We start from the raw sequence: 57,671 nt of genomic DNA on the forward strand, positions 1-57,671 counted from the left end.
CTACGCCTGCCTTTTCGAAGCTACTATGGGTTCACACTTGCGTATTACGGCTTGGTTATTTGAGATCACTGAGCTTCAGCTATCCACCTCACGGCGATCACTGTCAGTAACTCTTCTAAGGGAACAGTAAATTACTTAGGTAGGATTTTCACCTACTGGAAAGCCACAGCATCGTGGCACACTAACGTAATGGCTAAACTACGACCAGCGGGTGCGTCACCCGATGGATGGAGGTTAGCTATTGTTATGTTTTTTCTTTTAAGTACCTATTATGAAATAACAAGCAATCTTTGTTTCAGGATTGAAATAAACTCTTAGGTGGCCATCACCCCAAAAATTTAATGTAGATAATTCTTCACTATAATCTGATTCCTCTAAATCTACATTGATTTTATTTACATTTATTTCTGTCCAGCTTGATATTTGACAAACGAAAGTCATAATATTATTGGACTTTGGACAATATATATCAAGTGATTCCTGAATACCCCAATATGGATTTGTACTTACTCCTAAAAGGTCGTAACTATCATCTTCTGTGATTTCATCTTGATTCTCAAATGAGAATAATGTTTCTTCAAAAATTGCTTTTGTAGAGGATGAAAGACCTTCATATTCTGTTGTAAATTCTTCTTCGTCATTAAAAGGTAAAACTTCTGGATTTTCATTGTCTGAATAATCTACATAGAAACGAGAGAAATTGGAATAAATAGGACTTATTATCTCTAGGTCAAATGGCAACCAAGAAAATGCTTTATCCTTATTTGATATCCTTCCTATGTACTGTATTCCTCCTGCAAAATTACTTTCTGGAATAGTAAAATTACTTTTTGGAACACCTCCAATTTTATGAAGACCTTTATTGTTAAATGTGATTACTTTATACATTTATAGATTTAGTTTGCGTTCAGTAAGACTTATAAAACATAACATTATATAAATGCAATGACCTAATATTGCCATTATTGGAAGTATTAGGTCATTACGTTTATCCAATAGTATAAAAATACAGAATTACTTGAACTATTAAAATATATTTTATAAATAATTTAATATCGATGAATTAATTATAAACAATCTAATGGACTTTTTATCTCACTAACAACTTTTGTACTAACATGAGTGTATATCTGAGTTGTTTTTGGGGAATTGTGCCCTAATAAGGATTGAATATATCTCAAATCAACTCCATTTTCTAATAAATGAGTAGCGAAACTATGACGTAAAGTATGAACAGTTACTTCTTTTTTAGTTTTTGATTTTAATACTGCCTTTTTTAAAATTCTTTGAACACTTGTTCTACCGTATTTCTTTTCTTTTTCCCCCTCAAATAGATACTTTTTAGGTTTGAATACCTTAAAATACTCTCTTAAAATCAGTAAGTTTTTTTCTGAGAGGATTGTCTGTCTATCTTTATTCCCTTTTCCTCCTTCTACTCTTATAAGCATTCTTTTTGAATCAATATCTTTGATCTCCAGATTAATTAATTCGCCTAATCTTAATCCAGCAGAATAAATTGTCATAATAATCGCTCGATGTTTCAGATTTGTAATATTCCCCAATATACTTTTCACCTCTTCTGTACTTAATACAACAGGCAACTTTTCAGCCTTTTGTGGTCTTTGCACATTATAAAAACAGTAATCTCGATCAAGTACCTTTTCTAAATAAAATTTCACTGCATTTAAAGCTTGATTTTGATAGGAACTTGATTTTTTTTCTAAAGAAACAATCTTAAATAAGAACTGTTCTAGAAGATTTTTAGACAATGTCCCCTCTTCTACTTTCTTAATATCTACATATCCTTTTGTTTCAAGAAAAATAAGGTATTTCATGAGCATGGATGCATAAGTATAAGCCGTATTTAGTGAATATCGATACAACTCTAACTTCTTGACTAGAGCCATTAAATGTATCGCCTTATCTTTAGGATATTGCTCATTAATCTTCCGATATAAAGATTTATAACTAGTTTCCTCTCCTTTTGATAATACTTCTTTATTATTACTCTGAAAAACCGCTTTAGTATCTACCCAAGCAATGCCTTTAAAAGTATTAAAAACGGCTTGTATTGTTTTATAATCACCTGGAATATAAACACATTCTAACTCCTGACTCCACTTCACATTTGGAATAGATTTAATGAGTTTTTTAATTCCATCCGTCATCGGAAAACTTATTTTCACAAATCTTTGACTGTTAATCTTTATAGGATTCAAACGAATACAAATGTCTTTTTTTGTCATTATCGAAAATTTATCATTGTTCTTTGACAAATTTCCAAAAAAAAGTACCTTTATCCGTTTACTAAACGTTTACAAACGTTTTTAAACGGTTAATTCTCAAAAACTAACAATAACGATTCAATAATGACAATGAGCACTTCTGAAGAGAAAGTATGTTTAGAGTGTAATAAAGCTTTTGGTGCTGGTCGAAGAGACCGCAAATTTTGTTCTTCGCTATGTAGATCATCTTATCACAATAGGATTAATTTAATGAAGAAACAGAAAAAGGAAATTCATGAAAAAATCTTAAACGAAAATTATAGAATTTTAAAGTCATTCTTTACTGATGGGAAATCAGTGATTAGAAAATCTTCTCTTGACGAAAGAAATTTTAATTTCAATTATTTTACAACTTTCTATAAAACACAGAAGAATACCTATTTCTTTATTTTTGATATTGGTTTTGCTCCAATTATGGAAAAAGGAATAAAAAAATTATTAGTGGTCAATTATCAAGAGTATATGAAAAAGTACTCATTTGATGCTTGGAAGAACATAAAGTAAATAGGAACCCTTTTTTATTACTCATCATTAGCCCACGACTTAAGTCGTGGGCTAATGATGAGTAAATCTTGGTAAACTGACTATGTTTCAAGTGTTAAGCGCAGCGGCACTTGGAACTACTGATTGTCGAAGTCTCACGACTTCGAACTATAAAATATGTTCATTCATTTCGAAGTCGGGAGACTTCGTCTAAGTATCATCACAAGTGACGCCTACCGGCTTAACACTTGCGATATTAAAAGGGCTACACTTCTACTCAATCAAGAAAATAAATTAAATCATATGCATCAAAAAAGGCCCATGTCCGTAAACATGAGCCTTATATCTTAATGTGCAAAAACTATTTTGTTTTCGTTTCTACCCAGTTTTTTGCATTAACAAATGCTTCTATCCATGGTGACACTTCATCTTTTCTATCAGATGGGTAATGTGCCCAGTTCCAAGGGAAGATTGCACGCTCTAAGTGAGGCATCATCACTAAATGACGACCGTCTTCAGAGGCAAGTGCTGCTGTATTGTAATCTGATCCGTTAGGATTTGCAGGATATGAAGTATAACCGTATTTACCTACGATATTGTATTTCTCTTCTGCATATGGGAAGCTGAATTTACCTTCACCGTGAGCGATCCAAACACCTAAACGAGTGTTGGCTAATGAATCTAACATCACTGTGTTATTTTCAGGAATCACCATATTCACGAAACCAGATTCAAATTTATGAGAATTGTTGTGTAACATTTTTGGTTTCTCATCATGACCTTTCGTTACTAAACCTAACTCAATCATTAACTGACAACCGTTACATACACCTAAACTCAATGTATCTTCTCTAGCGTAGAAGTTATCTAAGGCTTGCTTAGCTTTCTCATTGTATAAGAAAGCCCCTGCCCATCCTTTTGCAGAACCTAATACGTCTGAGTTAGAGAATCCACCTACGAAAACGATAAAGTTAACGTCAGAAAGATCTTCTCTACCTGCAATTAAATCCGTCATGTGAACATCTTTTACATCGAAACCAGCTAAATGCATAGCATATGCCATTTCTCTGTCTCCATTCACTCCTTTTTCACGGATAATTGCTGCTTTTACGCCAGAACGTTCTTTGCGATCAGGATTAATATTTAAAACAGATAATTCACCTTTGAAACCTTGAGGGAATTCATAGTGTAAAGGAGCATTTTTATAGCTGTCGAAACGCTCTTTCGCCAACTCCTCTCCACTTTGCTTAGTATCTAATAAATAAGATGTTTTTGACCAAACATCACGAAGATCTGCAGTATTAAAGGCCAATTTAGTTCCTTTATAGGCTACTTCTGTTTGCGTTCCTTCTACTGCCTCACCAATAATATGGTAAGTTACTCCAGCAGCTTTCATTACTTTTTGTAATGCTGCTTCATCTTCTACTTGGAAGATTACTGAAGGTGTTTCAGAGAATAAAACGTTTGTCAAATCATCATCAGAGATTTCTGAAAGATCTACATTGTAAGCTACATTTTGCTCAGGGAAAGTCATTTCTAATAAAGCAGTAATTAAACCACCGGCAGAAACGTCATGACCTGAAACTACATTTCCTGCTTTAATCATTGTTTGAATTGCTTCAAAACCATTCTTAAAGAAATCAGGATTCACTACTGTAGAAACTTTGTCTCCAATTTTATTTAAAACTTGTGCTAAAGTTGAACCACCTAAAGCATGTCCGTCTTGAGCAAGATCAACATACACTAAAGATTTCCCTACTTTTGCGACAGGCTCTACTACTTTCTTTAAATCATCAACTTCACCTACAGATGAGATAATTACTGTACCTGGAGAGTACACTTTTTCATCACCATATTTTTGTGTCATTGACAATGAATCCTTACCAGTTGGGATATTTACACCCAAGGCAACGGCAAAGTCAGAACAAGCTTCCACTGCTTCGTATAAACGAGCATCTTCACCCTCATTCTTACAAGGCCACATCCAATTGGCTGATAATGATACATTACCTAAACCATTTGCCAGTGGTGCCCAAACTAAGTTGGTTAAAGATTCTGCAATTGCGTTGATTGAACCCGCTTTTGGGCTAATTAATGCAGCTACTGGAGCGTGTCCAATTGTAGTTGCAATACCCGACTTACCTCTGTAATCACATGCCATTACTGACACGTTATTCAATGGTAACTGTAAAGCTCCTGCAGTTTGTTGTTTTGCTACTCTACCTGTTACAGAACGGTCCACTTTGTTTGTTAACCAATCCTTAGAAGCAACAGATTCTAATTGCAATACATCATTTAGGTACTCATGCACTTTTGCAGCTTCAACTTCCACTGCTGAAAAGTCAGGAGCTACTTTAGTATCCTTCATGATCGTCTTTGGTGCTTTTCCAAACATATAATCCAAAGGCATATCAATAGGAGCATTTCCTGTTGTTGTATCTTTAAAAGTGAATTGCATATCACCTGTTGTCTCCCCTACAACGTAGAATGGAGCACGTTCACGCTCAGAAACTCTCTTTAAAGTATCAATATTTTTTTCGTTGATGACCAATCCCATTCTTTCTTGAGATTCGTTTCCAACGATTTCTTTGTTCGATAAAGTTGGATCACCTACAGGCAATTTGTCCACATCAATCTGTGCTCCTGTTTCTTCTACTAATTCAGAAAGACAGTTTAAGTGACCACCTGCACCATGATCGTGAATTAAAACGATTGGGTTTTCGTCTGCTTCTGACATTGCACGAACTGCGTTATAGACACGTTTTTGCATTTCAGGGTTAGAACGTTGAATCGCATTTAATTCAATAGAGTTAGAAAATTCGCCAGTAGCAACAGAAGAAACTGCACCACCGCCCATACCGATGCGATAGTTGTCTCCACCCATAACTACAACCTTATCTCCTTTCTCTGGTGTATCTTTTAAAGCATCTCTTTTCTTACCGTATCCAATACCACCTGCCATCATGATCACTTTATCGAAACCGTGTTTCTTGGCGTGTTCTTCATGTTCGAAAGTAAGTACTGAACCTGCAATCAATGGCATACCGAATTTGTTACCAAAATCAGATGCTCCATTTGATGCTTTAATTAAGATTTCCATTGGTGTTTGGTAAAGCCATGGTCTTTCTGCCATACCTTTCTCCCACTGACGGTTATCTTCCAATCTTGAATAAGAAGTCATATATACCGCTGTACCTGCCAATGGCATTGAACCTTTACCACCTGCCATACGGTCTCTGATTTCACCACCAGCACCCGTAGCAGCACCATTAAAAGGTTCTACTGTTGTTGGGAAATTGTGAGTCTCTGCTTTTAAAGAGATAACTGATTCGAAATCCTTTGTTTCAAAGAAATCCGGCTTGTCTTGTGTTGCAGGAGCGAATTGTTCTGCTACAGGACCTTGAATAAATGCTACATTATCTTTGTAAGCAGATACCAAGTTGTCTGGCGTTACATTTGAAGTTTTTCGAATTAGTTGGAATAATGAAGTAGGTTTTTCCTCTCCATCAATCACAAAAATACCATTAAAGATCTTATGTCTACAGTGCTCAGAGTTGACTTGTGCAAAGCCGTATACTTCTGAATCTGTCAAAGGACGGTTTAGCTTTTCACTCACTTCTTTTAAGTAAGTTACTTCATCATCACTCAAAGCCAATCCTTCTGCTTGATTGTAAGCAGCGATGTCCTCAATATGACGAATTGCTTCTGGCTCAACATCAATCGTATAGATGTTGTTATCCAGTCCTTCGTACAATGCCTGTAACATTGGATCAAAATCAGCTGATTTTTCAGATTCAACATGTAGGAATTCTTCAATACGAATGATTCCTTCAATACCCATGTTTTGTGTGATTTCAACTGCGTTTGTACTCCAAGGAGTTAGCATTTCTTTGCGTGGTCCTACGTACCATCCATCCAAAGATGTTTCATTTGACAAAGTCGCGTTGCCAAATAACCAAGAAAGTTTTTCTAGATTTTCGTTCGATAGTGCCTGACCGGCGTGAACTGCGAATACATTATTTGTATTGCCTTGGAAAAAGAGTACCATTTTGCCCAATTGATTTTCAATAGCCCAATAATGCCCTCAAAAGTAAGAGTAAATTTGCTATTTCAACACATTTAGGTAAAAAAGTCGTCAAAAATTTAAGTTTGCATGTCGTTTTACATCCATTTAACAAAAAATTGCATCCTAATTTGAAAAAATTGGATGCAATTTGGATTAATAAGTTATTTCAAAAGCAGTTAAAAAGTATTTTAATTTAAAACAATGTCAACATTTGAAATTTTCACTGCTTTATCAGACTCTAAGAATTTAATTAATTTAAAATTATCATTACTTGGGTCTTTGATATCTTGCAAATACTGATTACTAAAATGTTCAGCATGTACGACATTACCATGATTATCTGTCCACTTAATAAATACTCCATTTAGAGCTTTATCTGATTCCATTAATTCACCATGTAAAACTAATGCAGCTTTTCTTTCAAATACTTTAATGATATTGTCTGTAACTCTAAAGTAGCTGTTATTATATTCAGCATTAGTGAAATGAACCTTAGGCTTAAATTCTGTTGTTTTTATCTGAACTGTTTCTGCTGCGTAAGGAATTGTTGTCACAACAATATCCGAAAATGATAAATAAGCTAAAGCGGTAAAAATTATAGCTCCAAAAGAACATGCAACTATTAAAGTTTTTAAAGATTCTCTCTCTATCACTTTTCTTTGTCTTTCCTCTTTTTTCAATGAGCTTAATAATTGAAGTGCTTTTTCATCTAACGGATTTACTTCAAGGCATTTATTAGCGTATCTTATGGATTGTTCTCTATCTTGTTTTTTTTCTTCTTCATAATATTTATTTGCATAACATGAAGAAATCAAAAATAATGTTTTACTGTCGAAAGGGTTAATAGTTAGTGCTTGATCTAATTCGAGAATGGCATCATCCCAATTTTTGTATTTGTGATACCCTATAGCACGAGCAAGATGAGAAGAAAATAAGTCTTGAAGTTTAACCCACTCATGATCAGTCACCCCCATTTCTTTTGCAGCAGCTTTTAAGTCATGTTGGGTAATGATGTTAGCACGACTTTCTTTAATTTCATAAATCCTATGTATAAAACGTGATAAATGATCTTTACTGTTAATAGTTTCTCGCATAAGGATAGATTTGGGTCTTCTAAACGTACTTTGTCTAATACAATATACTCATTGGTAAAGTGACTTTATTAAAACTCTGTTAAAGTTGGCCAATCAATGAATTATATTCTTAGAATAATTAAATTTCACTTTTGTATTTTTACCTTATAACACAGAATAGAGAAAAAATATTCCCTATATTATATTTTTGACAAAAAAAGTTAGAATTAACCTATTCCAGTAATGGATATTTCACCAATACATCAACTTCCTGAAAAGGGAGAAAAAATCTTCAAAGTTTGGAAAAGATATGCGAAAGAACATTTTCCATATACGGACTTATATATTGAAGATTTAAAGCATGATATCTTACAAGCATTAGAACAATCTCTAAAAGATATTGAAAGAAAAGGATATCAAAAACACAGGCATAAAAAGAGCTGGGTAGTTGGTGTTTTTATGGAAATTTTAGCAAAAAACATCAATCAATATTGGTATAACATTTTCATTATCAGAGACAATAAAGATTTCAATGGTTTACTTTGGCTTAAGGCTACAATGGCTTATTTAAACAAAAATCAAGAAGCCATTCTCGAAGTAAATAGGATCTATAAACATTTGATTGACAAGCATTATCCCTTTGATCAATTTGATATGCCAACAAAGGATGAAATTGATCAAAATAAATTAATTGCAGATTTAAATTATCAATCCAATTGGAAAGATTCCGAAGAATATTTAACCTCTTTATTGAAAGATCGATTAGCAGTTACTATAGATAATAGAGGACCAAGATTGATTACCGCTGAAAAGTTGTATGATATCTTTTCAGTAGATGAAATATACAATTTTACAGAGCTGAATCTTTATATTTAAAATCAAAAAAGGCAAAGCGATGAAATCACATCACTTTGCCTTTTAATTTTATACTTATTCGTAAATTTTAGTATCCTTCGATATGCTCAATGTATGGAATACGCGCTTGTACACCTGAGATGGAATGCATCCATTTTAATAATTTATCAGTTTCAGATGAATATTCGCCCAAAATTGCACTTTTTACAGCAGCTTGAGCTTCGATATCTAAATCTTTGAACAATTCTTCAAGGAAGTTTACTTCACCTGGCTGGTAATCTACATCATATGAACCTTCTTCAAGTTTTGCTAATTTAGCAGCTTCTTGAATCGCTACTTTATAACCTCCTAATTCATCGACTAATCCCACTTCTTTCGCTTGAATACCTGTCCAAACTCTGCCTTGTGCCACTTTCAATAAATCATCAATATTCATATGACGACCTTCCGCCGCTTTTTCAGTGAAAATTTCATAACCTTCATTTACACCTGCTTGGATAATTGCACGATCACCTTCATTGAAATCGTCTAATGGTGATTGAAAGTTCGAGAACTCTCCTGTACTCACTGCGTAAGTATTGATCCCCATCTTCTTATTAATAAGTTCTGAAGGGTTTAACATCACTCCAAATATTCCAATTGAACCTGTTATAGTGTTAGGATAAGCGACAATTTTATCACATCCCATTGAAATATAATATCCTCCTGAAGCAGCATACGTTGACATAGAAGCTACAATTGGCTTTTTCTTTTTCAAATTTTGAACAGCTCTCCAAATTAAATCTGATGATAAAGCACTTCCTCCTGGCGAGTTTACACGAAGAACTACAGCATCAACTGTCTCGTCATCTGCTAATTTATTTATTTCCTTAACAAGGTCTACGTTTGTAATAGCCTTATCTCCTCCTTCTGCTTTACCATAGATAATATCACCCTCAGCCGCTAAAACCACAATTTTACCATCTTTTGAAGTTAATGATTCTCTACCATCAAAAGCATTTTTGTATTTACTATATTTGACATAATTCACATCATCAACTTCTTGTTCAAGCACTTCAGCAATTTGCGTTTGAACTTCATCTTCATAAACCAATTCATCTACGAATTTCAATTCTTGTGCATCATGTGCATTTCTAATAAGCATTTTATCAGAAATATGCTTTAAGTCCTCCACTTTAATACCTCTAGAAGCACTCACCCCTCTTAGGTATTCATCATATAGAGAATTTAAATAAGATGAAATTTGCTCTTTATTTGCTTCACTCATTTTCTTAGCAATAAGTGGTTCTACAGCACTTTTATATTTTCCCACTCTGAAAACTTCTGGTTTAACACCAATTTTTTCAAAGAACCCTTTCATATAAGCGACTTCAGAAGCAAGTCCATTAAATTCTAAACTTCCAATTGGATTAAGGTATATTTTATTCGCCTCTGATATCACAAAATATCCTGCTTCAGAAATGTAATCCGCATATGCATATATGAATTTACCTTGGTTTTTAAATTCTCTTAGCGCATCTCTCACTTCTAGGGCCATTGGAAGGCTACCTCCAAAATTTCCTCCTTTTAAATAAATACCAGAAATATTATCATCCTGCGACGCCTTATCAAGAAGATCTAAATACTCTTGTAAGCTTTCAGAACCTTTACTTTGAAAAAACTTAGAATTTAATTCCTCAAAAGGATCTGTCTCTCCTATTTCTGAAAGTTTTGTATTAAGATTAATAACTAAAACTGATTGATTATCTATTTGAACTGGAGCTGGATCCCCAGATGAAGCTGCGACTATTCCCATAAAAATCACCATGCTTCCTACAAAAGTTAGTGTTGTAAAAATGCACAAACCGACAAGTACAGCAAATGTCGTTTTTAAAAATCCTCTCATAAGTTATTTGTATGTTATGTTTTTCTGCAATTACAAAAAGGCTCAAAATTGTATAAACACATTATTAGATACACCTATTTTATGTAATATGTTATAATAAATATAAACATTATACTCAGTATAATGGAAAATTGTTGCATAAATCTTGAACATAATCTTAAAAAAATTGTGTTTTAGGATATTTTCGTTGAAATATTTGGCAATTATTGTTCAATATCTTAAATTGACAAAAATTTTAGTATTCCAAAGTGTAAAAAATCAGCAAATGTCGAAAACACCATCAAAATTCGGTAAGAACCTAAGGTTTCTCAGACAACAAAGAAAACCCAAATTAAGTCAAACAGATTTAGGAGAACAATTAAGTACTGAAGGTGATGTGGTATCAAGAAGTGCCATTTCATCTTACGAAGATGGACGTGCAGAACCTAATTATTTTCGATTAGAACGAATTTCTGATTATTTCAATGTTGCTATAGATGAAATACTAACAAAAGATTTAACTGTATTAGATCCGGTTAGTATTCAAAAAAGAGAAAATTCTGAGGATCATATCTCTGGTAAAGGAATGAGAATTCTTGCTATACCAACAGATAAAGATACAGATGAAGAAAATATCGTATTTGTACCTGAAAAAGCAAGAGCTGGATATGCTGTGGGTTACTCAGATACAGCTTTCTTTAAAAATTTACCAAAATATACTCTTCCTTTCTTGCCAAAAGGCAAAACATATAGAGCTTTTGAAATCAGTGGAGATTCTATGCCTCCACTCGAAGAAGGAACAATAATTATTGGTGAATACATCGAAGATTGGAAAAATGTAAAAGATGGTACTGTTTGTATTGTTACTACCAAATCTGAAGGTTTTGTACTTAAAAAAGTTTATAATAACATTACAAACAACAACAGCTTTATTCTGAAATCAACAAACCTTAGATATTCACCTTATGAAGTCAACGCTTTAGATATAAGTGAGATGTGGAGACTTGTTGCCCATATCTCTAGAGACTTCCCTGAAAAAGAAGCTCATGACTCACTTTCTGAGATGCAAGAAGCTATTTGGCGTCTTGATCAAGAAGTATTGAACATAAAAAGAAAATAACATCTAATATAAAGCTATTAATTAAAGGAAATATTTGTTTTGTCATCTATTTCCTTTTTTTTTGCAGTTAATAATGAAATCATTGTACTGCACAATTGGTTTTTGAAAATCAATTAGAAACACTTTGCCTAATTAACACGTGTTTCAACGTGCATGAATTGAGAGAAATTAATGATAATAGCAGATAAAAAAAAGAAAGATAATATATGTGAGTATATCATATATATTTATCAATCAGAAGAATTACTTAGGGCTTTTGACTTTAATTTTGAAGATATTCAAGAGTATGTCTTAAAGCACATTACTAAGTTAAGTGAGGATGAAAAGCAAAATGTACTAAATTGGCACAAAGACCTGATGCATTTAATGGAAACGGAAGATGTAAAAAAAGAAGGTCATTGTTCTTGGGCTCAAGATGAGATTGATAACATAACTACTATACATCATCAACTCCTTGAATCAGATCAAGATTACCAAGCTATCTACAAAAATGCATTGCCACACATTGAAAATAATTTAAAAATAGCCGACGGTTTAATTACTAATCCTATACAAATTTGTATAAATGGGATATTTGGGCTATTATTACTTCGTACAAGAGGTAAAAAAGTTGATGACAAAACAAAAGAGATTCTTAATACCTTCGGAGATGTTTTGTCATACCTCGCATATAAATACAAAGAACAAGTCTAATAAACAGAATAGAGTATAACTGATTTGTCTTCTTTTATAAATTAAATTTTACATATATTTTAAAAAGATATAGCTTCTTTCTTGTTACAACTTAGATGTTATAATCTATTACTACAACATTAACTATCTTAATTGATATAGTCGAATTATGAAAACTACTTCACCCGAAAAAACAGTTGCAGACGAAATTTGGATTGAATTACCCTTTACCGACAAAAAGTATGAAATTAGCAACAATGGTAAGGTTAAATCTTATGCTCGTTCCCAAAATGGAGAACTTATTAAGGGACGAGATATTGGAGGTGGATACCTATCTATTGATTGTAAGGTCGATGGTAAAAAGAAATCCTTTTACGTGCACCGTTTAGTTGCTGAGATGTTTCTCGAAAAGCCAAAAGATGAAGGACAAATTGTGATCCATAAAGATGGTGACAAGTCCAATAATCATGTGGATAACTTGGAATGGTGTACCTTAAAAACAAGGTTTGCTACGAAAAGAAAGTATATCCCTGATTATTCAGAGAAATTTGTAAAAAGCTGTAAACCATCTAAAAAAACTACTGAGAAGCCTTCTGATGGTCATGATTACTATCAGTATAAAGAAAAGTATCACAGAATTTCTGACAATGGTTCTTGCTTATTTATCAGAGTCAATGAAGATGGAAAATGGAAATCACTTGCAATAGCTGAAATTATCCTTAGAGATTTAGGAAAATTAAAGCCTTCTAAGAGTCACAAACTTGCTTACAGAGATTGGGATTATAAGAACCTCGCTCCTATTAATCTATTCTGGGAGACACAGGCGGACAAATCTACACGTCTATTAGAGCAACGTCCATTACAACTTGATCGTATCAGAAAAATGGGACAATCTCACAGAAAAGAGATTGCTCAACGTAAAAAAGATCTTATCAAAAAATACCTTGACGAAGGAAAAAGCATTGCTAAAATCAGTCGTCTATTGGATATTGGTTATACAAGATTATACAACTATATCAATGAAAATGATCTAGCTGCAATCACACAATATTCTAAAAAGGAAATGGAACAAGATTAATATAAAAAAGAGCCTCTTACTGGTTTGTAAGAGGCTTTTCTTTTATAACCAACTATATGGATATTCTTTATCTATAAATTGCTTGGCTTGTTTTGTTACATGCAATGGAGCAAATGTATCAATCATTACTGCATATTCTTCCGTACCTTTTTTACCAATACTCTTTTCTACCGTCCCTGGATGAGGTCCATGTGGAATACCACCTGGATGCACAGTAAATGATCCTTGTTGAATACCTTTTCTACTCATAAAATTTCCTTCAGTATAAAACAAAACTTCATCGGAATCAATATTTGAGTGATTATATGGAGCTGGAATACTCAATGGATGATAATCAAATAATCGAGGTACAAATGAACAAATCACAAACGCACCTCTTGCTTGAAATGTCTGATGTACTGGAGGTGGTTGATGTAACCTTCCTGTTATTGGCTCAAAGTCATAAATTGAAAAGGTATAGGGATATAAAAAACCATCCCATCCAACAATATCAAATGGTGAATTTTCATAGATATAATGATGTAATTCATCTCCTTTTTTTATTTTCATAGAAAATTCATCAGACTCTTCTACTTCTGATAATTTAACCGGTGGATGTAAATCTCTTTCACAATAAGGAGAATGCTCAAGTAATTGCCCTACTTCATTTCTATATCTTCCAACAGTTTCAATAGGTGCTTTTGATTCAACGATTAAAAATTTCTGAATTTCCTTTTTATCAAAATACATCTTATAAATGGTCGTTCTAGGAACAACAATATAATCGCCTGTTTTAAAAGGAACAACACCAAATTGTGTATGCATTTCTCCACTTCCTTCATAAACATAAATTACTTCATCACCATCAGCATTTTTGAAATAATCATTCATTTCAAGTTCCTTAGGATAACATAGAGAAATTATACATTGACTGTTGACCAATAATGGCAGACGAGCAGAAATAAAATCTTTACCCGTTACTTCTGTTCCAGAAGTCATCAAATGTGTCATTTTCAATCCATAATCCTTGATGATTTCGTATCCATATGGAACGGACTTTTTAATTTCCTTGACTCTTGTTGGAGGAACTCTATGATATATATTTGAATAAATTCCAGAAAAACCAAGAGAACTCACCAACTCTTCATGATAAAGAGAGCCGTCTTTTTGACGGAATTGAGTATGTCTTTTAGGTGGAATTTCTCCAAGTCTATAATAGTAAGTCATGATAGTTAAGTGTTTAAAGTATGTGTTATGTTATATATGTAATATATCTTTTTTTATGAAAAATCCATTTATTAAGCATAAAAACCTAAATGGATAGACTTAATTATTGCTTAATACCTTCTCTAATTCCAAAAATTCATTTAGCGTTTTTTCGATAAATAACAGATCAATTTTCAACAGAGAAATATTCGATTCATGAATAGTCAATAATACTATACTTCCAAAACCTGTATTCGTATTTAAAACAAAAGTTCGCCATTTCAGTCTTTAAGTTTATTATAAATTAAAGAGATTGCCTAAATATATTATGAAATATCTTTTCTATTTGCAGTATGAATAAATAATACATCTCCAATATCATCATATCCATAGAAAACTTGTTCATTCACTTTTTTCAGTGCTTCTAATCTTAATCCAACAATTGTCAAATCAGCGTCTTGAGAAGTATTATTGATAACCGTTTTGATATCAACATTATCAGCTCTAGAAATTAACCTGACATTATTTTTTGATATTGGAAGACGGCCTGTCTTGATTAACTTCAAAATTTGCTCTCTTCTTTCCTCTAATTCCGCGTCAGGAAAACATGCTAAAAGCGTTATTTTTGCTTTATGCCATTCTGGATGACCAATGATAATAAAGGCAAGAAGGATCATTAAGTTTGCATTCTCTAAATCTTTCGGTGTCAACCAGATATGAATTTCTGTTTTGTATCCAAAATTCCTCTCATCTGAAGCCAAAACACAAATATCATTTCCTGTCACTGACATTAATTTAAAGTTATCAATCACTTGTTTCAAACCGTCATCATTGCTGTTTTTAGAGAATTCGAACATTAACATGTTGTTTTCTTTACCAGCAACAGATGGTAGTTGAATTACTTGTGCTATTACAGAGGTCATAGATGGACTTATCATTGTATCTAAATAAACTTTAGAATTACTTGCCTCAGAAATCTTAATTAAACGTTCTAGGTCTTTTTCAGCTACTTTGTTTGTTTCTTTTGATAGATATCCATCGATTAAATGAATATATGTTGCAAAACCATATTTATGGGCAATCCATTTTACTAAATTAAAAGCAGAGAAACGTTTAAATGTGTTTCTACTTACGCAAACAACAGCTGGGCGCCAGTGATCTTCTTCATTATCAATTTCTGTTTTCTGAAGGAAAATTTGGAACTGTCTACTCAATTGGAATATTACTCCTTGGAAAATCGCTTTCAGTCCTTCTTTGTTAGGTGTAAACCTTCTGACCATTTGATATAAAATCACCATAAACACTAGTGCAATTAATGTATAGGATACTGAGATTTTAAACATCAAATAAAGACACATTATCGCTCCAACTAGAGAAATTATCGGTCTCGATTTAAAAACAGGACGATATGCTGGATCTGAAGCAAAGTGTTCTAAAAATGAAATTAAGCAGATTGCTCCATATGTTACCATAAAAAACATTGTAATAATCTGAGCTACTGTATCAATATCACCTATCAATACAAAGACTAAAGTAACAATGGAAGTGACCAAAGAAGAATTTAATGGTTCACCTGAATCTTTCGTTATAAAGCCTAGCCATTTATTTACTTTTTGATTTGGCAATACTTTATCTTCAGCGATTGCTTGTAATGTACGAGGTGCGACTAAGATGGAACCAATTGCGGAAGAAAGTGCAGCTGCTGCTAATCCTATAGGTACCATTGGACCCCATAGTGAAATATCCGTCATAATTAAAGGATCGCCTGCCAAATCTTCTAATGAAGCACTTATTGATAATTTATAAGCAACAAACATGTATACTATCATTCCAAAAATACCTGCGAGCATTGTTCCAATTGGAATTGATTGTTCGGGAGATTTTAAATCACCAGATAGTCCCACACCTGCAGCTATACCAGTAAAAGCAGGGAAACAAATTGCTAAAACCTTAAAGAAACTATCCCCTCCTTCGATATGTCCATTCCAATCGACTTTTGCTAAATTTTCAGCGAATTCAGTTGAACCAATAAAGAAAGATAATAAGGATAAGAATAAAATTCCCACTACTATATATAAGGTACGCATTCCTAAGTCAGCCCCTTTATATATAACTAAGGCGATCAAACCTACAGTCACAGGAATTGTTATCCATCTTAAATTCAAATCAACTATTCCATAGTCGACCAGTAAAGGAAATAAAGGTCTGAATGACTCTGCAAAAGCGATAATATAAAATGCAGTACTAATTGCTTGTGATAGGTAAAGTGAAATACCAATTGCTCCACCTATTGTAATACCAAATGATCTAGAAATTATATAATATACTCCACCACCTTGTACTTTTTGATTTGTTGCAATTTCTGAAATAGCCATCGCTGTAGGTATCGTTACTAAGTGACCTACTAGCACCATTACTAAACAAGAAAGTAATCCTAAGTTAGAAACAGCATAACCAAATCTTAAGAATAATATAGCACCTAAAATGGTACTAATCGAGGTAAAAAATACGGGAGCGGTCCCGAAACCTTGATGTTGTGTTTTGTCTAATCTATTAGCCATAAAATAATTTTATGTTCATAATATTATTCAAATTAACAAAGGATATTGAAAGAACAAGGAAAGAATTCAAAAACTCTCCTTATTTTTGGTTGTAATTTTTTACAGTATTTTCTATTTACATCAAATAATTCATTAAAACTTTAGCGTATTATTCGACAATTTCTTTACATAAAGTTTTATTTTTTGATAAACATACTACATAAACAAAGTACATAAATGAGTGAAATTCAAAAGAAAAAAAGTGTAATCGATCGCTTTTTAGGTTTCATTGAAAAAGTAGGTAATGCATTACCTCATCCTGCTACTTTATTTGCAGGTTTTGCTTTTGGCGTTGTTATTTTATCTTGGGTATTTTCTCAAATTGGATTGAGTGTAGTTCATCCAGGGACTCAAGAAACCATCACTGTTGTCAATTTGATTTCTCAGGAAGGAATCTACTTAATGTTGACCAAACTTGTTAATAACTTCACAAACTTTGCTCCACTAGGTGTTGTATTAGTTGCTATGTTAGGTATTGGTATAGCTGAAGGAAGTGGTTTAATAGGTACTTTAATCAGAATTCTTGTTTTAAAGTCTCCAAAAAGCATTATTACTTTCGTAGTAGTTTTTGCTGGTGTTATTTCAAATACAGCTAGTGAAGTCGGTTATGTCTTATTAGTTCCTCTTTCCGCTATAATATTTCTAGCTTTTGGAAAACATCCAATTGCAGGTTTAGCCGCGGCTTTTGCAGGAGTATCAGGTGGTTATTCCGCCAATTTATTACTTGGAACTATTGATCCTTTATTACAAGGTATTTCACAAGAAGCTGCCCAGATTATTGATCCTTCTTATTCTATTAATGCAGCATGTAATTACTATTTCATGTTTGTTTCCACTTTCTTTATTGGTATTGCAGGTACTTTTGTTACAGAAAAAATTGTCGTACCTCGTTTGGGAGAATATAAAGGAGATATAGAACCTGAAGAAATGCATGGTATTACTCCAGAAGAGAAAAAGGGATTAATTTATGCAGGAATTACAGCTGTAATTTTATTTATCTTCATACTAATAGGTATCATTCCAGAAGATGGATTTTTAAGAAGTATTGAGACTCCAGATAACATTTTCAAATCTGCCTTAATGAAAGGTATTGTTTCATGGATATTTATTATCTCCGCTTTATGTGGTATTGCTTACGGAAAAGGTTCTGGAACTTTTAAGAATGATGCTGATATTATGAAAGGTATGGCTAAGTCTATGGAAACGATGAGTAGCTATATCGTTCTAGTATTTTTTGCCGCCCAATTTGTAGCCTATTTCAAATGGACGAATTTAGGTTTAATCTTCGCTGTAAAAGGAGCTGAATTATTACAACAAATTGAACTTGGTACCATTCCATTATTAATATGTTTTATACTGTTAGCAGCAATGATAAACTTAGTAATGGGAAGTGCATCTGCAAAGTGGACATTAATGGCACCTGTATTTATTCCCATGTTTATGTTAGTAGGTATTAGTCCTGAACTAACTCAAGTGGCTTACAGAATTGGAGATAGTGTTACAAATATTATCTCTCCAATGATGTCTTATTTTGCATTAATCGTTGCTTTCATTCAGCGTTATGATAAAAATGCCGGCATTGGTACAGTTATATCGACCATGCTACCTTATTCGATTGCTTTCTTAATTATATGGGTGACCTTAATGGCGATTTGGTTGGCTGTTGGCTTACCAATTGGCCCTGATTCACCCCTGCATTACTTACCAAATTAATATTTTTTGTTAATTTATTGCAATAATATACAACATTAAAAAATATTCTATTATGTTTGTAATGCAATCAAACACGATTGCAATGAGAAATAGTTAGTTTTTGGGTTAGCAAAAAGGTCTGGGTTTCCTGGACCTTTTTGTCGTTAATTACGTTAATATTTTTTAATAAATAAATTCAATAAAATATTTGAATTATTAAATTCAATTTGGTTAATTCACCAGACGTTTGAGTCAATACTCTCAAATTACAAACTTAAATACTTATAAACATGTTTAAAAGATCGCTACTAGCTTTATTAACGATTGCATTATTTGCAACACAGAGCTTATTCGCGCAAGAACTTCCAGCTCCTAGCCCAAGTGCAAGTGTAACACAAAAAGTAGGTGTTACATCAATTTCAATCAACTACTCTTCTCCTGCAGTTAAAGGCCGTAAGGTTTTTGGTGAGCTTGAGCCTTTTGGCAAAGCTTGGAGAGCAGGTGCCAATGCTCCAACAGCTATTACTTTCAGTTCAGATGTGACTGTTGGTGGTACTGAATTAAAAGCAGGTACTTACAACATCTTCATGACTCCTCAAGAGTCAGGTGAATGGGATGTTCACTTCAACGGAAAAGGAAAAAGTATTTTCGCTTACAATGGCGAAAAAGGTCAAGATATGGCAAAGCTTGAAGCTGATGATGCTGCATCAACTAAAGCAAAAGCTGAGGCTGCTCCTTTTAGAGAGCGTTTAACTTACTTAGTTGAATCAGTTTCTGATTCAGAAGGTAAAGTTACTTTATGGTGGGACAAAACAATGGTATCTTTTACTGTTACTGCTCCTACTCAAGCTTTAGCTGAAGCTAACATTGAAGCTTCTATTAAAGAATTAGATGGTGCATGGAGAACTTACCAAAATGCAGCTAATTTCTATGCTTCAACTGACATGGCTAAAGCAATGGAGATGATCGACAAGTCAATCGCAACTCGTCCAAATTATTTCTGGAATCAGTGGACAAAAGCTACATACCTTGCTAAGCAAGAAAAATATGATGAAGCTTTAACTACAATTTTAGCTGCTAAAGCTTCTGGAGAGGCAAAACCTGATGGTGCTTACAATTACTTTAAAGGTAATATGGAAAAAGACATCCAAGCATGGTTACCAAATGCTTCAAAAAAATGGAAAAAAGCAAATAAAGATATGTAATCTTTGCTTTTTAAGCTACAAAAGGCGCCCTATTATTTAGGGTGCCTTTTGTGTTATTATCCCCTATTATCACATCCATATAGAAATGAAAATCAAGGCATTATTTTTTTCTTTCACATTCTTAATGACACACTTCATAATGGGACAAACTCCATTAGAAGGTCAACCTAATGTATCCAAAATCATTCAAGAAATTAATCATCTCAATACATTAGGAAGTGTGATGTACTTTGCAGCACATCCTGATGATGAGAACCAACGTGTAATCGGTTATTTTGCAAGAGCAAGAGGTTATGAAACTGCTTACACAGCATTAACAAGAGGTGATGGTGGACAAAACCTCATCGGTAAAGAAATCAGAGAAGAACTAGGTATTCTTCGTTCCCAAGAATTAATCGAAGCACGTAAAGTAGATGGAGGTCAACAGTTTTTCTCAAGAGCAAATGACTTCGGCTACTCAAAAAACCCCGAGGAGACTTTATCTGTTTGGAATAAAGACCAAGTTTTAGCTGACGCTGTTTGGAACATCAGAAAATTTAGACCTGATGTTATAATTACTCGCTTCTCTCCTTATAGAGGTGGAAGAACTCATGGTCATCATACAACTTCTGCAATCATCGCCGTCGAAGCTTTTTCATTAGCTGCAGATCCAACTGTTTTTCCAGAACAGTTAGAATATGTTGATGTCTGGCAGCCTAAACGTATTTTCTGGAATACTAATTCATGGTTTTTTAGAGGAAAAGGTGAAAGTTTTGACAAGGATCAATATTTAGCTATTGAAACTGGAGAATATATCCCGGTGTTAGGACAATCTGTTGGAGAAATTGCAATGGCTGCACGTTCAAAACACAAATGTCAAGGCTTTGGTGCTGCATTACAACGTGGTGAAAACATGGAATACTTCAAGCTTTTAAAAGGTGAAAAAGCAGAAAAAGAAGTAATGGAAGCCATCGACACTTCTTGGAAACGTGTCAAGAATAGTGAAAAAGTTGAAGCTGCTATTGAAAAACTACAAAAGAATTTCAACCCTTCTCAACCTTCTAATTCTATCAATGATTTAATCGAAGTAAAAAGAGAATTACAAAAATTAGATCAAAAAGATTATTGGGTTAAAGTTAAAACTCAAAAAATTAATAAGTTATTATTTGAATGTTCAGGAGCATGGTTCGAAGCCTTAACTGATGAAGCATTGGTTGCACAAGGCGATTCAATGGTAATTACAGTTTCTTCATTAGTTAGAGCAAATCAAAAAGTTGCCATTGAAAAAATTCAAATTGGTAACTTAGAAGAAAAGAAAATCGAACAAACTTTAACTCAAAATAAAGCACTAAAAGAGACATTTAGTTTAAAAATTCCTGAAAACTTTGAAGTATCTCAACCTTATTGGTTAAAAGAAAAAGCAACCAAAGGAATGTATGTGGTTAATGATCAATTGATGATTGGAAAACCTGAAAATCCTGCAGCTCTTCCTGTTACCATTACTTTGAATATCAATGGAGAAAAATTAACTAAAACGATTAACGTTTGGCAAAAAAGAGTCTATCCAGCAAAAGGAGAACGTTATATTCCTTTAAGAATTGTACCTCCTGTGACAATGACTTTAGATCAAAATGTATGGATCTTTGGAGATAACACTCCAAAAGAAATTACTGTAAGTGTTACATCAAATACAGCTACATTTAAAGGTGACCTTCAATTGAAAACACCAAAAGGCTGGAAAATTTCTCCTTCTACTAAAACCATTGATTTAAATTCTAAAGGTGCAAAAGAAGAAGTGAAATTTACAATTACACCTCCTAAGAAAGAACAAGAAGGTAATCTTGAAGCTGTCATAGAAAGTAATGGGGAAAAATATAATCAAGGGTTAATTCAAATTGATTATGACCATATTTACAGACAGATTTATTTGAAACCTTCTATTGCGAAAGTAATTCGATTGAACATTAAAAAAGGTAATGCTCAAAAAATTGCTTACTTGATGGGTGCTGGAGATGCTCTTCCTGAATCATTAGAAGCAGCTGGCTATGATGTTGATGTACTGACTCATGATTTAATTAAAGCAGAAAACCTTCAAAAGTATGATGCTTTAATTATAGGTATTCGTGCCTATAATGTTTTAGATGACATGCGTTATCTACAACCAGAGATTTTAAAATATGTTGAAAACGGAGGAACTACAATTGTTCAATACAATACTTCATTCCGTTTAAAAGTTGACCAAGTAGGTCCATATCCTTTACACCTTTCAAGAGATCGAATTACTGTTGAGGAAAGTCCAGTAACATTACTAGCGACAAATCATTCAGTACTTTCGACACCAAATAAAATCACTCATAAAGATTTTGAAGGTTGGGTTCAAGAAAGAGGTTTATATTATCCTGATGAATGGAGTGAAGAATATACGCCAATTTTAAAAATGCAAGATCCTAATCAAGAACCAGTAGAAGGAGCCCTTTTAGTAGCTGACTATGGTAAGGGTGCATTTATCTATTCAGGAATCTCGTGGTTTAGAGAGCTTCCAGCAGGTGTATCTGGTGCCTATAGAATTTTTGCCAATTTATTAGATTATAAACCAAGTTCTGAAAACAGTAAATAACATGGATAAGGATTCTAAAAAACCACCTATTGGTAAATCTTGGAAACAACTCTACGCAATTGTATTGGGTGAATTAGTTGTCTTTATTACTTTATTTTCCATATTTTCAAACGCTTTTAACTAAAGATGAGTATTTTAGATTGGGCTGTTTTAATTGGTACACTTGCCTTTATTGTTATATATGGCATCTGGAAAACAAAACAGCAAGATGACATTAATAGTTATCTTTTAGGAAATAAAGAAGCAAAATGGTTTACCGTTGCATTGTCAATTATTGCAACGCAAGCAAGTGCCATTACTTTTTTATCTGCTCCAGGTCAAGCTTTTGTAGATGGAATGCGATTCGTGCAATTCTATTTCGGTTTGCCTATTGCAATGGTCGTTTTATCAAGCGTAGTCGTTCCTATTTATCATAAGATGAATGTGTATACTGCATACGAATATCTTGAAAAACGTTTTGACCTTAAAACAAGAACATTCACTGCGATACTCTTCTTAACGCAAAGAGGTTTAGCTGCAGGTTTTACCATATTTGCTCCTTCCCTAATACTTTCATCTCTATTGGGTTGGGATATAAATATTACAAATGTCGTCATTGGACTAATTGTAACTGCTTATACGGTTATTGGTGGCACTAAAGCCGTAAATCAGACTCAAAAGTTACAAATGGCTGTGATTTTCATAGGTATGTTAGTCGCAGGTATTTTGGTCGTACAGATGTTACCGGATGAGGTTACATTTTCAAATGCTTTACATATTGCCGGAACAGCTGGAAAATTAAATGCAGTAGATTTCACTTTCGATCCGACAAGTAAGTATAATGTTTGGACAGGTATTGTTGGAGGTTTCTTTTTAGCCATGTCTTATTTTGGCACAGATCAATCTCAAGTACAACGTTATCTTTCAGGTGCTTCTATCGGACAAAGTAGACTTGCATTATTGTTTAATGGTATGATTAAAATACCGATGCAATTCCTGATTCTATTTATTGGAGCCATGGTTTTTGTATTTTATTATTTCAATCCCTCTCCTATTATTTTCAATAAAGTTGCTTTAACAGAAGCCACTGAAAAAATAGAAGGATTTGAAGGAATGCAAGAAGAATACGCAGTTCAAATGGAATTACGTAAATCTTCTGCTTTAGCTTATGCCGATGCATTAAATGAAGGATCTGCTTCTGATATTGAAACAGCAAAAGCTTCGTTAATTAACGCCAATGATCAATCAGATGCATTAAAAGCTTCTATTATTGATAAAGTGAAAGCAAATGAGGCTGAAATTGACGTCAATGATACAAATTATATCTTTTTAAATTTTGTCATTGATTATTTACCACAAGGACTTATTGGCCTTTTGATAGCTGTGATTCTATCTGCAAGTATGTCCTCTACTTCCTCTGAAATTAATGCCTTAGCATCTACATCGATTATTGATATTTATAAACGTATTATAAATCAAAATGGCACGAATGAACATTACTTAAAGGTGTCAAAAATTGTAAGTATTGGATGGGGTTTATATGCTATTTTATTTGCTACTTTTGCCAATAATTTAGGTTCGTTAATTGAGGCCGTTAACATTTTAGGATCTCTTGTATATGGTGTAATTTTAGGTGTATTTTCTATCGCATTTTTCTTCAAGAAAATTGGATCTAAACCTACATTTTATGCTGCTGTAATTTCAGAAGCAATCATCATCTACTTATTCTTCTTTACAGAAGTTCCTTTCCTATGGTATAATGTTATCGGATGCTTATCTGTTATCTTGTTTAGTTTAATTTTCAGTACATTTCTTGGAAATCAAATAGCATTAGAAGAAGAATAAGGTTAACAAATCTAAGCTGATTATCTTTTTACATAATAAGGTATCCATAAAAGGGGTTCTAGATTATTAGAAGATGTAAAAATTAATAACTTTGTGGGAAGTTTACATTTAAAATCATAATACAAAAAATGGCAACAGCATTAAAAAGTCTTAGTGAATATTCAAAAAAGAAAGAAATAGACATTTCAAACAAAAAATTTGCAATTGTAATATCTGAATATAACCCTAAGATTACTGAGTCTTTATATGACGCAGTTGTTGAAACCTTATTGAAAGAGGGAGGAAAAGAAGAGAACATCTATAGAGAAGATGTTCCAGGTGCATTTGAACTTACATTTGGGGCTCAATTAATGGCGCAAGAAGAAGAAATTGATGCTGTTATCACTTTAGGTTGTGTGATTCAAGGGGAAACAAGACATTTTGACTTCATCTGTGAAGCTGTCGCTCATGGTGTTACAAATGTATCTCTAAAATATAATAAACCTGTCATCTTTGGCTTATTGACTCCAAACACAGAGCAACAAGCATATGACAGAGCAGGTGGAAAACATGGTAACAAAGGTGTTGAAGCTGCAGTAGCGGCTATTAAAATGCTTGGTATGAAGCAATAATTTCTTTTAGAAACAATACCCGAATTAACATAAATAACATATTATTTCTTTATAGGTCTATTGCTAAAACGTTAGCAATAGACCAATAAAATAAGAAGCTCATTATGTGGAAAAAAGTAGCTGAATTTATTCTTGGTAATAGGATATTAATTCTTGTGGTGATTGCGCTCTCAACCGTTTTTATGGGTTACCATGCAAGAAATGTAAAATGGTCATACGAATATATTAGAATTATTCCTGACGATGACCCTGACATGGTGCACTATAATCGTTTCCAAGAGTTATTTGGAGAAGATGCCTCATCATTTGTGTTAGGTGTAAAAGATACAAAACTTTTCGAGTTGGATAACTTTGTTAAGTTTATGGAATTGAGTGATGACATTAAGAAAATTGATGGTATCACGAATGTACTCTCTCTTGCTGATGCTCCTAATATTATTGCTGATCGAGTTGATCAAAAGTTTGTTGTATCCCCTTTCTTTAAAGAGAAGCCAAAAACACAAGCTGAATTAGATAGCATTATTAATGACGTTGAAAATCTAAAAGTTTATAAAAATAGATTAATTAGTAAAGGTCGAGCTACTGCTATGGTGATTCGAATGGACCCTGTTGTTCTTAATTCGAAAAATCGTACGGCAGTAATGAAGACTTTGGAAAGTAGAGCTATAGCATTCGAAAAAGAAACGGGAATTCATCTGTATTATGCAGGTTTACCTTATGTTCGTTCGATTATGGCTGATAAAGTGAAAGCAGAAACAATGATTTTCTTAGGAATATCTATTGGTGTTGTTGCTTTAGTATTGTTCTTCTTCTTCCGTTCTTTCTCTCCTGTATTCTATCCTTTATTAGTGATTGGGATTGTAATTGTTTGGATTATGGGAACATTATCTCTACTCAATTATCAAATTACCATTCTAACAGGTTTACTTCCTCCAGTTCTTGTTGTAATTGGTATTCCAAACTGTATTTATCTCCTCAATAAGTATCATCAAGAATTCTCTCATGGTACACCAAAAGTTGAGGCTTTAGCTTATATAATAAAGAAAATTGGTGTTGTTACATTAATTACCAACACAACCACTGCAATTGGTTTCATGGTATTAATTACAACTGGTATTACTGCCATGCAAGAATTTGGTATTGTAGCTGGTATTAATATTTTTATCACTTTCTTAATTAGTATCTCTTTTATTCCAATTGTTTTTTCTTACTTACCAGAACCTGATGTAAGACACTTAAAACATTTGGACTTCAAACCAACAACATGGTTGATTCATCAATTAGAAATGCTTGTTTTACATCACAGAACTGCTGTTTATGTGTTTACAAGTATCATGGTTACCCTTTCAATTTACGGTAGTTATAGAGTTACTGCTAACTCTTATATGGTAGATGATCTTCCTGAAGATTACCATGTAAAAACTGACTTAAAGTTCTTTGAGAAAGAGTTTACAGGTGTAATGCCTTTTGAATTAATTGTCGATACAGGTCGTAAAAAAGGTTACATGAAGAGTGGTAACCTAGATAAGGTCGAAGAGATTGAACAATTTGTTGGTTCATTAAAAGAAGTTTCCCCTCCTATTTCAATAAATACTTTCTTGAAAGCAGGTAATCAAGCTTTTCATGGTGGTGATTCTACGTATTTCAAACTTCCTAACCGAAGTGAAATGTCGTTTATCATGAAGTATTTGAGAAATAGTGCTGATGGAGCACAATCTAGCTTAAGTGATGCAATGATTGATTCTACTGGTAGATATATCAGAGTTTCTTCTAGTATGGCGGATATTGGATCTGTAAGAATGGATTACATGGTTGATAGTGTAATTCGTCCTAAATTAGCTCAGATTGTTGAAGGAACTGATTTAAAGACAATGGTTACTGGATCTACTCTTATTTTCATTAAGGGTAATGATTTCTTGATCAAAAACTTAAAATCAAGTATGTTGATTGCCTTTATTTTGATTGCAATCATCATGGGTACTTTGTTTGGCAACTTGAGAATCATTATTATTTCATTGATTCCAAACGTAATTCCATTATTGTTTACGTTAGGTTTAATGGGCTTCTTGGGAATCCCTCTGAAACCGAGTACTGCTATTGTCTTTAGTATTGCATTTGGTATTTCTGTTGATGATAGTATTCACTTCTTGGCAAAATATAGACAAGAGATCGTCCTTCATAACTATAATATGAAGAAAGCAGTGATTATGGCTTTAAGAGAAACAGGGTCTAGTATGTTATATACTTCAATTGTTTTATTCTTTGGTTTTGCCATTTTTATGGGTTCTACTTTTGGTGCAACACAAGCCTTAGGTCTCCTAACTTCAGTTACATTAATCGTGGCCATGACGACCAACTTGACATTATTACCTTGTTTACTTTATACTTTTGATACAAATAAAGAAGATATGCATCCAATCATTGAGGGAATGGATTACTTCTATTTTGAAGATGAAGATGAAGAAATCGATTTAGGTAAAATTCATGTCAATAAAGATGAAAAAAATGGTTCTGAAGAATCAGAATAATTCATAAAAATATTAATAACAAAAAAGCACTTGGTTTCAAAAATTAAGTGCTTTTTTGTTTCTCTTTTAATTACAATCTTTTATCCATCACTTTAAACCAAAGCCAAGGAACGAGTGAACAAAGTATGGCTGCTGGATAACCAAAAGGTAATTCTGGTGCCTTCTCTTGATGATCTAACGTATGATATTTTTTAGCTGCTTTAAAATGGTGATCTGAATGTCTTGTTAACTCAAATAAGATTATTCTTCCAAAAGTATAATTTGCATTCCATGAATGGTGCAATTGTACTCTTTCATATTTTCCATTAGGCAATAATTTTCTTTGTAAACCATAATGTTCAACATAATTGATCGTCTCTAGCAATAATATTCCAACTAAACCTGCTGCGATAGCAAAACCTACTACATGTAAGTTAAAATAAAAAGAAAGTACTGTGAGATAGAAATAATAGGTGAATTGATAGATCAACATCTTATTTTCTAATGAGAAAAAACGTTTTTCTTTGAGTAGCTTTTTTTGAATCTTCCATGCATCCAAATAGGAATAAATGACGCTTTTCCACCAAAATTTGTAAAGCCACTCTCCTTTTTGAGCGGTTGCAGGATCCAATGGTGTTGCAACGTTATAATGATGTCCTCGATTATGTTCGATAAAGAAATGCATATAAAAACTAGGCATAAGAAGTAATTGAGCCATTAACTGTTCTGATTTTTTATTTCTATGTCCTAATTCATGAGCTACATTAATTCCTGAAGTCCCAAAGACTAGCCCCAAGCTTAATATTAAACCTACTTTTTCATAAGTAGTATATTCCATGTTTTGCCATTGAAAACAAGCGTAGATTAGTAATCCATAAACCCAAATGAGATTAAAATATAAAAACCAATCGTATAGTTTTGAATAAACTTTATTATTAGATTCTGAAACTTCCTCATTTTTTGGTAAGACTATATCAAGAAATGGAGTAAGAACAAAACAAAAGAAAACGGTCAGCCATGAATAAACACCTCCAAAATAGAGACCTATTCCACAACATAATGGAATCAAATAAGCCGATATATATTTTAATTCTCTAGTAAAAGTCAAAACAATGAAAGTTAGATGGATAGATTGATGATCAATAAAGTAATAATCTTCCAGAAAAAATCAAATAAAAAAATCCTTTCATGTAAAAACACAAAAGGATTTCTTGCTTTATGTATGAAATGAGCTAATTATAACTTCTCAGCTTGGTCATCTGTTACTTCAAGATCATGGAATACATTTTGGACATCATCATCATCTTCAAGGCGATCAATTAGCTTCATAACCGTTTCTAATGTTTCATCGTCCACTGTTTTTGTAGCGTGAGGAATCCTTTGAAGATTAGCACTTGAAACGTCAACATTTAATTCTTCCAATTTTTTATTGACAGTTCCAAAATCTTCCATTTGACTAAAAATAGTAATAAAATCATCATTGACCTCAAAATCTTCAGCGCCTGCATCAATCAACTCCAATTCTAATTCTTCTACATCAATTTCATCAGATTGATTAATGACAAAAACACCTTTTCGGTCAAATAAGAACTCTAATGAACCATTTTTTGCAAGAGAACCACCCAATTTGGCAAAATAGCTTTTCACTTGTTGAACTGTTCTACGCGTGTTATCAGTAGAACATTCTACATAGATAGCGATACCTCCTGGTGAGTAACCTTCATACGTTAATTCCTCGTAAGTTACATCTTCACCCCCTGCCACTTTTTTGATCGCTCTTTCGATTGTATCTTTTGGCATATTCGCACCTTTCGCGTTTTGAATGGCTAATCGGAGTCTAGGGTTCATATCAGGATCAATACCACCTTCTTTAGCAGCAACTGTTACCTCTCTACCTAATTTTGTAAAAAGTTTATTACGTTTTGCATCTTGGGCACCCTTTCTATGCTTAATATTGGCCCATTTACTATGTCCTGCCATATTTATATATTAATCTAGAAATGTTTCCAACCTTGTGCAGTAAGTGGAAGAGTTTGTTCACCTTCAGTGAAAAGACGAGCACCATTTTCAGCCTCATCAATGTACCCAATAAAGAATACACTAGCGTGTTTCTCTAACTTAGGAAAATCCTCCTGCTTGATTGTAAACAATAATTCATAATCCTCACCACCATTTAACGCAGGTGTTTTTGAAGGAATTTTGAATTCGTGACAAATATCAAAAGTTTGATGATCAACTGGTAATTTATCTTCATAAACTACTGCTCCCACTTTTGATTCTTTACAGATATGCAATACCTCAGAAGCTAAACCATCAGAAATATCCATCATAGAAGTAGGTACAATTCCTAATTCATTAAATTCATGAATCAAATCTGTTCTAGCCTCAGGCCTTAATTGTCTGCCAACGATGTATTGATAATCATCTAATTTAGGTTGCATTGATGGATCTGCTTCAAATACTTTCTTTTCACGAAGTAATACTTGAAGGCCCATATATGCTCCACCTAGGTCTCCAGATACACAAAGAATATCTCCTTTTTTAGCACCTGAACGGTAAGCAATTTTATCTTTCTTAACTCTACCTACAGCAGTTACTGAAATACATAATCCTTGGCGCGATGAAGTAGTATCACCACCCACAAGGTCAACATTGTAATTTTTACAAGCTGCTTTTATGCCTTCATAAATCATTTCAATTGCTTCCACTGAGAAACGATTTGTTACTGCAATACTAACTGTCACTTGTTCTGGAATTGCATTCATTGCCGCAACATCAGATACATTAACAGCAATGGCTTTATATCCTAAATGCTGTAAAGGCATGAAAGATAAATCAAAATGAATTCCTTCTAATAATAAATCTGTTGATAAAACAGTATAGTCATCTCCACCATAATCAAATACAGCAGCATCGTCTCCAATACCTTTTACTGTTGTTTTTTGTTTGATTTCTATACCTTGGCTAATTTTATCAATTAAGGCAAACTCACCAAGTTCGCCTATCTCTGTTCTTTTATTTTCTGACATTTTGCAAATTTAACTATGTAAAAGCATTTTTGCTACTGTAAAGTATACTCCAAGCCCAATTAAATCATTACAAGTGGTAATAAATGGCCCGGAGGCTAAAGCTGGATTGATCCCAAACTTATCTAAAACTATTGGTGTAATGGTTCCCATAAAGGAGGCAATCATAATTACACTAAATAATGCTACTGAAACAACAATAGCCAGATTATGATCTACGAATAAAAAATTGAAACCATATACTAAAAGAGCAAGTGTAATACCATTTAATAATGCGACTAACAACACTCTAAAATATCTATCAAAAACAGATCCTTGAAAACCTCCACTTGCTAATGATTGAACTACAATTGTAGAAGATTGAATTCCTACATTTCCTCCAGTTGCAGTTATCAATGGAATAAAGAAGGCCATTGCAGGTACTAATCTTAATTCATCTTCAAAGCCACCTAAGAAATTTGCACCTAGTAAACCTCCAGACATTCCGACGATCAACCAAGGTAAACGTGCTCTTGCCATGGCAATCAAACTATCGCGTTCTTCGATATCTTCTGAGATACCTGACATGGCTTGTTGATCTTTTTCTGCCTGTTCAGTAATGACATCGACCACATCATCAATTGTAATTCGACCAATCAAACGACCTTGTACATTCACTACAGGAATAACTTCCAAATCATAGTGTTGCATCAATTCAGCGACTTCTTCTTCGTCTTGGTAAGAATGAACTTTTGCGATTTCAGGTTCATAAAGATCAGCCACCTTCACCTCTTCGTCTGTAATCAATAATCTTTTCATAGATATCCTTCCTAGAAGAATATCATGATCATCCACTACATAAACAGTATATACTTTATCTACTTTTTTGGCTTGTCTTCTAACCTCTTCGATACATTGATGTACATTCCAATTGATATTTACTTTTACCAATTCTTTGGCCATCAGACCACCTGCACAATCTTCTTCGTAATGCAAAAGATCTACGATATAAAGGACTTTTTCCTGATCCTTCATATTAGCAATTACCTCTTCCCTTTTCTTTACTGGCAACTCATTTAAAGTATCTGCAGCATCATCTGAGTCTGTATTATCCATATATTTAGATAATTCTTCAGCCTCAAAAAGGGTCATAAAGTTCTTACGAATATCATCTTCCAAGTCACTGATTACATCAGCACCCACTTCCGGGTCCAACAACTCAAGAATGTATTTACAATCTTCTGCCGAAAGCCCCTCCATAATTGCAGAGATATCTGCCGAGTGCATATCCTCAAACTCATTGATAAGGTATGCATCTTCCTTCTGATCAACAGCCCTAGAAAGCTGTTTTATATACTTCGCTGAGTATTCGTACGACATCGTCCATTATTTTAACCACCCACAATCTCACGTAATCTTCCGAAGAATTCCTCCCAAAGCTCTTTCAATTCATCCATATCATCCATGTCCGAATAATCAGTAACGGTTACAAATGTAGATTGAGCTAATTCACTAAATTCAAATTTGAAATCCAAGTAAGCAGACTTTTGGTCTTCTTCTTTCTCAAAAATGTATTTCACATGTTGGTTTTGTCTTCTAACAGCTATTTTACCTGTTTTTTCTTCAACTCCCCATACAAAAGTCATGGTCTTGTTTTCGACATTTTCTGTAACCTTATCTGCAAACCAATCTTTTAGTTGATTTGGTGTTATAAAATAAGGATATAACTTATGTAAAGGTGCCTTAAATTCGAATTCAGATATGTATTTAAATCTTGCCATAATTCTATAAGGTATGTTGAAAAAAATGCTGTTAATAACATGATTACAATTATGCAAAAATATTACTCAAGTGCCAATAGAATTAGAGAACATTTTAATAAAAATGAAGTTTTATATTCACTTCCTCTATAGAAGATTATAACATATTACAAATGAAAGTCTATATTCTACAATTTTAATGTTGAAGTAGTGATAATTTATGTAGTCAAAATACTTAAAGGTTACTTATTTGAAATTTTAATTTGGAATTTTGACAACTCTTTGTCAAATTATATAACAGACACCCTTACACTACTATTACTTATTATGGACAATTCTATTGATTTATTAAATACAGAATTACTAACTACTGATTTCTGGTCTGTTTATCGTATCGAAAAAGTTTTCTTGATTATATGGAAAGATGCTGGAAAAGATATGGATGATGAATTATTCAAAGAACACATCTCTTCTTTTGCTAAACTTGTTGAAACTGACGGAGTCGAACATGATGTTAAAGCTTTCATTGTAGATACTCGTGCTTATCATTTTGTGATGAACATCTCTGTTCAAGAATGGCACGATGATATTATCATTCCAATTTATATTAATTCAGGTATTAAGAAAATTGCATTTTGTCTTAGTGGAGATCTTGTCCGTGATTTATCTATTGAGCAAACATTTGATGAAAATCAAGCGAAATCAGATGAATTGACAATTCAATACTTTTCTGATCTAAGAAAAGCTTTGACTTGGGGTACAGAAGAGTAATTCATTTTAAGCATCAATTTTACTCTTTTTATCATAGAAAAAACAGATAACAAAATTGACACAAGCTAAAAGTGTATAATTTCTTGATATTATAAAAGATAACTCCTGAATTGAATCCTTAGAATTATAGAAAATGATTATCATCATGAAATTCATTACTATTGGAATTATAAGTCTCCATTTCCATTTTATAAATGTAGGTAAATAAAAAATTGATTGTAATACAATAGTAATCATCAAAACACTTATTAGTTCGACAACTCCACCAAACGTTTCATTTGTATCTTTTGTCAGTAATAAAAAAACAAACAAAACAGGTCGTCAAAATAACAAGATAACGTATTAGTTTAGAGATCATATTCTTTTTGTAAATAGTGCTTTAATTGTTCTATCCAATCCTCTTGATTATCAAGTTTTAGGTCTGGTGTGATCCCTTTATTTTCTAAAGGCAAATATTCCTTTTTTGTTGTATTAACAGTAAAACTCATCTGATATTCACCACATTTTGTTATTGCTGAATAACTTGCATTTCCATAACTATAAGCTAGCATCCCTTTAGAATTTTCCCCTACCACAACTGTTCTATCATCTTTCAATAATTCCAATGTCGTTAGTTCTGCAGCACTTCCTGTTTTAAAATTAATAAGCACAAAAATCTTTTTTATTGTCTGATTATCCTTAATTGCTGCGAGGAGTCTTTCTGCTTGTTTTGGTGATCCTCCTCCATTGTTTCTAAGATCTACAATTAAAACATCCTTTAATAATTTAGGTAAATAGTAATCATAAAATGAATTACCTTCTTGGATTTCTTTTGTATATCTTCTTAAAGTCTTAATTCCTATATAATCTATATTCCGATTTATATTTTTGAATACAAAATTACTGTCGTATGATGTTATAAAGTTTAATTTATTGTCTTTATTCCAATAGGTCTTAGAAATTCGACCTTCAATTATTTCTACCTCATTATAATACATTAAAAAACCATTCGAAAAGTATTCAAACATTTCAAATTTCTGATCTTCTTTTCTTTTTAAGATAAATCTAATTTTACCTTTTTTCCAATGTTTTAAATCTTCATTTAAGAGGACTCCATACCATATTTCATTTTCTTGAGGTATGACTGAGACTTCATATTTCCCTGCATAGTACTTACCCGAAATACCATCTTGATAATTTCTATTTGGGTCTACCTGTTTATGATAATCAGGAACTGCTTGATCAATATTTTCTGGGATTTTATAAATTTGATTATGAGTATCACTGATGAAGGATATATATTTCTGTAGGTAGGCTTGACAGAAAAAATGAATCATCGAATCCTTCATAATTTCTTCTTCAATTTTCAACTTCCATTGATCAAATTCTTCCGTTTTCTTTCCTTTCTTAATTTGAACTTTATAGCTTTTAGCATTCTTAATATGTTCGGATATTTCATCTAAAGCTGAAAGACAATCACACTTCTCTTGACCAAAAGAATTTTGAACAGTAATAAATAATAGTAGAAGACAGATACAATAATTTTTTAACATGTTGTTCATTATTAGCTTAGTATTTTCTAAATATAGAAATGTATTTTGTAAGTAAAAAATAATCAACAACACAATAAGATTCAATGGAATATAAAAAAGCCAACCCATTACTGAGTTGGCTTTTTTACTATTTTTTCTTTTTTCCAGAACCAATGTAGGCACTAACCTTACCACTTGCTCTTTGTTTGTCGATAGAAGCTTTGTTTTTCAAACGACGTTTCTTATCCACTTTATCTTTATTCTTTTTCTTTTCATGGAATGCTCCTTGGAAAGTTGGATCTTCTTTCCTTTTTTGAATATCAATTTCCATTGCCATTTCTTTTGCTTCTTCTTTAGACGTTTCAGCAATTTCGATATCCAATGGTAAATCTAATTCTGGTATTTCCTTTTGAATTAACTTCTCAATCTTTCTTAGGTGATACTTTTCTGATGGATTACAGAAAGTTAATGCTGTTCCTTCATTATTGGCACGACCTGTTCTACCTACACGGTGTACATAGTCTTCATACATCACTGGCACATCAAAGTTGATCACGTGAGAGACCATACTAACATCCAAACCACGTGCTGCAACATCTGTTGCTACCAATACTCTAATATTTCCTTCTTTAAAAGCCTCAATACTATTGATACGAGCATTTTGACCTTTATTAGCATGAACCACTCGAATATCTCCTTCTACTTTTCTTTCTAAGTATTTGAAGATTCCATTAGCATGATCTTTTTTCTTACAGAAAACAATGATTCTAGAGAGTTCATCATCTTCATTCAATAGGTATTCTAATAGGTTCAGCTTTGTTCTGAAGTTAGGTAATTCATATACATATTGATCTACCATTTCAGCTGTTGTTGATTGAGGAGTAATTTCAACTCTTGATGGGAATTCTAAGAATTCTTCACTCAAACGAACCACAATATCAGGCATAGTAGCTGAGAATAGTAAATTTTGACGTTTACGAGGAATAATCTCTAACATTTGGCGGATTTGAGGCATGAATCCCATATCCATGATACGGTCTGCTTCATCCAAGACCATATATTTGATCTGTTTTGTTTTTAATTTTCCTCTCGAGTAGATGTCCATTACTCTACCTGGCGTACCAATTAATATATCAATACCTTTTTCGACTTCTTCTATCTGTGTTTTTGGTCCAATACCACCATACACTACAGCATGACGAAGTCCTGTATATTTACCAAGTTTTTCCACCTCTTTACCTACTTGAATCGCTAATTCACGAGTCGGTACTAAAATTAAAACTCTAGGATCATTTCCTTGCGCATATTTAGCCTTAAACAATAAAGGAAGAAGGTAGGCAGCTGTTTTACCTGTACCTGTTTGGGCGATACCAAATAAATCATGTCCTGATAAGACTAATGGAATTGCTTTTTCCTGAATTGGCGTAGGCTTTTTATACCCTTGATCATCACAAGCGTTGTAAAGCTGTTTGTTTAGTTTAAACTTTCTAAAACCAAGCTCATCATCTTCTTCTACTTTTACTTCCTCTTGTCCAGGCTTTGTTGGTAAGAAAGTTAATTCTGGATCGCCTCCTAAGTGATCAACATTGTTGAACTCTATTAGTTTAAACTCTCCTGTATATTCATTGTACTCCAAAGTAGTTACACCAGTATTTTTTGGAGCAAAACGTTTCATTTGATCAAAATCCATGTCTAATAGAAGACATAAGAAAATACGAATCGAACGGCTATGCATACATATCATCACATTACGTTCATTTTCGTTTTCCATGATTTTCTCTAACCCTTCCGCTTCTCTTCTCAATACATCCATTAGCTCTTCGCCATTTTTTGGATATACTTCAAAATTTCCTTTCTCCCACTCGTCTGAGATATCTTGAACAGTTTTTCCATCTACTTTAAAATCATCGATAGAATTACCTTCATAATCACCATAATTCATTTCATCAAACTCAGGCATGATTTCATAATTCAAGCCTGCATCAATAAAGCCTTTTGCTGTTTGATGTGTTCTTTTCAATGAAGTAACATACAATTTGTCAAAAGGAAATTTTTTGTACGCATCATACAGTAAAGCTGCTTGTTTCTGCCCTGTTTCGTTAAGATCTGCGTCAATTTTTCTTCCTTGTACAATTCTTTTTGTATTGTATGCAGTCTGACCATGTCTGACTAAATAAATTCTTTTTGAATTACTCATTCTGGTGTTTAAATGTTTTCGACTGCAAAGGTAAAGGGTAAATGAAAAAAGAAACAGTAATCCTGAAATAATATCTTAATTTATCTTGATATAATAGAATTCATTAACCATTACTGATTGATATTTGATGTTTTAAGGTTGTTTTCAAGAAAAATTAAGTAGTGATTTTTTTAATATTGTTGTATTATTGTAATACTATGATAGCTTATAATCGAACTACAATATATATATTTTTATCCCTACTGTTCACTTCTGTAATACACAATACAGCAACTTCACAAACCATTTATTGGGCAGATACAGTACTACAATATTCTTCACAATATAGTGAGGCTGCTTTTGGTGCGACACAAACTTTAGGAAGACCTAATGTCCCTAATAATAGCACTAAGAATCCGTTAGCATGGCTTCCCAACGAAGATGAATTTGCAGAAATTACGGTTGGGTTTGCACTACCAATACCCAATGTAAATCAGATCATTATAGCCGAAGCTTTTTATCATAATGGAATCCAAGAGATTACAGTGATTGCAGAAAATGGTACAGAAAAAGTGGTTTATGATCAAGTACCTTCTTATTTGAAAGATGGAGGAACTATTTCTAATTTTTTCATCAAAAAATCATCCATAGGAATACAAGCAATACGTATAAGATTACAAGGAAAATCTTCTATCAGACAAGTGGGGATAGATGCAATCGGTGTGAGTAGCACTTCTAAAACTATTTCAATTTTACCCGAAATAAGTGATTTAATTGCACCAACTGTGTTAACACATCAGTTGAGTTCAACTTTGAATACCGAAGATGATGAGCTCGCTCCAACGCTGGATATTAAAGGACAAAAATTATTATTTACAAGAAGTATAAATGGTCAACCTAAACTTTTTGAGGCATATATGGACGACCAAGAAAATTGGAATGCATCTTCAGTATTAATAGATTCCTCTATTAATTTTTCTAGTCAATATATCACGGCATTAAGTCCAGATGGTATCTCCGCTTTATCTGTTATTGATGGCGAAGGATCTGAATTTCATCTTTCAACGTTAGAATTATCTGACTCTACTTGGATCGAACAAGAACAGATTATTATTCCTAATTTTCAGTTATTAAAACAGAAATCTGATTTCTTCCTTTCTAATAGTAGAAAGGTTATGTTGATGTCATTAACAGATCATAGAGAAGAAAATACTTCTAATATTTTCATCAGTTTCAAAGATACTGAAGGACATTGGAGTGAGCCCAAAAATATTGGAAATAGTATTAATACCTTAGGAAAAGAGTCTGCACCATTTTTATCTAGTGATGAAAAAACTTTATACTTTGCTTCTACAGGACATGGTGGTTTTGGAGGCAGTGACTTGTTTGCTTCTAGAAGAGTAGATGATACATGGGAAAATTGGTCAAAACCAGAAAATTTAGGACCAATGATAAATTCCAAAAGTGATGAAAAAGATTTATGTATACCAATAACTGGTGATATAGGCTTTTTCTCTAGAAAAACTGATCGTGGTGATTTTGATATTTTCAGTGTAAAACTTCCTATCCTTTTACCTCCAGAACCAATTGCATTAATTTCAGGTAAGGTTGTCAATAAAGAAACAAAGGAGCCTTTAAACGCAAAGATTGTATATACTGATTTAGCTAATCAAAAAGAAGTAGGGACAGTATTCTCAAATAAGGGTACTGGTAATTATTATATCACACTGCCATTAGGAAAATCTTATTCATTTTTAGCTCAAGCAGATGGATATCTTTCTCAAAGTGAACATATTGATTTATCAAATAGTAAAGAAAAGATGAAAGTCATTCAAAATTTACTTCTTGTTCCTTTAGAAGAAACAGCTACTCTAGTTCTCAAAAATTTATTTTATAAAACGAATAGTAGTTATCTTGAAAAAACTTCATTTAATGAGTTAGATAGAATCGTCAACTTATTACAAAAAGAAACTAATATCGAAAAGGTGAGTATTACTGGTTTTACAGATACACAAGGAGAAGAAAAATATAATCTTTGGCTAAGTGAAAAAAGAGCACAAACTGTAAAAGATTATTTAGTAAAAAAAGGAATTAACCCTAATCGATTGACTGTTTTAGGAAAAGGTGAAAAAGAACCTGTTGCATCAAACGAAACACCTGAAGGAAGAGAAAAAAATAGAAGAGTTGAGTTTAAGATTGCTGTAATTAAAAAAATTAATTAATAAAAAAGTCATTCCAATTAAATTAGAATGACTTTTTCGAGATTTATTAGAAATTACTGTGGTAGTGCTTCAGAACAATCATCTTTAGTGAAAGTTTCAATAGTAACAGTTCTTGACATATCAGTTGCAAAGAAAGATCTACCGTAAACCTGTGCTACGGGCTCTCCACCTCCTGAACATACATCATCAAACTGAACTACTAGTTCATTTTCCACTGATAACATCACTTTTCCTGTTCTAGTTTCTTGAACATAAAGTTTAGTAGTGTAATCTTCATCTAGTCCATTATCATCTAATAAAGTATAGATTTTTAAGACTGCAGACTCACCTTCTACTAATAACTCTTCTCTAGGAACTACTTCATCAGTTGTTTCATTGTATGTTTGCCACTGATAAAATCCATCATAGTTTGCAGGAGCTGATACTTCATTATCTTCAGAACATGAAAAGAATAAACCTGCAATTAATGCTAAACCTAAGATTTTTTTCATTGTATTATATCTTCTATTCTTGGGGAATTATCATAAGATATTCCCCAAGATTAATTATCAATTATTTTACGTCTGGAGAGTTAGTTGCCCACCATACTTTTTCACCCCACATAGTACCTTGGATATTTCCATTCACTTTGCTCAAGTTATCAGAGTTAGTTGAGAACTCTGAAGTTACATAAGGGAATCTATAAGTCATTCCATAAGGTTTAACATACTGATCTTGGTAACGAGTACCACCTCTTACTTTATCTAAAGTAGGGTAACCAGTTCTTCTAACTTCATTGAATGCCTCAGGACCGTTTGAGAAGATTGCTAAGAACTTTTGTTCAGAAACATTTTGTTCAGTTGCTGTAGTACCAATTTTAGCAAATAATAAAGCTAAATGATCTTCTACATTTGCTGTTGAAATTGATGTTGCATTTCCATCAAATCCTACTACTTCTTCTAAGTTAATAGTCTTCTGAACATTTTGGTTTACAAAAGTTGCAGCATTAATACCATAGCTTTCCATTAAACCATATTGTTTATAGAATGATGCTCTAACACCTTCTTGGAATGCCATATCTGCTCCTCCTTGGTTACCTGTCATTAAGTGATATTGTGCTTCAATAAACTTAAGCTCCGAGTAAGACATGATATCTGATACACCATTAGCAGTTGCTCTGTAAAGTACACCGATTCTTGAACGCTCAGATAATTGGAAGTTCTCATCTTTAGGTACACCGTTCTCTTGACCTGTCCATTTTAATACTGAAGGATCTTTTGCATCATCAGCTTGATCATTATAAATGGCAATTGACTTTGGTGTTGGAGTTGAATACACGAACATACGAGAGTCATTATTATTTTTTAATAAATCCATTATCGTTAATGAAATCGCGTGGTCATCTCTCTTATCACGAACGTAATTCTCAAAGAATGGGTGTTCGTAAGGTTGAGAACCTGGGTATACCAACATTGCATCATCCTCATTCGAAGTAAATATAGGATAATCAGCTGGGTTAGAGAAAATATCATTTAATCCACCTTGAACATCAATAGTTGTAGTAGCTTTTGATAAGTGAATTAATAATCTTGCTCTTAAAGAGTTTGCAAATTTTCTCCAATTAGAAGCATTACCACCATAGATTACGTCTGCTGCACCATCAACAGTACCACCATGACTTAATAAAGTATTTGCTTCTTCCAATTGTGCTAACAAGTCAACATAAATGTCTTCTTGAGCGTCATATTTAGGTTGAGTGATTGTGTTTTCAAACCCTAAAGCTTTTGTTTTGAAAGCTTCAGAATAAGGTACATCACCCCACATATCTGTAATTACTGAGAATAAGTAACTTCTCATAACTAAGATAGCACCTTCAAATGCTTCATCATTTTTGATGTCGTTTCCTTGCTCTAAGTTGAAAGCTTTTTGGTCACGAACTGTTTTTAGTGCTAACTCTAAATCATATAAAGAAGCTGTACCTGAAGTTTGGCTACCAGAGTACATAAACTTCCAGTATGCATCAACAGCATTACTTCTATACTCATACCAATCTTCATCAACATATTGGATTTTTGAGTATTGCTGTGCCCATAAACCTGAAGCTGTCATATTGAAATCCTCAGCTTGAACACCGTAAGTACCACCTACTCTTGAGAAAGTAGCGTTAGCAAATAGGTAACCAGGATCTACTTCTGTTGGGTAGTTAGGGTTAACTTGCATTTCATCAAAGTCTTTGAAACAAGATGTTGTTCCTAAAGAAACCATTAATGAAGCGGCATATATTAATAATTTTTTCATTCTTATTTAGGTATTAATTAGGTGGAAGGAATGCACCTTCCACTATCTATATTATTTAAAAAAGGTATGATTAGAATTTCATTTTGATATCGAAACCATAGCTTCTTGGCGATGGTAACTGACCAAATTCGAATCCTTGACCACTAAGACCAGCACCGAAACCAGCTTGAGGATCAATGTTAGGAGCATTTGAATGAATCATCCAAAGGTTGTTTCCAACGAATGCAACACTCATACCTTTGATACCATATTTCTTCGTTAAAGTAGAAGGAATATTATAAGCAATTGATAACTCAGCTAATTTCACGTAAGATGCATCATAGATATACTCTTCGTGGATACCATAAAGTGTTTGGTAGTAGTTTTGTGTAGGAACTACAATGTTGTTTGGTTGACCATCAACACCTACACCTGGAGTAATTCTACCTGCTTCACGGTTTTCACCAGTTACATCAAGAACACCTGCGTATTCACCGAACATATTTGTTACTGAGAAGATTTCACCACCCATTGAGATGTCAATCAATGCAGATAATGTGAAGTTTTTGTAAGAGATTGAGTTACGGATACCACCTCTCCAATCAGGGTTAATTGAACCTAATTTTTCTGGAGAATCTGTTCTCATTGGGTAACCTGATTCATCAACCATTACGTTACCATTCTCATCTCTTTGGTAAGCGATACCATAGAAAGTACCTAATTCTTCACCTTCTACAGCTAAAGTTTGTAATCCCCAATAGTTTCCTAATTCGAAAGAATCAATACCTTCAGCTAATTCAACAACTTCGTTTTTGTTTTTCGAGAAGTTGAATGACACATCCCAAGTTAAATCATCCGTTTGAACTGGAGTTGCAAACACCATTAATTCAAAACCTTTGTTGTCAATTTGACCAGCATTGATAAATGTTTGTTGGTAACCTGTTGTTGCAGAAACGTCAGCAGGTACGATTTGATCGTAAGTTGACTTTTCATAGTATGTAGCTTCAAATCCTAAACGGTTATTGAAGAAGCCCATATCTAAACCAAATTCCCATGATTGAGTAGACTCAGGTTTTAAGTCAGGGTTAGCTTCAACTGTTTCATATTTGAACATTGGGTAGCCACCGTAAGCTAAACCGTTTCTATAAACGTTTTGTAAAGAGTAAGGATCAGCGTAGTTACCTACTGCAGCCCATCCACCTCTAAGCTTACCAGTTGAGATCCAAGTTGGCATATCCATATGCTCTGTAAATACATATGATAAGTTGAATGATGGATACATGAATGAGTTGTTCTCTTCAGGTAAAGTAGAAGACCAGTCATTACGTAATGAAACATCTGCGAATAAGAAATCCTTATACCCTACTGAAGCAGTACCATATAATGAGTTAATGATTTGCTCTTCGAAGTAAGAGTTCGAGTCAACTTGACCAGCTGCGTTTGCAGGAGTGTAAACACCAGGAGTAGCTAAACCAAAAGCAGTCATTGAACTTGTTTTGTATACTCTGTACATGTTGTTACCACCGAAGTTTGCATTCACATTCCAGTCAGTACCGAAGTCTTTTGAGAATGAGAATAAGAAGTCAAAGTTAGACTCATTTACGAAGTAATTTTCTTCAGTAAATCCACCATCAGGGTCATTGATTGAGTACATTGCTGACTTAGAAAGACGGTTTTCAGTATATAAATCTGTACCACCTTTAATCTTGAAGTTCAAGTAATCAGTAATGTTCCATTTTAATGAAGCATAACCATTGATACGATCTCTTAATTGTGAGTTAGTATTCTCATTTAAGATCCAGTATGGGTTATCATGGTAGTTATAGTTCCAGTTAAATGGAGTACCATCAGGTAGTTTGTAATCTTTTAATGCATTGATATCTACTTGACGACCAAACCATACAAATTGTTGCATTACGTTGTTTTCACCGTAACCTTGTTGAGGCAAGTTATCTGATTGTCTTCTAGAGTAAGTAATCTTAGAATCTAATTGTAACTTGTCAGTGATTTTATGACCAAAGTTTAATGACGCTGAGTAGTTCTCTAAACCAGTGTTAGGTACCATACCTTCTTGATCAGAGTACATCATAGAGAAACGTACATTTGACTTGTCTGTAGCATTTTGAACTGATAAGTTTGTTGTAGAAACGTGACCAGTTTCAAAGAAATCTTCAACGTTATTTGGGTTAGATACCCAAGGAGCAGGAGCACCATTTGAGTTGAATTGAGGAATCATCAATCCAGCATCTAATTTAGGACCCCAAGATTCATCCATGTTATCGTAAGTACCTCCACCAGCACCATTTACGTATGAGAATTGTCCGTTAAGACCTTGACCATACTCATTTTGGTAGCTTGGTAAAATCAATGGGTTTTGGAAAGTTGTAGTGTTTGATAATGAAACACCTAAACCTTCAGAACCTTTACCTGATTTTGTAGTAATTACAATTGCACCATTTTGTGCACGTGAACCATATAAGGCTGCTGCGTTTGGTCCTTTAAGAACTGACATTGACTCAATATCGTCAGGGTTAATATCATTGATTGGTGAACCAAAGTCAGTTGCACCTGATGAAGTATTACCTGAGTTATAAGTGTTATCTACTGGTACTCCGTCAATTACGAATAAAGGTTGGTTATTACCCGTTAATGATGAGTTACCACGAATAGTGATACGAGATGATGCACCTGGGGCTCCTGATGAAGTATTTACAATTACACCAGCAACTTTACCATTTAAGTTATTTAATACACCATTATCAGAACCTTTAAGATCATCACCTTTTACTTCTGATACAGAGTAACCTAATGATTTTTTATCTTTTTCGATACCTAAAGCTGTTACAACAACCTCTTCAAGTTGTTCAACATCTTCTACCATCACAAACTCAAATTTAGCTTGAGTTCCAATGGCTACTGTTTGTGTTTTATAACCGATAAGTCTAACGATTAAGTTTTGTGCGCTTTCTGGAGCAAGAATAGTAAAGCTACCGTTAAAGTCTGTTACGGCTCCTACAGTTGTGCCTTCTACCATTACTGTTGCACCTGGCAAAGTTTCACCAGATCCGTCTAAAACGACACCCTCAATTTGACGTTCCTGAGCATAAGACGTAATTGTCAAGCCCATGAACAAAAAGAGAATTTGAAGTAATCTTTTCTTCATGTTAAGTAAATAATTGATTGATTGGATAATAAAAAAGACTTTATCAACTGAATACGAATATCCAGAGGATAGCGTCCGTAAAAAATTTATTGCTTTGCTTCTTGTTAGGTTTAATTCATTTAAAAGTTATGATTTAATTATTTAGTCCTTTACAAGAGGGTTAATTCAATTAAGTTCTGCTTAAAATTAGGTTTACTAATGATAAAATTAAGTTTATGTTCTTTGTTATCACGATTACAATTCTAAGAAAGGATCAGCTGAACCAAAAATATTTTAACATATATAAATTTTTTAACAAATCATCATAACTACCTGATTTAAATGGATGTAACGCCTTTTCCTTACCATTACAAATAAATGTAAATCTGTTAACAGATTGACTTAATAATTGGATTATAATAAGTTTAGTACACTTGGTTTGTTAACGAAAAAAAATAATGTCCGTAAATGAACAGGGTTACATAAATAAGTCGTTTTTATACTTTTTTAAGAAGTGTAAAAAAATAACTAAATCAATTCAGTGCAATTATCATTAATTTAATTCAATGAATGTTTAATTGTAATTTTACTAATTAGAATAGAAAAAATATGATTGAATTGATAATTAGGAATTCCATTTCTATCAAAATTTCAATCGAAAAGAAGTGATAATGCATGAATTCGAATTACTTTTTCAATTTCTTTTATAAATAAACTTTAAAAGTGCAATTATTCACTAAAATTTAATTTTCAAGATCGAATATTCTGTGTTTATTTATTAAACTGATAATTTATTCTTGAAATCTTTTTATAAAATAACCTTTTGAAACATCTAGAGGTAAAAAAAGCCAAGAGAACTGATCCTCTTGGCTTTTAAATAAAGTATGTCTTATGTTTAAACTACTATTGTGAAATCATTTCTCCAATAGTCATCGAACTAATTGTACTCGGTTTTTGAGTGGTAGGATGTTGCTTTCCTTTCGTCAACTCTTCCACTTTCATTGCGATAAATAAATCAAGTTCTCTTAGTGTAATGATATTATCTCTAGAGTAATCTGCTTTACCTTCTCCTAGGCCATCAATCAATGCAGCTGTAAAAGCTCCATGTTGCCATGCAGGAGACTCTAATGAACTTTCATCACCTGTAGAACCAGACATGATCACAACACCATTTTCATCTGATGCTAATTCTCTAATACTTTCAGTATTATCTGACCTTGTAATATCTTTTCCTAACTGACCAGAATTACATGCATCTACATACATTAATACCTGAGAAGGTAAATTGGACATAATATCAGAACAATCAGACCAACTCACAGCTGTATTTTTCACATCATCTAATTTGACATCATGTGGAATAATATAGAAGTTGTTTTCATAATTCAACCCATGAGAAGCTATAAAAACAATAGCAAGGTCTTTAGAGGTAGCATTTTCTGACAACCATTTAAATCCATCTACTATATTGGCCTTATTTGCATCTGCATTTGTCAATTTCTTTACATTCACTTCATTGAAAACAGTACCGCTAACTTGCTTACTATAAATATCTGAAATAGCATTGGCGTCATTATCTGCAAAAGTGAGGTTCAGTTCCGGGTTTTCATATTGAGAAACTCCAATGGCAAGTAAATAGATATTTGCTTTATTCATAGCTGTATTTTCAGCTGAACTAAACATTGCTTCTAAATCAAATCCCATATCTAAGTTATTACTTTTTGAATTGCCAACCTTTACTTTTCTAGCATCTGAAGTAATTTTAGTCTCATTATTTGAAGCAAAAATCTGAATAGCGATCTCATTCTTCTCAACGGGTACCTCTAAATTAATACCATATACAAATTTTCCATTTGCATTTGAAGGTGATCCTAATTCAACAGCTCTTGGACGTCCATCCACCAATAATTTCAAGGAAGTCAAAGCAGTTTTACTTTCAACCTCAGCTTTTACATTAATTGATTGGCCCATACTATTTATCTTTTGAGAAACAGTTGGCGAAATCCATTTAATTTTTGGTTGCTGAGCGACAACGTTTGATAATGATACAGTTGCAAAGTTCATTACTTTTTGAGCTTCAGCATATGAACCCAAAGTAATGATTTTAGCTAATATTTCTTTTTTATGAAATTCTTTTTCGGCAAAATTCACTGGATAAAAATCAGCTAATGTTCCTACTCCATTATTCTTTAACCATCCGATATATTTTTCACCACCTGCAGACGCATGATAGTATCCTTGTGGTGACCAACAAACCCAATCGTTTGTTGAACTAACAAATAATGAAGCTAAAAGTTCACCTGTTTTAAGGTTCCATAATTTCGTTGTTTGATCTGTACTTGAAGAAATTAAATATTTTCCATCCTTAGAAACATTTGCAGTAATAACAGAACCACTGTGTCCTTTGTATTCTTTAATTAAGGCTCCACCTTTGTTATACATTTTAAGTGATGCTCCACTACCAACTATTATATCTGTATTAGGTGTAAAACAATAGGTATTAATACCTTTGTCTCTGTTTTTATCATTTTTAATTTCTACAGTTCCTACTTTTAAAACGTAAGCACTTGCTTTCTTTAGTAATAAACCACTCTGTTGAATTACAGGCATTTCATAATCCGTTTGCACAGGAGTTGAAAGCGTCATAGCCAACGTCGAGAAATCAAACGATTTATTATAAGGCTGTTTTGTTTTTTCTGTAACTGATAAAGAAAAATCTAGTCCTTCTTTACGACCAATACGTTTATTTGAAATGCCTTCACCAATAAATTCGCGAATTACTTTTTTATTTTCTAAATCCCATACTTTTATATGGCCTTCAGAACCTGTAGCAATTACCGCATATTTTGATGTTTGATTTGCAAAAGAAGCCGTTGTAATTACACCATCATTTACTTTGAAGCTATCATTTTTAAGCCAGATATCAGTATTATAAAATAACACATTCCCTTTTGCATCTGTAACCATTAGTTTAGACCCATCTGCGGAGAAACTTAGGCTACTGATAAATCCTTTCGTATCATTTAATGTGGCAACCTCAGTACCATTTGTATTCCAAACGATTACTTTTCCACTGGTTAGCCCACCAACTACATATTTGTTATCTGAAGAAATATCTACATTTGTAAATTTCTGATCTGTTTCCCAAACTTTAGCAAGATTAGCACTACTCATTGCCACAGCCATAGAATATAGTTTTACACTACCGTCGAAAGAGCATGTCACTAGTTTACTGCCATCATCAGAAAAGTCGATGTTATAAACCACATCAGAGTGGTCATTAATTGTCAATTTCTCATGAGGCTGATCCGTAAATTCATCGCCATTTAAAGCTGGGATATACCATATTTTTACAGATTTATCAGCACTTGAAGAAGCTAACCAATTACCATCCGCAGAGAAAGTTAAATCAGAAATCACATTTTCGTGTCCTAATAAAGATCCAATTTGCTTCCCTGTATTAAGATTGATAATTCTGATTTCATTGTTTTGTAAAAATCCACCAACGGCAAGTAAATTATTATCTGGAGAAATGGCTAATGCATTATATCTTCCTTCTTTACCTTCTGTATGCTCACCCCATAATGTTTTTACAAGGGAGTTTGATTTAAGATCCCAAACTCTTAGTGTTTTATCTTCAGAGACGGAGATTATCTTTTGATTATCATTGGTAAAGATGGCTTTTCGCACCATAGATGAGTGACCATTTGCATCGATCACTAAATAAGTATTCTTATTCTGTGCAGTAGTCAGACCCGCACTTAGAATAGAGATGAGAAGGGTAACAAGAATTTTGTTCATAAGAGTGTATTTCCCGATTGAGTTTAAAAAGTCATAACGAATATCGTACAATTATTCATAACTTTAATGCTAATTTAAACAAGAATTGTATTTTTACGTCGGAATAGAGACTTTTTATCCAAAAAATAATTTTAGAGCAATAACTTAAAGACATTTTTTACTTTTTAATTTTTTAGTTATCGGTAAGTTTAAAAAAATATTGCAGGAAAATATTATTCTAAAGAAAATAGTAGAGATTTATCAATTGATATTAGAAGCATGGAAAGAATTTAACATGGATCATGCTTATATCTATGGTGCATCTTTGGCCTATTATACTATAATTTCCTTACCTGCCGCTTTGAACCTAATGTTTACAGTATTAAATAAATTTTTTGATGAAAATGAATTAAAGGAAGATATGGTAGAGGAACTAGAATTGATCACTGGAGATGTTGTCGCAAGGCAAATGGAATCAATGATTAATAGTTTATCTTCTTTAAGAATAGATAATACAGTATCTACAGTAATTAGTATTGGTACATTACTTTTTACGTCAACATTATCATTTCACACCCTTAAAATTGCTTTGAATAGATTTTGGAAAGTCCCTCCAAGGATTAGTAAAATCAGACAACTTATCATAGATCGATTAATCGCGTTTAGTATGGTCATAGGTTTAGGTATATTATTCCTATTAATGATCGCTATTGATACGTCGATAAGTTTTGCTTCATCTTATTTAAAAGAGTGGTTACCCTACTCTTCTTTAGAGCTAATTAGAGTCATACGATTTACTTCTGTTACATTGATTTCATTTTCACTTTTCTCAGGGATTTACAAGTTTGTTCCTGATGTAAAGATAAAATATACTGATGCTTTTGTTGGTGGAATTGTAACGACAGCCCTATTCCTACTTGGACAATATGGTATACGTTATTATTTAGCCAATATGAATGTCACTACCTCATCTTGGGGTGCTGGTTCACCGATTATCATTATCATGGCTTGGACCTTTTATTCTGTTCAAGTGATGTTTTACGGAGCAGAATTCACCTATGCCTATTCTCAAAAATATGGAGGAGGCATTCAACAAAATAATAATAAAAAAGAATATGTCGAAATATCAAATTAAAATAGCTAAAGACCCTTCTTTGATTGACAAAATTGCCGATTTCCAAGTGAAAATGGCACTTGAAACAGAGGATTATCAATTGGATTTTGAAACCGTAAAAAGAGGTGTTAAGCATATCTTTGACAACCAATCTTTAGGAAGATATGTCATAGTAGAAGACGAAGGGAAATGTGTTGCTTCTATGCTAAACCTTTATGAATGGTCTGATTGGCGATGTGGAAATGTAATTTGGATACATTCTTTGTTTGTTATTGAAGAATATAGACGTAAAGGCATCTTCAAAAGTATGTATGACTTTGTCAAAAAAGAAGTAGATGAATCGGATGAGTTGATGGGACTTCGCCTATTTGTTGAAAAAAATAACGACAGAGCACAAAAAACATATCGAGCAATGGGAATGACTAAAGAGCATTATGACATGTATGAGTGGCTTAAATAGTCAATATTCATAGTCTAAATTATCTTTTTTGAGGAAACACTATCTTAAGTCACTTATTACATTTAAATTTGAATCCTTAATAAAGTAACTCGATTATTTTATCTACGATCTAAATCTACCTTGAAGAAACTTTTATTAATAATATCATTCTTTCTGTTTATTACTGCCACTACTTTTGCTCAGGAAGATGATGGAGATACTAAACAAGAACCAAACCGTGAAGGGGTTACTTTAGAAGCTGATAGTAGCTGGCTAAAAGGGCCACAAACTACATGGTATATTAATCAAGATGATTGGTATAAGATTCATTTTGAAGAGCACATGATGGATTCATCTTATTTACATCTTCAACGATACGATATTAATGGTCAAAATGGCTATAGATACCAAACTTTAGGAAATAATGCATCTCCTCTTAGAAGTTTTTGGGAAGGTCCAACAAAAGAATTGGGTCAAACTGTAGGAGTTACAGCATTTGACTTATACGCTCAAGATCTAGATACTTGGGAATACTACAGATCATATGTACCAGTAACTGATTTCAATGGTGTAGTAGGACAAGACAATAGAGGTAAAATCGGTGGTAAAATTTCTAATAGTATCAATCCCTATTGGTCTGTTGGACTTCTATTTCAAAGATATTCAGAGCCTTATATTGTAGGTAGAGACAAAATTAGTAATTCATATAATGCTCAACAGCATACTAGTTTTGGTATCAACACTCGTTACGAGACAAAAAATAATAAGTATAAACTCTTAGCAAGTTATTATCAATACTTCCACGAAGGACCTGAATCTGGAGGTATAACAGTGGCTGAATCTGTCAACGAAGAAACTTCATTGGATGATCTTTTTAGTTTTGGTAGAGGACAATTGACGAATTATTTTCCTGAGGGAGCATCCTCTTTTAAATGGAATTATAATTATCATTTATACCATCAATATGCACTTGTAGATACTGCTAAACTTCAAGTTTTCCATGAGTTTACAAGAGATCAATATCGCTATCAATATAGTAATACAACAGGTACAATTGCCACCAATAAATTGTACTATGATAAATTCAACGATTATACAGTCGCTAATTTAAGCCAATTACCTGATTCCGTTTTATACGATCCAAATTCAACTTTACCGATAGTTGATGATTACGATTATGGCACTGGTGAAAATGACAAACCTTATGTTAGTATTGAAGAACAATATATTGATAATAAATTTGGTGTAAAAAGTAGACTTGGACCTACTTTTTGGTCTGGTTTTATTCGCTACAGATATTATAAAGCGCAACAAATCGCAGGTGACAATTCTGTCCCTATTCCAGTTGATAATCAATTATTTGTTGGTGGTGATGTAGAATTTTTATTGCCGAAAAATTTAGGTGCAGTAACTGGACATGGAGAATTCGAATTGTTGAATCAAGATGCTTATATTATCGATGCTCAAGTTGATGCAAAATATTTAAAAGGCGGATTTACTGTGGAAAGAACATTAGCTCCTATCATGTCACAATACTTTACATCCATATTTATGTCATGGAATCAAGAGCTTAATCCTACCTCACGACAACAAGTTTTCGTTGCTCCTCAAGTACCGATAGGAAAAACGGGGCATTTAGAAATTTTTGGAGAGTTGAATAACATCTCTGATTATATCTATTATGATAAATTTGCTAGGCCTCAACAATATGACGAATCTATTACTTATAGTAGATTTGGCACAAGATTTAAAATTAACACAGGTGTTCTTCAACAAACTGCTGAAGTCATTTATACTCAAAATACACATCAGGATGTCATGCCTACGCCTGATCTTTTCTTAACTTATGAAATTGCCTATTTCAAAGAGTTTAGAGATGGAATGATCAGTTTATATACGGGTTTTGATACTCGTTATATCGCATCTTACTATGGGATGGCTTTTAACCCTGTCACTCAGCAATATCATTTACAAAATGCTTACGAAACAGAGGGATATTTTAATATAGATTTCTTTGTCAATTTTAAGATGAGAAGAGCAATGGCATTTATTCGAATTGCAGATATTATGAATGCCTTTGATCAAGCTAGTGGTTATTGGGCAACTCCAGGATATATGGGTCCAGGATTTGGAATCTCTTATGGTGTTCGATGGCTAATGTTTGAATAATCTATTAAACCAATCATGAAAAAAACAATATTATTATTATTCCTTTTTGTAATTTCTGCCCCTTTATTTGCACAGAAATTCATTGCTGTAGATAACTATGGTAGAAATAGAAAAAAAATTTACGAAGGAGATCGCATCATTTTTAAGATGAAAGGTGAAAAAACAGTATATAAAGATGAAGTATATGCATTAAAAGATTCTTCTTTCGTACTTTATAAATCTGGAACTGAAATCCCTCTTTCTGAAGTAGAAGTCATCAAATTTGTAAGGCCATTTCCAAGATTATTATTCGGTGGTTTTGCTTTTATTGGTACTGGTTTCCTTGTATCAGGTGCTGTAAACAGAGGTGAGTTAGACACTAACGGAAATAGTAATATCAAACACAAGAATGGGCAGCTAATTCAAGGTTTAGTTTTCTGGGGAGCTGCTGCTGCTATGGCTCCTTTCTTTTGGAAGAACTATAAGCTTGAAAAAAATGCTCAAGCTCAAGTTTTGGATGTAACTATTCGTAAATTACCTTGATCATTAACAAAAACATTAGTAAGTTGTTATAAATCTTTTTGTCTCCCCTTATGCAAAAAATTAAACTTACTATAATACTTTTCTTGATTCCTATATTTTTCAATGTGCTTCACGCTGAAAAATCTATCAAAATAGATTTTATGACTGAGGCACAAGGATTCAAATTATTAGAGATAGCCAAGGATTCACTGGCTGTAAAAAAACTAAAAGAATTAAAGGCTGAAATATATGTTGGCCTTACAGATTTCTCCGCAGAAAGAGCTGAGGCACTTACCATTTTTAAAAATAATGGTATTCTTTGTCATGCTTGGCTTTTGCTACCAAAAGGTGAACATTATTGGCCTAATGCTCATAACGGAGCTACTGTTTTAAAAAGATATGAAAAGTTTAGAGATTGGACCATTAAAAATAAACTTCCTTGGCAGTCTCTGACTTTAAGTCTTTCTCCCTATTCTACAGATTCTAGAATCGTTGATAACGGACCTATTTCAGTAGGTAAAGTAATGCTGAAACGATTAATCAGCGGTTCTGTTCAAGAACATGGTGATTTAAATTATGCTCGGTTACGCTCCATGACGCAAAAGGACAATCTGACACTAACGAGTGTTGTAACTCCTTATCAAGTGGACAGTAGAGAGGTAAATGTTGACACTTGGAAACAAATCACTGGTGTTTTTAATATCGTGAATGACCAAGAAATTCTATCCATCTTCAATTATTATGAACCAACTTCTGCCCTTACTTTAGCGCAGTTTAAAGAATATCAGCCAGGTTTTTCTACCATTCTTATTGGCAGTGCAAATGATACAAAACCGTTAAGTACTACTGAAAATAACCGAAAGCTTAATTGGGAAGAGACATCTCAATTTATCACACTTGCTCGTCAATATGATAAAAGTATTATTATATATGGCCTGGAAGGTGCTATCCAAAATAAAATTGTCGATCAATTGTCTAAGCATTTGGCTGATGTGAAACTCCCTAATATGCAGGAAGCTGATCAACAAATAGCTTTAGAAAGAGAAAATACTCAAATATTATTTACAATTCTCGCTAGCCCTGGATGGGTTGCCTTCGTCTTTTTATTTATTGGCATCTCACTAGGAATTGCCACACTTAGAACTTTAAAACTCGTTGTATAGTGCACGTAAAAGAACATTTTAAAAGTTGCCCAAAATGTAAATCATCAAACATTGCTTTTCATACTAAACATTTCGTTTGTGAAGAGTGTGGATTTGATTTCTATATCAATGCATCAGCTGCAGTTGCCATTTTAATTACTGATGACGAGGGAAGGTTGTTATTGACAAAAAGAAAATTTGCTCCTCAAAAAGGCACTTTAGATCTTCCTGGAGGTTTTGTAGACATGCATGAGACTGCTGAAGATGCAGGAAGAAGAGAGATAAAAGAGGAATTGAATTTAGATATAGACAGATTAGAATACATCTGTAGTTTCCCCAATACTTATACATACAAAGATATTGAATACTACACTTTAGACCTTGTTTTTACTGCTAGAGTAACCAACTTCGAAGATTTATCTCCAAATGATGACGTAAGTGATATTACATTTATACCTCCTCAAGAGATCGATCTAAAGGATATTGGCTTTGTTTCCATCCGAAATATAATTACGAAGTATAAAGAAATCTATCAATAAAAAAGGTAGTGATTCGATTGAGGAATCACTACCTTTTTTTAGTTTACATGTACTTCTTTGAAATATTGTTCAAAGATAGTTTTTGCTTTTTCAATATCTTCCTTGGTCGGAGGATTTACATCTTGAAGTCCATATTCAAGCCCCATAGCCTCCCATTTGTGTACGCCAAGCTTGTGATAAGGTTGTATTTCAATTTTTTCTATCGTTTTATAATCCTTAAAGAATTGACCTAATTCATGAAGATATTCCTCCTGATCAGACCAACCTGGTACTAAAACATAACGAATCCACATTGGCTTACCTTGTTTCTCTCGCATTTCAGCAAGTTTTAATGTAGCTGAATTAGAAACAGTGGTCAATTTATGATGCCAATCATCATTGATGTGTTTTACATCTAACATCAATAAATCAGTATATTCTAAAAGTTCTTCTACTTCTTTATTCACTAACCTACCATTTGAATCTAGACAAGTATGAATACCTTGTGCTTTTAATCTTTTGAATAAGGTTAATAATTTGGTTCTATGTAGTAATGGCTCTCCACCAGATATTGTAATCCCCCCTTCATCTCCAAAATAAGGACGTTGTCTTAAAACTCTTTTTTCAATTTCTTCAAGACTGATATGTTTCCCTCCTCTAACATCAAAAGTATCAGGATTATGACAGTATAAACATCTAAATTGGCAGCCTTGTACAAAGACAATGAATCGAATTCCAGGTCCATCATGTGTCCCAAAAGTTTCAATCGAATGTATTCTTAATAACTCTGGATCTTTATCATTTAAGATAGATGGGTCCTGTTGTGGAAATGTACTCATGATTCTAATTTTTCATTTTCTTATAAACAAAAATACCATTTTTTGAGCACTTAAAACCTATCAAATATCAGTTTTTGACACTCCATTTCTTAATAATATTCATCATAAATGGTATTCCTTCAAGAATTGTTGCTGGACCTGGTTGAAGCATAAAAATAGGGTCTACTTCTTCATATTGTTTGTATCTGATGAAGTTAATTTTCTCAATATTTTTACGGCTTAACATTTCATTTTCATTAAATTTTTTACCACACCAACAAAACAAACCAATATCAGGATTTCGTTTAACCACATCATCAAAATCTTCAATAATTCTTCCTTGAGCAGATTGTTCCTTTGCATTTTCTGAAAAAGCATCTCTCCCACCGCATAATTCTATAATTTCTGACACCCATTGAATACCAGATATCAAAGGATCATCCCATTCTTCAAAATATACTGTTGGGTTATGAATTAAAGACTTCCCAAAAGAAGTAGCATCTTCAATAATAGATGACATTTTTGCTAACAAAGGTGTTGCTTTGTCCTCTGCTCCAATCATTCTTGAAATCATAGCTAAGGTATCTAAAATTTCTTTGATTGATCGCTGATTTGTAATCAAAGTAGGAATACCCTCTTTTATTAAAAGTGCCGCAATATCAGCCTGTAAATCAGAAAAACCAATGATTAAATCTGGTTTTGTGGCTAGAATTTTCTTAAAATTTGCACCAGTGAAACCACACACCATTGGTTTTTCTTTCTTTGCTCTAGCTGGCCTTTCAGCAAAAGCTGAAATACCAACTATTCTATGTTCTTCACCTAACATATAAAGCCATTCAGTCACTTCATCTGTTAAGCATACTATTTTTTGAGGATATGATAATGTCATGATATTAATTTTAATGTGGTGCTAATTTAACACCAACCACTAAAATATCATCTGTTTGTTTCTGATGATTCTGATCATTACCTACCCACTTTTCGAATTCATTTTGTATTAATTGTTCTTGCAAGCTAAGGTCATGAATTGCAATTGAGTCAAGATAATTTCTAAACTGTTTTGACCCGTACTTTTTATTTAAGTGTCCTCCAAATTGATCTTGGAATCCATCTGAATAAAGGTATAATAAAGTTGGTTGATCAACCTTAATAGTATGTTTTGTAAAAGATACTGCAGGCTTTGTTGATCCTATAGAATTTCGATCACCTTTTATCACTTTTAGTTCTCCATTTTGATGTATTAAAAGAGGGTTTCTAGCACCTGCAAAAGCTACTTCATTTGTCGCTTCATCAAAAACTACCAAACTCATATCCATACCATCTCTTAACTTATTATCGCCTTCATAAAGATTTTTTGAAATTTGAATATGCAAAGCTTGAAGAATTACCTCTGGTGAAATAATTTTTGATTTTACTATAATATCTTTCAATAAATTATTACCCACTAAGGACATAAAAGCGCCAGGAACTCCATGTCCTGTACAATCAACTGCTGCAATCACCTTTTTTGACCCTACCTGTGCAGACCAATAAAAATCACCACTTACAATGTCTTTAGGTTTAAAGAAGACAAATGAATTAGGAAAATGCGACTTGATATCTAAAACCGAAGGTAACATGGCCGTTTGAATTCTTTCTGCATAATTGATGCTTGATTGAATCTTTACATTTGATTCTTGAAGTACAATTTTCTGTTTTTCAACCATATCTCTTTGTGCAGCTATTTCTTCATTTTGCTGCTCCAACTCAGTATTTTTATCATTAATTTCAGATAACGCATCTTCTAATTCAGACGTTCTTTCTTTAACCTTTTCTTCTAGTTGAGCATTTGTTTCAAGCTGTTGTGCTAATAATTCTCTTTGAGCTCTTTCCTTCTCTCTTTTATATAATTTATACTTATCACTCAATGCCAATGAAAGAAATAATACTTCAATTACACCTCCATAGGCTAAAACATTTTTAGTGAATGCATTTTGTTCGATGTAATTGAATTTCATTAAAGCAAAAATGAAAGTACCCATTAGGTAAGCAGTCCAGGCTAATATGAAAAAACGTGCTGACTTATTGCCTTTATACCATATAAGAAGGCCTGCTAAAAACATAGTCAGAGAGTTAACCAATGTCATTTTACTATTAAAACGTACAGCAAATGCATAGTCAGTAATAAATGGAAGTGCTACTCCTATTAAACCAATTAACATGGTTACGATTAAAGCAAAATCTGCTATTCTTGAATATTTTTTGGATTGTAAAGAAGATTTAGCATAAAAAGACGAGGTCAATATCCACAATGCTATAGAAACAACTGTTACATTATTGGCTGCAGCTGGGTTATTGGGAAGTAGGTATTGAAAATGATGTCCACTTAAGGATAAAAAGAAAATTGTATTCGCCAAAATTGGAAAAGCATAATACAAATAGTTTAAATCTTTAAGTGATAAAAAGATAAGGATATTATAAAGTACCATCACCAACATGATACCGATATATATTCCAAAAGCCGTTTCTGTAGTAATATGGTTTATGAAAAATTTTGTTGGTGTAGCTAATGTAAGAGGAACTTGTAAAGCTCCATTTGTTTGAATTTTAAGATATAATTCAACACCACTTTTGGCTCCAATATCAAATGAA

General features: G+C 33.0%; 40 protein-coding genes (1 of these 40 running past the window's edge). 19 read left to right on the forward strand and 21 right to left on the reverse strand.

Annotation, left to right across the window (positions count from 1 at the left end):
* Nucleotides 1-258: 258 nt before the first annotated feature.
* Together ACXAHM_RS18995 and ACXAHM_RS19000 are read right to left on the reverse strand one after the other, a co-directional pair.
* Nucleotides 259-888, reverse strand: coding sequence for a hypothetical protein (locus ACXAHM_RS18995; RefSeq protein WP_474963214.1), 630 nt, complete (start codon nucleotides 886-888; stop codon nucleotides 259-261).
* A 179-nt stretch (nucleotides 889-1,067) separates the two neighbouring features.
* Nucleotides 1,068-2,186 (reverse strand): tyrosine-type recombinase/integrase, encoded by a 1,119-nt coding sequence (locus ACXAHM_RS19000; protein ID WP_474963216.1) that lies wholly within the window; start codon nucleotides 2,184-2,186, stop codon nucleotides 1,068-1,070.
* 309 nt (nucleotides 2,187-2,495) lie between these two features.
* Between ACXAHM_RS19000 and ACXAHM_RS19005 the strand changes: the two genes are divergently transcribed.
* The gene (locus ACXAHM_RS19005; protein ID WP_474963218.1) at nucleotides 2,496-2,789 is read left to right on the forward strand and encodes a hypothetical protein; all 294 of its coding nucleotides are present in this window, start codon (nucleotides 2,496-2,498) and stop codon (nucleotides 2,787-2,789) included.
* A gap of 340 nt (nucleotides 2,790-3,129) precedes the next feature.
* Here ACXAHM_RS19005 and purL read toward each other — a convergent pair whose 3' ends face one another.
* Nucleotides 3,130-6,816: a phosphoribosylformylglycinamidine synthase gene (purL, locus tag ACXAHM_RS19010; protein ID WP_474963220.1), complete on the reverse strand. Its 3,687-nt coding sequence runs from the start codon at nucleotides 6,814-6,816 to the stop codon at nucleotides 3,130-3,132.
* A gap of 206 nt (nucleotides 6,817-7,022) precedes the next feature.
* On the reverse strand, nucleotides 7,023-7,928 hold the full coding sequence (locus ACXAHM_RS19015) for a hypothetical protein (protein ID WP_474963222.1): 906 nt from the start codon (nucleotides 7,926-7,928) through the stop codon (nucleotides 7,023-7,025).
* 222 nt (nucleotides 7,929-8,150) lie between these two features.
* Here ACXAHM_RS19015 and ACXAHM_RS19020 point away from each other — a divergent pair, with 222 nt between their 5' ends.
* Entirely contained in the window at nucleotides 8,151-8,783 is a 633-nt protein-coding gene (locus tag ACXAHM_RS19020; protein WP_474963224.1) for a hypothetical protein, read from the forward strand.
* A 67-nt stretch (nucleotides 8,784-8,850) separates the two neighbouring features.
* On the opposite strand, the gene sppA is transcribed toward ACXAHM_RS19020, so the two are convergent.
* Nucleotides 8,851-10,647: a signal peptide peptidase SppA gene (sppA, locus tag ACXAHM_RS19025; protein WP_474963226.1), complete on the reverse strand. Its 1,797-nt coding sequence runs from the start codon at nucleotides 10,645-10,647 to the stop codon at nucleotides 8,851-8,853.
* Nucleotides 10,648-10,912: 265 nt separating this feature from the next.
* On the opposite strand from sppA, the gene ACXAHM_RS19030 reads away from it, so the two are divergent.
* The 3 genes from ACXAHM_RS19030 (at nucleotide 10,913) to ACXAHM_RS19040 (ending at nucleotide 13,496) form a co-directional block, all read left to right on the forward strand.
* On the forward strand, nucleotides 10,913-11,746 hold the full coding sequence (locus ACXAHM_RS19030) for an XRE family transcriptional regulator (RefSeq protein WP_474963228.1): 834 nt from the start codon (nucleotides 10,913-10,915) through the stop codon (nucleotides 11,744-11,746).
* Between the two features lie 171 nt (nucleotides 11,747-11,917).
* Entirely contained in the window at nucleotides 11,918-12,439 is a 522-nt protein-coding gene (locus ACXAHM_RS19035; RefSeq protein ID WP_474963231.1) for a DUF4924 family protein, read from the forward strand.
* 148 nt (nucleotides 12,440-12,587) lie between these two features.
* Entirely contained in the window at nucleotides 12,588-13,496 is a 909-nt protein-coding gene (locus tag ACXAHM_RS19040; RefSeq protein WP_474963235.1) for an NUMOD4 motif-containing HNH endonuclease, read from the forward strand.
* Between the two features lie 42 nt (nucleotides 13,497-13,538).
* Here ACXAHM_RS19040 and ACXAHM_RS19045 read toward each other — a convergent pair whose 3' ends face one another.
* Nucleotides 13,539-14,702 (reverse strand): homogentisate 1,2-dioxygenase, encoded by a 1,164-nt coding sequence (locus ACXAHM_RS19045; RefSeq protein ID WP_474963238.1) that lies wholly within the window; start codon nucleotides 14,700-14,702, stop codon nucleotides 13,539-13,541.
* A gap of 305 nt (nucleotides 14,703-15,007) precedes the next feature.
* On the reverse strand, nucleotides 15,008-17,242 hold the full coding sequence (locus ACXAHM_RS19050) for an APC family permease (RefSeq protein WP_474963242.1): 2,235 nt from the start codon (nucleotides 17,240-17,242) through the stop codon (nucleotides 15,008-15,010).
* Nucleotides 17,243-17,458: 216 nt separating this feature from the next.
* Here ACXAHM_RS19050 and ACXAHM_RS19055 point away from each other — a divergent pair, with 216 nt between their 5' ends.
* The 6 genes from ACXAHM_RS19055 to ACXAHM_RS19080 all read left to right on the forward strand — a co-directional run bounded on the left by ACXAHM_RS19055 (nucleotide 17,459) and on the right by ACXAHM_RS19080 (nucleotide 27,737).
* Nucleotides 17,459-18,994 carry an AbgT family transporter gene (locus ACXAHM_RS19055; protein WP_474963244.1) on the forward strand — a complete coding sequence of 512 codons (1,536 nt, stop codon included), beginning with the start codon at nucleotides 17,459-17,461 and terminating at the stop codon, nucleotides 18,992-18,994.
* A 269-nt stretch (nucleotides 18,995-19,263) separates the two neighbouring features.
* Nucleotides 19,264-20,178: a DUF2911 domain-containing protein gene (locus tag ACXAHM_RS19060; RefSeq protein ID WP_474963246.1), complete on the forward strand. Its 915-nt coding sequence runs from the start codon at nucleotides 19,264-19,266 to the stop codon at nucleotides 20,176-20,178.
* 124 nt (nucleotides 20,179-20,302) lie between these two features.
* The gene (locus tag ACXAHM_RS19065) at nucleotides 20,303-22,774 is read left to right on the forward strand and encodes a PIG-L family deacetylase (RefSeq protein ID WP_474963248.1); all 2,472 of its coding nucleotides are present in this window, start codon (nucleotides 20,303-20,305) and stop codon (nucleotides 22,772-22,774) included.
* 126 nt (nucleotides 22,775-22,900) lie between these two features.
* A complete protein-coding gene (locus tag ACXAHM_RS19070) occupies nucleotides 22,901-24,598 on the forward strand; it encodes a sodium:solute symporter family protein (RefSeq protein ID WP_474963250.1) in 1,698 nt (565 codons plus the stop codon).
* Between the two features lie 128 nt (nucleotides 24,599-24,726).
* Nucleotides 24,727-25,209, forward strand: a complete 483-nt coding sequence (gene ribH, locus ACXAHM_RS19075) for a 6,7-dimethyl-8-ribityllumazine synthase (protein ID WP_474963252.1) — start codon at nucleotides 24,727-24,729, stop codon at nucleotides 25,207-25,209.
* A gap of 104 nt (nucleotides 25,210-25,313) precedes the next feature.
* A complete protein-coding gene (locus ACXAHM_RS19080) occupies nucleotides 25,314-27,737 on the forward strand; it encodes an efflux RND transporter permease subunit (protein WP_474963255.1) in 2,424 nt (807 codons plus the stop codon).
* 70 nt (nucleotides 27,738-27,807) lie between these two features.
* On the opposite strand, the gene ACXAHM_RS19085 is transcribed toward ACXAHM_RS19080, so the two are convergent.
* The 5 genes from ACXAHM_RS19085 to ACXAHM_RS19105 form a co-directional block, all read right to left on the reverse strand.
* A complete protein-coding gene (locus tag ACXAHM_RS19085) occupies nucleotides 27,808-28,824 on the reverse strand; it encodes an alkane 1-monooxygenase (protein ID WP_474963257.1) in 1,017 nt (338 codons plus the stop codon).
* A gap of 128 nt (nucleotides 28,825-28,952) precedes the next feature.
* The gene (locus tag ACXAHM_RS19090) at nucleotides 28,953-29,696 is read right to left on the reverse strand and encodes a YebC/PmpR family DNA-binding transcriptional regulator (RefSeq protein ID WP_474963262.1); all 744 of its coding nucleotides are present in this window, start codon (nucleotides 29,694-29,696) and stop codon (nucleotides 28,953-28,955) included.
* A 14-nt stretch (nucleotides 29,697-29,710) separates the two neighbouring features.
* Complete coding sequence (thiL, locus tag ACXAHM_RS19095; RefSeq protein WP_474963264.1) at nucleotides 29,711-30,745, reverse strand: thiamine-phosphate kinase; 1,035 nt, start codon at nucleotides 30,743-30,745, stop codon at nucleotides 29,711-29,713.
* A gap of 9 nt (nucleotides 30,746-30,754) precedes the next feature.
* Nucleotides 30,755-32,101 (reverse strand): magnesium transporter, encoded by a 1,347-nt coding sequence (mgtE, locus tag ACXAHM_RS19100; protein WP_474963267.1) that lies wholly within the window; start codon nucleotides 32,099-32,101, stop codon nucleotides 30,755-30,757.
* A gap of 11 nt (nucleotides 32,102-32,112) precedes the next feature.
* Nucleotides 32,113-32,502, reverse strand: coding sequence for an START-like domain-containing protein (locus ACXAHM_RS19105; protein WP_474963270.1), 390 nt, complete (start codon nucleotides 32,500-32,502; stop codon nucleotides 32,113-32,115).
* A gap of 306 nt (nucleotides 32,503-32,808) precedes the next feature.
* On the opposite strand from ACXAHM_RS19105, the gene ACXAHM_RS19110 reads away from it, so the two are divergent.
* Entirely contained in the window at nucleotides 32,809-33,252 is a 444-nt protein-coding gene (locus tag ACXAHM_RS19110) for a hypothetical protein (RefSeq protein ID WP_474963273.1), read from the forward strand.
* 347 nt (nucleotides 33,253-33,599) lie between these two features.
* On the opposite strand, the gene ACXAHM_RS19115 is transcribed toward ACXAHM_RS19110, so the two are convergent.
* Both ACXAHM_RS19115 and ACXAHM_RS19120 read right to left on the reverse strand, forming a co-directional pair.
* Entirely contained in the window at nucleotides 33,600-34,784 is a 1,185-nt protein-coding gene (locus tag ACXAHM_RS19115) for a hypothetical protein (RefSeq protein ID WP_474963275.1), read from the reverse strand.
* Nucleotides 34,785-34,911: 127 nt separating this feature from the next.
* Nucleotides 34,912-36,960: a DEAD/DEAH box helicase gene (locus tag ACXAHM_RS19120; protein WP_474963277.1), complete on the reverse strand. Its 2,049-nt coding sequence runs from the start codon at nucleotides 36,958-36,960 to the stop codon at nucleotides 34,912-34,914.
* A 197-nt stretch (nucleotides 36,961-37,157) separates the two neighbouring features.
* Between ACXAHM_RS19120 and ACXAHM_RS19125 the strand changes: the two genes are divergently transcribed.
* On the forward strand, nucleotides 37,158-39,161 hold the full coding sequence (locus ACXAHM_RS19125) for an OmpA family protein (protein ID WP_474963279.1): 2,004 nt from the start codon (nucleotides 37,158-37,160) through the stop codon (nucleotides 39,159-39,161).
* 53 nt (nucleotides 39,162-39,214) lie between these two features.
* Here ACXAHM_RS19125 and ACXAHM_RS19130 read toward each other — a convergent pair whose 3' ends face one another.
* The 4 genes from ACXAHM_RS19130 to ACXAHM_RS19145 all read right to left on the reverse strand — a co-directional run bounded on the left by ACXAHM_RS19130 (nucleotide 39,215) and on the right by ACXAHM_RS19145 (nucleotide 48,360).
* Nucleotides 39,215-39,652, reverse strand: coding sequence for a hypothetical protein (locus ACXAHM_RS19130; RefSeq protein WP_474963282.1), 438 nt, complete (start codon nucleotides 39,650-39,652; stop codon nucleotides 39,215-39,217).
* A gap of 61 nt (nucleotides 39,653-39,713) precedes the next feature.
* Nucleotides 39,714-41,438, reverse strand: coding sequence for a SusD/RagB family nutrient-binding outer membrane lipoprotein (locus ACXAHM_RS19135; protein ID WP_474963285.1), 1,725 nt, complete (start codon nucleotides 41,436-41,438; stop codon nucleotides 39,714-39,716).
* 70 nt (nucleotides 41,439-41,508) lie between these two features.
* Nucleotides 41,509-44,580, reverse strand: a complete 3,072-nt coding sequence (locus ACXAHM_RS19140) for a SusC/RagA family TonB-linked outer membrane protein (protein ID WP_474963288.1) — start codon at nucleotides 44,578-44,580, stop codon at nucleotides 41,509-41,511.
* Between the two features lie 882 nt (nucleotides 44,581-45,462).
* Nucleotides 45,463-48,360, reverse strand: coding sequence for a caspase family protein (locus tag ACXAHM_RS19145; RefSeq protein WP_474963290.1), 2,898 nt, complete (start codon nucleotides 48,358-48,360; stop codon nucleotides 45,463-45,465).
* A 199-nt stretch (nucleotides 48,361-48,559) separates the two neighbouring features.
* On the opposite strand from ACXAHM_RS19145, the gene ACXAHM_RS19150 reads away from it, so the two are divergent.
* From ACXAHM_RS19150 to ACXAHM_RS19175, 6 genes are all read left to right on the forward strand, one after another.
* On the forward strand, nucleotides 48,560-49,474 hold the full coding sequence (locus ACXAHM_RS19150; RefSeq protein ID WP_474963292.1) for a YihY/virulence factor BrkB family protein: 915 nt from the start codon (nucleotides 48,560-48,562) through the stop codon (nucleotides 49,472-49,474).
* Nucleotides 49,455-49,913 carry a GNAT family N-acetyltransferase gene (locus tag ACXAHM_RS19155; protein ID WP_474963294.1) on the forward strand — a complete coding sequence of 153 codons (459 nt, stop codon included), beginning with the start codon at nucleotides 49,455-49,457 and terminating at the stop codon, nucleotides 49,911-49,913. The genes ACXAHM_RS19150 and ACXAHM_RS19155 overlap by 20 nt, the downstream gene beginning before the upstream one ends.
* Nucleotides 49,914-50,033: 120 nt before the next feature.
* Nucleotides 50,034-52,061, forward strand: coding sequence for a putative porin (locus ACXAHM_RS19160; protein ID WP_474963297.1), 2,028 nt, complete (start codon nucleotides 50,034-50,036; stop codon nucleotides 52,059-52,061).
* A 15-nt stretch (nucleotides 52,062-52,076) separates the two neighbouring features.
* Nucleotides 52,077-52,583 carry a hypothetical protein gene (locus ACXAHM_RS19165; protein WP_474963301.1) on the forward strand — a complete coding sequence of 169 codons (507 nt, stop codon included), beginning with the start codon at nucleotides 52,077-52,079 and terminating at the stop codon, nucleotides 52,581-52,583.
* Between the two features lie 140 nt (nucleotides 52,584-52,723).
* Nucleotides 52,724-53,725, forward strand: coding sequence for a hypothetical protein (locus tag ACXAHM_RS19170; RefSeq protein ID WP_474963305.1), 1,002 nt, complete (start codon nucleotides 52,724-52,726; stop codon nucleotides 53,723-53,725).
* Entirely contained in the window at nucleotides 53,725-54,243 is a 519-nt protein-coding gene (locus ACXAHM_RS19175) for an NUDIX hydrolase (protein WP_474963308.1), read from the forward strand. The genes ACXAHM_RS19170 and ACXAHM_RS19175 overlap by 1 nt, the downstream gene beginning before the upstream one ends.
* Nucleotides 54,244-54,281: 38 nt before the next feature.
* Here ACXAHM_RS19175 and pflA read toward each other — a convergent pair whose 3' ends face one another.
* The 3 genes from pflA to ACXAHM_RS19190 form a co-directional block, all read right to left on the reverse strand.
* A complete protein-coding gene (gene pflA, locus ACXAHM_RS19180; RefSeq protein WP_474963312.1) occupies nucleotides 54,282-55,061 on the reverse strand; it encodes a pyruvate formate-lyase-activating protein in 780 nt (259 codons plus the stop codon).
* Nucleotides 55,062-55,128: 67 nt separating this feature from the next.
* The gene (locus tag ACXAHM_RS19185; protein ID WP_474963314.1) at nucleotides 55,129-55,929 is read right to left on the reverse strand and encodes an ABC transporter substrate-binding protein; all 801 of its coding nucleotides are present in this window, start codon (nucleotides 55,927-55,929) and stop codon (nucleotides 55,129-55,131) included.
* A 10-nt stretch (nucleotides 55,930-55,939) separates the two neighbouring features.
* Nucleotides 55,940-57,671 carry the 3' portion of a 7TM diverse intracellular signaling domain-containing protein gene (locus ACXAHM_RS19190; protein WP_474963318.1) on the reverse strand. It continues 416 nt past the right edge of the window, so the window shows 1,732 of its 2,148 coding nt (coding positions 417-2,148); the start codon falls outside the window, past its right edge — the gene reads right to left on this strand; the stop codon is at nucleotides 55,940-55,942.

The sequence above is a fragment of the Flammeovirga sp. AWQ4_249 genome (genome assembly GCF_056161045.1).

Excerpts from the sequence above, each read along its gene's own strand:
- ACXAHM_RS18995 (WP_474963214.1), bottom strand. The coding sequence starts at position 888 with ATGTATAAAGTAATCACATTTAACAATAAAGGTCTTCATAAAATTGGA.
- ACXAHM_RS19005 (WP_474963218.1), top strand. The coding sequence starts at position 2,496 with ATGAAGAAACAGAAAAAGGAAATTCATGAAAAAATCTTAAACGAAAAT.
- purL (WP_474963220.1), bottom strand. The coding sequence starts at position 6,816 with ATGGTACTCTTTTTCCAAGGCAATACAAATAATGTATTCGCAGTTCAC.
- ACXAHM_RS19015 (WP_474963222.1), bottom strand. The coding sequence starts at position 7,928 with ATGCGAGAAACTATTAACAGTAAAGATCATTTATCACGTTTTATACAT.
- ACXAHM_RS19020 (WP_474963224.1), top strand. The coding sequence starts at position 8,151 with ATGGATATTTCACCAATACATCAACTTCCTGAAAAGGGAGAAAAAATC.
- sppA (WP_474963226.1), bottom strand. The coding sequence starts at position 10,647 with ATGAGAGGATTTTTAAAAACGACATTTGCTGTACTTGTCGGTTTGTGC.
- ACXAHM_RS19030 (WP_474963228.1), top strand. The coding sequence starts at position 10,913 with ATGTCGAAAACACCATCAAAATTCGGTAAGAACCTAAGGTTTCTCAGA.
- ACXAHM_RS19035 (WP_474963231.1), top strand. The coding sequence starts at position 11,918 with ATGATAATAGCAGATAAAAAAAAGAAAGATAATATATGTGAGTATATC.
- ACXAHM_RS19040 (WP_474963235.1), top strand. The coding sequence starts at position 12,588 with ATGAAAACTACTTCACCCGAAAAAACAGTTGCAGACGAAATTTGGATT.
- ACXAHM_RS19045 (WP_474963238.1), bottom strand. The coding sequence starts at position 14,702 with ATGACTTACTATTATAGACTTGGAGAAATTCCACCTAAAAGACATACT.
- ACXAHM_RS19050 (WP_474963242.1), bottom strand. The coding sequence starts at position 17,242 with ATGGCTAATAGATTAGACAAAACACAACATCAAGGTTTCGGGACCGCT.
- ACXAHM_RS19055 (WP_474963244.1), top strand. The coding sequence starts at position 17,459 with ATGAGTGAAATTCAAAAGAAAAAAAGTGTAATCGATCGCTTTTTAGGT.
- ACXAHM_RS19060 (WP_474963246.1), top strand. The coding sequence starts at position 19,264 with ATGTTTAAAAGATCGCTACTAGCTTTATTAACGATTGCATTATTTGCA.
- ACXAHM_RS19065 (WP_474963248.1), top strand. The coding sequence starts at position 20,303 with ATGACACACTTCATAATGGGACAAACTCCATTAGAAGGTCAACCTAAT.
- ACXAHM_RS19070 (WP_474963250.1), top strand. The coding sequence starts at position 22,901 with ATGAGTATTTTAGATTGGGCTGTTTTAATTGGTACACTTGCCTTTATT.
- ribH (WP_474963252.1), top strand. The coding sequence starts at position 24,727 with ATGGCAACAGCATTAAAAAGTCTTAGTGAATATTCAAAAAAGAAAGAA.
- ACXAHM_RS19080 (WP_474963255.1), top strand. The coding sequence starts at position 25,314 with ATGTGGAAAAAAGTAGCTGAATTTATTCTTGGTAATAGGATATTAATT.
- ACXAHM_RS19090 (WP_474963262.1), bottom strand. The coding sequence starts at position 29,696 with ATGGCAGGACATAGTAAATGGGCCAATATTAAGCATAGAAAGGGTGCC.
- thiL (WP_474963264.1), bottom strand. The coding sequence starts at position 30,745 with ATGTCAGAAAATAAAAGAACAGAGATAGGCGAACTTGGTGAGTTTGCC.
- mgtE (WP_474963267.1), bottom strand. The coding sequence starts at position 32,101 with ATGTCGTACGAATACTCAGCGAAGTATATAAAACAGCTTTCTAGGGCT.
- ACXAHM_RS19105 (WP_474963270.1), bottom strand. The coding sequence starts at position 32,502 with ATGGCAAGATTTAAATACATATCTGAATTCGAATTTAAGGCACCTTTA.
- ACXAHM_RS19110 (WP_474963273.1), top strand. The coding sequence starts at position 32,809 with ATGGACAATTCTATTGATTTATTAAATACAGAATTACTAACTACTGAT.
- ACXAHM_RS19115 (WP_474963275.1), bottom strand. The coding sequence starts at position 34,784 with ATGTTAAAAAATTATTGTATCTGTCTTCTACTATTATTTATTACTGTT.
- ACXAHM_RS19120 (WP_474963277.1), bottom strand. The coding sequence starts at position 36,960 with ATGAGTAATTCAAAAAGAATTTATTTAGTCAGACATGGTCAGACTGCA.
- ACXAHM_RS19125 (WP_474963279.1), top strand. The coding sequence starts at position 37,158 with ATGATAGCTTATAATCGAACTACAATATATATATTTTTATCCCTACTG.
- ACXAHM_RS19130 (WP_474963282.1), bottom strand. The coding sequence starts at position 39,652 with ATGAAAAAAATCTTAGGTTTAGCATTAATTGCAGGTTTATTCTTTTCA.
- ACXAHM_RS19135 (WP_474963285.1), bottom strand. The coding sequence starts at position 41,438 with ATGAAAAAATTATTAATATATGCCGCTTCATTAATGGTTTCTTTAGGA.
- ACXAHM_RS19140 (WP_474963288.1), bottom strand. The coding sequence starts at position 44,580 with ATGAAGAAAAGATTACTTCAAATTCTCTTTTTGTTCATGGGCTTGACA.
- ACXAHM_RS19145 (WP_474963290.1), bottom strand. The coding sequence starts at position 48,360 with ATGAACAAAATTCTTGTTACCCTTCTCATCTCTATTCTAAGTGCGGGT.
- ACXAHM_RS19155 (WP_474963294.1), top strand. The coding sequence starts at position 49,455 with ATGTCGAAATATCAAATTAAAATAGCTAAAGACCCTTCTTTGATTGAC.
- ACXAHM_RS19165 (WP_474963301.1), top strand. The coding sequence starts at position 52,077 with ATGAAAAAAACAATATTATTATTATTCCTTTTTGTAATTTCTGCCCCT.
- ACXAHM_RS19170 (WP_474963305.1), top strand. The coding sequence starts at position 52,724 with ATGACTGAGGCACAAGGATTCAAATTATTAGAGATAGCCAAGGATTCA.
- pflA (WP_474963312.1), bottom strand. The coding sequence starts at position 55,061 with ATGAGTACATTTCCACAACAGGACCCATCTATCTTAAATGATAAAGAT.
- ACXAHM_RS19185 (WP_474963314.1), bottom strand. The coding sequence starts at position 55,929 with ATGACATTATCATATCCTCAAAAAATAGTATGCTTAACAGATGAAGTG.